The sequence below is a fragment of the Rhodocyclaceae bacterium genome, assembly GCA_020248265.1.
Taxonomy (GTDB): domain Bacteria; phylum Pseudomonadota; class Gammaproteobacteria; order Burkholderiales; family CAIKXV01; genus CAIKXV01.
The window spans coordinates 1-57,671 of sequence record JADCHX010000017.1 but is presented as its reverse complement, the minus strand read 5'-3'; the positions used below and the strand labels follow the sequence as shown (position 1 = coordinate 57,671).

Annotated in this window: 50 protein-coding genes (1 of these 50 running past the window's edge); 31 read left to right on the top strand and 19 right to left on the bottom strand. The window is 68.6% G+C overall.

The features are described 5' to 3' along the window. On the bottom strand, nt 1-1,250 hold the 5' portion of the coding sequence (locus tag ING98_15510; GenBank protein MCA3103272.1) for an MmgE/PrpD family protein. Its footprint begins 175 nt before the window's first position; 1,250 of the gene's 1,425 nt are visible here — the first part of the coding sequence; the start codon lies at nt 1,248-1,250; its stop codon lies beyond the left edge, outside the window. A gap of 241 nt (nt 1,251-1,491) precedes the next feature. Between ING98_15510 and ING98_15505 the strand changes: the two genes are divergently transcribed. Together ING98_15505 and ING98_15500 are read left to right on the top strand one after the other, a co-directional pair. Further along, nucleotides 1,492-2,847, top strand: a complete 1,356-nt coding sequence (locus tag ING98_15505) for a TolC family outer membrane protein (GenBank protein MCA3103271.1) — start codon at nt 1,492-1,494, stop codon at nt 2,845-2,847. Between the two features lie 119 nt (nt 2,848-2,966). Beyond that, the gene (locus tag ING98_15500; protein ID MCA3103270.1) at nt 2,967-4,088 is read left to right on the top strand and encodes an LLM class flavin-dependent oxidoreductase; all 1,122 of its coding nucleotides are present in this window, start codon (nt 2,967-2,969) and stop codon (nt 4,086-4,088) included. A 35-nt stretch (nt 4,089-4,123) separates the two neighbouring features. Here the strand turns inward: ING98_15500 and ING98_15495 are convergent, their stop codons facing one another. After that, the gene (locus ING98_15495; protein ID MCA3103269.1) at nt 4,124-5,686 is read right to left on the bottom strand and encodes a sulfurtransferase; all 1,563 of its coding nucleotides are present in this window, start codon (nt 5,684-5,686) and stop codon (nt 4,124-4,126) included. Nucleotides 5,687-5,907: 221 nt separating this feature from the next. Between ING98_15495 and metC the strand changes: the two genes are divergently transcribed. From metC to ING98_15480, 3 genes are all read left to right on the top strand, one after another. Continuing rightward, the gene (gene metC / locus ING98_15490; GenBank protein ID MCA3103268.1) at nt 5,908-7,119 is read left to right on the top strand and encodes a cystathionine beta-lyase; all 1,212 of its coding nucleotides are present in this window, start codon (nt 5,908-5,910) and stop codon (nt 7,117-7,119) included. A 79-nt stretch (nt 7,120-7,198) separates the two neighbouring features. Further along, a complete protein-coding gene (locus ING98_15485) occupies nt 7,199-7,786 on the top strand; it encodes a malonic semialdehyde reductase (protein MCA3103267.1) in 588 nt (195 codons plus the stop codon). A gap of 13 nt (nt 7,787-7,799) precedes the next feature. Further along, entirely contained in the window at nt 7,800-8,558 is a 759-nt protein-coding gene (locus tag ING98_15480; protein ID MCA3103266.1) for a 3-oxoacyl-ACP reductase FabG, read from the top strand. A 45-nt stretch (nt 8,559-8,603) separates the two neighbouring features. Here ING98_15480 and ING98_15475 read toward each other — a convergent pair whose 3' ends face one another. The 4 genes from ING98_15475 to ING98_15460 all read right to left on the bottom strand — a co-directional run bounded on the left by ING98_15475 (nt 8,604) and on the right by ING98_15460 (nt 12,019). Next, complete coding sequence (locus ING98_15475) at nt 8,604-9,059, bottom strand: cupin domain-containing protein (GenBank protein MCA3103265.1); 456 nt, start codon at nt 9,057-9,059, stop codon at nt 8,604-8,606. 9 nt (nt 9,060-9,068) lie between these two features. After that, a complete protein-coding gene (locus ING98_15470) occupies nt 9,069-10,064 on the bottom strand; it encodes a Gfo/Idh/MocA family oxidoreductase (GenBank protein ID MCA3103264.1) in 996 nt (331 codons plus the stop codon). A gap of 17 nt (nt 10,065-10,081) precedes the next feature. After that, nucleotides 10,082-10,963, bottom strand: a complete 882-nt coding sequence (locus ING98_15465; GenBank protein MCA3103263.1) for an amidohydrolase family protein — start codon at nt 10,961-10,963, stop codon at nt 10,082-10,084. Between the two features lie 63 nt (nt 10,964-11,026). Further along, nucleotides 11,027-12,019, bottom strand: a complete 993-nt coding sequence (locus tag ING98_15460) for a hypothetical protein (GenBank protein ID MCA3103262.1) — start codon at nt 12,017-12,019, stop codon at nt 11,027-11,029. A gap of 160 nt (nt 12,020-12,179) precedes the next feature. Between ING98_15460 and ING98_15455 the strand changes: the two genes are divergently transcribed. Then, nucleotides 12,180-12,581 (top strand): carboxymuconolactone decarboxylase family protein, encoded by a 402-nt coding sequence (locus ING98_15455; GenBank protein ID MCA3103261.1) that lies wholly within the window; start codon nt 12,180-12,182, stop codon nt 12,579-12,581. Here the strand turns inward: ING98_15455 and ING98_15450 are convergent. Beyond that, nucleotides 12,541-13,524, bottom strand: a complete 984-nt coding sequence (locus ING98_15450) for an AEC family transporter (protein MCA3103260.1) — start codon at nt 13,522-13,524, stop codon at nt 12,541-12,543. The two genes, ING98_15455 and ING98_15450, sit on opposite strands and share 41 nt — an antisense overlap. Nucleotides 13,525-13,622: 98 nt before the next feature. Between ING98_15450 and ING98_15445 the strand changes: the two genes are divergently transcribed. From ING98_15445 to ING98_15430, 4 genes are all read left to right on the top strand, one after another. Beyond that, nucleotides 13,623-14,540 (top strand): DMT family transporter, encoded by a 918-nt coding sequence (locus ING98_15445; GenBank protein MCA3103259.1) that lies wholly within the window; start codon nt 13,623-13,625, stop codon nt 14,538-14,540. Then, the gene (locus ING98_15440; GenBank protein MCA3103258.1) at nt 14,533-15,762 is read left to right on the top strand and encodes a DNA polymerase IV; all 1,230 of its coding nucleotides are present in this window, start codon (nt 14,533-14,535) and stop codon (nt 15,760-15,762) included. The genes ING98_15445 and ING98_15440 overlap by 8 nt, the downstream gene beginning before the upstream one ends. A 94-nt stretch (nt 15,763-15,856) precedes the next feature. Then, nucleotides 15,857-16,780, top strand: coding sequence for a DUF4394 domain-containing protein (locus ING98_15435; protein ID MCA3103257.1), 924 nt, complete (start codon nt 15,857-15,859; stop codon nt 16,778-16,780). Nucleotides 16,781-16,824: 44 nt separating this feature from the next. Then, on the top strand, nt 16,825-17,316 hold the full coding sequence (locus ING98_15430) for a YajQ family cyclic di-GMP-binding protein (GenBank protein ID MCA3103256.1): 492 nt from the start codon (nt 16,825-16,827) through the stop codon (nt 17,314-17,316). A gap of 27 nt (nt 17,317-17,343) precedes the next feature. Here the strand turns inward: ING98_15430 and ING98_15425 are convergent, their stop codons facing one another. After that, nucleotides 17,344-18,048, bottom strand: a complete 705-nt coding sequence (locus ING98_15425) for a type 1 glutamine amidotransferase (protein ID MCA3103255.1) — start codon at nt 18,046-18,048, stop codon at nt 17,344-17,346. Nucleotides 18,049-18,190: 142 nt separating this feature from the next. Between ING98_15425 and ING98_15420 the strand changes: the two genes are divergently transcribed. The 5 genes from ING98_15420 to ING98_15400 all read left to right on the top strand — a co-directional run bounded on the left by ING98_15420 (nt 18,191) and on the right by ING98_15400 (nt 25,494). Next, nucleotides 18,191-18,841 carry a TIGR02281 family clan AA aspartic protease gene (locus tag ING98_15420; GenBank protein MCA3103254.1) on the top strand — a complete coding sequence of 217 codons (651 nt, stop codon included), beginning with the start codon at nt 18,191-18,193 and terminating at the stop codon, nt 18,839-18,841. 140 nt (nt 18,842-18,981) lie between these two features. Beyond that, nucleotides 18,982-19,665 carry a CerR family C-terminal domain-containing protein gene (locus ING98_15415; GenBank protein MCA3103253.1) on the top strand — a complete coding sequence of 228 codons (684 nt, stop codon included), beginning with the start codon at nt 18,982-18,984 and terminating at the stop codon, nt 19,663-19,665. Further along, nucleotides 19,662-21,182 (top strand): efflux transporter outer membrane subunit, encoded by a 1,521-nt coding sequence (locus tag ING98_15410; GenBank protein MCA3103252.1) that lies wholly within the window; start codon nt 19,662-19,664, stop codon nt 21,180-21,182. The genes ING98_15415 and ING98_15410 overlap by 4 nt, the downstream gene beginning before the upstream one ends. Further along, nucleotides 21,179-22,390: an efflux RND transporter periplasmic adaptor subunit gene (locus ING98_15405; GenBank protein ID MCA3103251.1), complete on the top strand. Its 1,212-nt coding sequence runs from the start codon at nt 21,179-21,181 to the stop codon at nt 22,388-22,390. The genes ING98_15410 and ING98_15405 overlap by 4 nt, the downstream gene beginning before the upstream one ends. Further along, nucleotides 22,387-25,494 carry an efflux RND transporter permease subunit gene (locus ING98_15400; GenBank protein MCA3103250.1) on the top strand — a complete coding sequence of 1,036 codons (3,108 nt, stop codon included), beginning with the start codon at nt 22,387-22,389 and terminating at the stop codon, nt 25,492-25,494. Before ING98_15405 ends, ING98_15400 begins: the two co-directional genes overlap by 4 nt. A gap of 48 nt (nt 25,495-25,542) precedes the next feature. Here ING98_15400 and ING98_15395 read toward each other — a convergent pair whose 3' ends face one another. The 6 genes from ING98_15395 to ING98_15370 form a co-directional block, all read right to left on the bottom strand. After that, nucleotides 25,543-25,992, bottom strand: coding sequence for a CBS domain-containing protein (locus ING98_15395; GenBank protein ID MCA3103249.1), 450 nt, complete (start codon nt 25,990-25,992; stop codon nt 25,543-25,545). A 152-nt stretch (nt 25,993-26,144) separates the two neighbouring features. Beyond that, nucleotides 26,145-27,422 (bottom strand): GTP cyclohydrolase II, encoded by a 1,278-nt coding sequence (gene ribA / locus ING98_15390; GenBank protein ID MCA3103248.1) that lies wholly within the window; start codon nt 27,420-27,422, stop codon nt 26,145-26,147. Between the two features lie 29 nt (nt 27,423-27,451). Then, nucleotides 27,452-28,102 carry a GTP cyclohydrolase I FolE gene (gene folE, locus ING98_15385; GenBank protein MCA3103247.1) on the bottom strand — a complete coding sequence of 217 codons (651 nt, stop codon included), beginning with the start codon at nt 28,100-28,102 and terminating at the stop codon, nt 27,452-27,454. A 50-nt stretch (nt 28,103-28,152) separates the two neighbouring features. Further along, a complete protein-coding gene (gene dxs / locus ING98_15380; GenBank protein MCA3103246.1) occupies nt 28,153-30,021 on the bottom strand; it encodes a 1-deoxy-D-xylulose-5-phosphate synthase in 1,869 nt (622 codons plus the stop codon). Next, entirely contained in the window at nt 30,018-30,920 is a 903-nt protein-coding gene (locus tag ING98_15375) for a polyprenyl synthetase family protein (GenBank protein ID MCA3103245.1), read from the bottom strand. Before ING98_15375 ends, dxs begins: the two co-directional genes overlap by 4 nt. 99 nt (nt 30,921-31,019) lie before the next feature. Next, nucleotides 31,020-31,340 (bottom strand): exodeoxyribonuclease VII small subunit, encoded by a 321-nt coding sequence (locus ING98_15370; protein MCA3103244.1) that lies wholly within the window; start codon nt 31,338-31,340, stop codon nt 31,020-31,022. A gap of 264 nt (nt 31,341-31,604) precedes the next feature. Between ING98_15370 and ING98_15365 the strand changes: the two genes are divergently transcribed. Genes ING98_15365 through ING98_15355 form a run of 3 tightly spaced genes read left to right on the top strand, consistent with a single transcriptional unit; the run spans nt 31,605 to nt 34,517 of the window. After that, nucleotides 31,605-32,708 (top strand): Rieske 2Fe-2S domain-containing protein, encoded by a 1,104-nt coding sequence (locus ING98_15365; protein ID MCA3103243.1) that lies wholly within the window; start codon nt 31,605-31,607, stop codon nt 32,706-32,708. A 15-nt stretch (nt 32,709-32,723) separates the two neighbouring features. Next, a complete protein-coding gene (locus tag ING98_15360) occupies nt 32,724-33,593 on the top strand; it encodes a DMT family transporter (GenBank protein MCA3103242.1) in 870 nt (289 codons plus the stop codon). 57 nt (nt 33,594-33,650) lie between these two features. Further along, entirely contained in the window at nt 33,651-34,517 is an 867-nt protein-coding gene (locus tag ING98_15355) for a sulfurtransferase (protein MCA3103241.1), read from the top strand. A gap of 55 nt (nt 34,518-34,572) precedes the next feature. Here ING98_15355 and ING98_15350 read toward each other — a convergent pair whose 3' ends face one another. The 3 genes from ING98_15350 to ING98_15340 are packed head-to-tail and all read right to left on the bottom strand — an operon-like array spanning nt 34,573 to nt 37,462. Beyond that, nucleotides 34,573-35,997: an NAD(P)(+) transhydrogenase (Re/Si-specific) subunit beta gene (locus ING98_15350; protein ID MCA3103240.1), complete on the bottom strand. Its 1,425-nt coding sequence runs from the start codon at nt 35,995-35,997 to the stop codon at nt 34,573-34,575. After that, the gene (locus ING98_15345) at nt 35,994-36,311 is read right to left on the bottom strand and encodes an NAD(P) transhydrogenase subunit alpha (protein ID MCA3103239.1); all 318 of its coding nucleotides are present in this window, start codon (nt 36,309-36,311) and stop codon (nt 35,994-35,996) included. The genes ING98_15350 and ING98_15345 overlap by 4 nt, the downstream gene beginning before the upstream one ends. A 20-nt stretch (nt 36,312-36,331) precedes the next feature. Next, a complete protein-coding gene (locus tag ING98_15340; GenBank protein MCA3103238.1) occupies nt 36,332-37,462 on the bottom strand; it encodes a Re/Si-specific NAD(P)(+) transhydrogenase subunit alpha in 1,131 nt (376 codons plus the stop codon). 198 nt (nt 37,463-37,660) lie between these two features. Here ING98_15340 and mutL point away from each other — a divergent pair, with 198 nt between their 5' ends. Together mutL and miaA are read left to right on the top strand one after the other, a co-directional pair. Further along, entirely contained in the window at nt 37,661-39,553 is a 1,893-nt protein-coding gene (gene mutL / locus ING98_15335) for a DNA mismatch repair endonuclease MutL (GenBank protein MCA3103237.1), read from the top strand. Beyond that, a complete protein-coding gene (gene miaA / locus ING98_15330; GenBank protein MCA3103236.1) occupies nt 39,553-40,509 on the top strand; it encodes a tRNA (adenosine(37)-N6)-dimethylallyltransferase MiaA in 957 nt (318 codons plus the stop codon). The genes mutL and miaA overlap by 1 nt, the downstream gene beginning before the upstream one ends. A 6-nt stretch (nt 40,510-40,515) precedes the next feature. Here miaA and ING98_15325 read toward each other — a convergent pair whose 3' ends face one another. Next, nucleotides 40,516-41,838 (bottom strand): exodeoxyribonuclease VII large subunit, encoded by a 1,323-nt coding sequence (locus ING98_15325; protein MCA3103235.1) that lies wholly within the window; start codon nt 41,836-41,838, stop codon nt 40,516-40,518. Nucleotides 41,839-42,306: 468 nt separating this feature from the next. Here ING98_15325 and ING98_15320 point away from each other — a divergent pair, with 468 nt between their 5' ends. The 10 genes from ING98_15320 (at nt 42,307) to ING98_15275 (ending at nt 54,189) form a co-directional block, all read left to right on the top strand. After that, nucleotides 42,307-42,912 (top strand): MotA/TolQ/ExbB proton channel family protein, encoded by a 606-nt coding sequence (locus ING98_15320; GenBank protein ID MCA3103234.1) that lies wholly within the window; start codon nt 42,307-42,309, stop codon nt 42,910-42,912. An 18-nt stretch (nt 42,913-42,930) separates the two neighbouring features. Then, complete coding sequence (locus ING98_15315; protein ID MCA3103233.1) at nt 42,931-43,353, top strand: biopolymer transporter ExbD; 423 nt, start codon at nt 42,931-42,933, stop codon at nt 43,351-43,353. 34 nt (nt 43,354-43,387) lie between these two features. Beyond that, on the top strand, nt 43,388-44,398 hold the full coding sequence (locus ING98_15310) for a tetraacyldisaccharide 4'-kinase (GenBank protein MCA3103232.1): 1,011 nt from the start codon (nt 43,388-43,390) through the stop codon (nt 44,396-44,398). A gap of 114 nt (nt 44,399-44,512) precedes the next feature. Then, the gene (locus ING98_15305) at nt 44,513-44,707 is read left to right on the top strand and encodes a Trm112 family protein (protein ID MCA3103231.1); all 195 of its coding nucleotides are present in this window, start codon (nt 44,513-44,515) and stop codon (nt 44,705-44,707) included. A 17-nt stretch (nt 44,708-44,724) separates the two neighbouring features. Beyond that, nucleotides 44,725-45,531 (top strand): 3-deoxy-manno-octulosonate cytidylyltransferase, encoded by an 807-nt coding sequence (gene kdsB / locus ING98_15300; GenBank protein ID MCA3103230.1) that lies wholly within the window; start codon nt 44,725-44,727, stop codon nt 45,529-45,531. A 215-nt stretch (nt 45,532-45,746) separates the two neighbouring features. After that, nucleotides 45,747-46,421, top strand: a complete 675-nt coding sequence (gene adk, locus ING98_15295) for an adenylate kinase (protein MCA3103229.1) — start codon at nt 45,747-45,749, stop codon at nt 46,419-46,421. Further along, nucleotides 46,411-47,667, top strand: a complete 1,257-nt coding sequence (locus ING98_15290) for a 6-phosphofructokinase (GenBank protein ID MCA3103228.1) — start codon at nt 46,411-46,413, stop codon at nt 47,665-47,667. The genes adk and ING98_15290 overlap by 11 nt, the downstream gene beginning before the upstream one ends. 93 nt (nt 47,668-47,760) lie before the next feature. After that, a complete protein-coding gene (locus ING98_15285) occupies nt 47,761-49,884 on the top strand; it encodes a sodium-translocating pyrophosphatase (protein MCA3103227.1) in 2,124 nt (707 codons plus the stop codon). Nucleotides 49,885-50,509: 625 nt separating this feature from the next. Continuing rightward, on the top strand, nt 50,510-51,040 hold the full coding sequence (locus ING98_15280; GenBank protein MCA3103226.1) for a gamma carbonic anhydrase family protein: 531 nt from the start codon (nt 50,510-50,512) through the stop codon (nt 51,038-51,040). An 8-nt stretch (nt 51,041-51,048) separates the two neighbouring features. Further along, on the top strand, nt 51,049-54,189 hold the full coding sequence (locus ING98_15275) for a hypothetical protein (GenBank protein ID MCA3103225.1): 3,141 nt from the start codon (nt 51,049-51,051) through the stop codon (nt 54,187-54,189). A 79-nt stretch (nt 54,190-54,268) separates the two neighbouring features. On the opposite strand, the gene glpK is transcribed toward ING98_15275, so the two are convergent. Next, the gene (gene glpK, locus ING98_15270) at nt 54,269-55,756 is read right to left on the bottom strand and encodes a glycerol kinase GlpK (protein ID MCA3103224.1); all 1,488 of its coding nucleotides are present in this window, start codon (nt 55,754-55,756) and stop codon (nt 54,269-54,271) included. A 296-nt stretch (nt 55,757-56,052) separates the two neighbouring features. On the opposite strand from glpK, the gene ING98_15265 reads away from it, so the two are divergent. Then, entirely contained in the window at nt 56,053-57,477 is a 1,425-nt protein-coding gene (locus tag ING98_15265; GenBank protein ID MCA3103223.1) for a homospermidine synthase, read from the top strand. Nucleotides 57,478-57,671: the final 194 nt, after the last annotated feature.

The following is a 57,671-nucleotide window of genomic DNA, read 5'->3' as shown; positions in this document are numbered from 1 at the left end:
AGCGCTTCGCTGCGCGCCTCGCGCAGGACCCGTCCGTCGGCCATCGTGATCTCGACCGATGCCGCGTTGCCGGCCAGCGCCGCATCGGCCTCGACCTGTACCCGGTCGCGCGTGAACGCATCGACCGCCGGGTCCGCGTAGCGCGCCGGGAGGAACTGGTCGAGCCAGCAGCAGCGGTCGTGGAGGATGATCGCCGCGATGTACGGTGCCGACAGCAGTGCCTTGAACTTGTCGCTCCAGGGCAAGGTACCGTGCATGTCGAATACCGCTTTCGACAGCCCGATGCGCACGCGCGCCACGTCGGCCGCCTGCACGCCCTGCCCTTCGACCAGCGCAAACAGCGCGGTGATCATCGCCTGCAGCGAACTGCCCGCCGGCCAGCGGCGCAGTGCCAGTTCTTCCAGCTTCCAGGCCTCGCCCAGGCCGCCGGTGACCTCGCCGGGCAGGCCGCCGTTCGCATAGGCATTGAACAGGCCACCATCCGGGTGCGCGAGGATCTCGGCGCTGGCGCGGAACCCTTCGGTCGCCAGCAGTGCCGCCATCAGGCCGGACAGGCTGCCGCGTGCCTGATGGAACTTGATGGTCGGCGTACCCCAGTGCGCGAAGGTGCCGGCGGACTGGCTGCCAGCGAGCGCGAACGCATGGCACTGTCGCCCTGCATCCAGCCCGAGCAGGCTGCCGGCCGCGGCTGCAGCCCCGAACGGGCCGACCACCCCGGGCGAATGCCAGCCGCGCCGGCGGAACTCGGGGTAGTCCATCGCGCGGGCGACTCGCACCGACACTTCGAGCCCGGCAGCGATCGCGGTGAGCAGGGCCTTGCCGCTGCGACCCTCGCGTTCGGCGATCGCCAGCGCGGGCGGCACGACCTGCGGCGTCGTGTGGAACAGCGTCGGGCGGTGCACGTCGCAGACCGTGACCGCGGTGACGAGATAGCCGTTGGTCAGCACGGCACCGGCCAGGGAACTGCCGCCACCGGTGAGCAGCGTGGCTTCGTCGGAGCGGCCGAGCGCACCGGCCAGTGCGCCGATCTGGGCGGTCTCGTCCCCGGCGCGCCCGGCGATCGCACTGGCGAGCGAATCGAGCAGGATATCCTTAACCCGCTCGCGCACGCGCACAGGGATCGCGTCGGCCTGCAGGCCGGCGGTAAACGCGGCCAGCACCGCAGTCGGGCCGGGTGCGGCGGCGCCACCGGTATCGCCCGCTGTGGCACGGAGCGGCCCGGAGGCCTGTGTATGGGGTGCAGCGGACATGATCGACGCTCCGGCGGTTGCGGTTGCGGTTGTGGTTGTGGTCGCGGCAAGGGCCGGACGAGCCGGCGATGCGCAGTCTACCCGCGCGACATCGCGGTACGCAGCCTGCCCGCATGCGTTGCATAATTCCGACACGAGTGCTCCGACGACCGGCTGCGCTGCCTGCCGAGGTCACCGCCAGATGCCCCTGCCCCACCTGCAACGCTCAGAATCGTTCTTGCGCGCTGCCCTCGTCCGGCGCATGCCAGGGGTGGCTGCGCTGGCCGCGGCGCTCGCGTTCGGCACGCTCGGGGCGATCGCGCTGCCACCGGGTGCAGTGGCCGCCGACCTGATCGAGATCCAGCGGCTCGCCCGCGAGAACGATCCGCAGTTCGCCGCGGCCCGAGCCGGCTGGATCGCCAGCCGCGAACGATTGCCGCAGGCGCGCTCCGGGTTGCTGCCGTCGCTTTCGCTGTCGGGCAGCGCAAACCGGAACGACACCAACGCAACGCTGCTCGGCGCCGGCAATCCGTTCTTCCAGCCGGGCGGGCGCCGATTCGACACGACGTCATTGAACCTGCAGGTGATCCAGCCGGTATTCCGCCCGGCCACCCGCGTGCAGTACGACCAGGCCGGCATCCAGCTCGAACAGGCGGACCTGCAACTGCTGCTCGCAAGCCAGGACCTCACGCTGCGCGCCGCACAGGCTTTCTTCGACGTGCTGTCCGCCCAGGAAGCGCTGGCGGTGGTCGAGTCGCAGAAGCGCGCGATCGGCGAACAGCTCGCTCAGGCCAAGGCGAACTTCGAGGTCGGCACGGCCACCATCGTCGACTACAACGAAGCGAAGGCGCGCTTCGACCTGGCTTCGTCACAGGAAATCGCCGGGCGCAACGACCTGGAAGTACGCCGGCAGGCCCTGCAGCAGGTGATCGGGCGGCTGCCGCCGACCGACCTGAGGCCGTTGCGCGACACTGCGGTACTGGCGCCCCCGGCACCGAATGACATCGAACAGTGGTCTGGTCAGGCGCGAGACAACGCGCTGACGGTGCGCATCCAGCAGGCCTCGGTCGAACTGGCGCGCCGCGAAATCGATCGTCAGCGCGCCGGGCATCTGCCGACCCTGGATGCGGTCGGCTCCGCGGGCAACAGTCGGGCTGGCGCCAGCCCGACCTCCTCCATCGGCACCGACGTGACCCAGGTCGTGCTCGGCCTGCAGCTGAGCGTCCCGCTGTACCAGGGCGGCGCGATCGATTCACGGGTACGCGAGGCCGTCGCCAACCGGGAGCGCGCGCTGCTGGATGTCGAGACGGCGCGCCGCGCCGCGGTGCTGGCGGCACGCCAGGCGTATCTGGGCGTCACCAGCGGCATCAGCCAGGTGAACGCGCTGCAGGCGGCGATGGAATCGGCGGGCATCTCCCTCGAATCGACGCAACTGGGCCTGAAGGTCGGCGTGCGCACCCAGGTCGATGTCCTCAACGCCCAGCAGGCGTTCTTCAACGCACGGCGCGACCTGGTGCTCGCACGCTACTCGACGCTGCTGTCCGGCCTGCGGCTGCAGGCGGCGGTCGGCGACCTCCAGGACGACGACCTGCAACCGATCAACGCGCTGCTGCGCTGAACGCAGCGCCTGCGGTGGCGCCCGTGGCGCCGTGCGCGCAGAATACGCCGCGCCGCGGTCGGCTGCCCTGCCGTCCATCACCTGCACGAACCGAAGGATTCACGATGTCCGCGAAACCCATGCGTCTCGGCATGTTCATGATGCCGCTCCACCCCGCCCATCGCGCGCCTTCCGTCACCCTGGAAGAAGACCGCGAAGCGGTGATGCTGGCCGACCGGCTCGGCTTCCACGATGCATTCGTGGGCGAGCACCTGACCGAGAAGAGCGAAAACGTCACCAACAGCTTCATCTTCCTGGCCACGCTGATCCATTCGACACGGCAGATCCGCCTGGGCACCGGCACCTCCAACCTGTCGCACAGCCACCCGACGCTGATCGCCTCGCATGCGGCGATGTTCGACCACATGGCGCGCGGCCGGTTCATCTTCGGCATCTCGCCCGGCGCCCTGTCGTCGGATGCCGAAGCGCTCGGCATGCTGTCGGAAGACCGCAACAAGCTGTTCGCCGAATCGATCGACGTGATCCTCGAGATCTGGAAACGCAACGCGCCCTACGAGATCGACCTGCCCGACAACCGGTTCAAGGTGTCGACCGCGAAGACCTCGGTGGCCGAGATCGAGCGCGGCGAGATGTACAAGCCGTACCAGTTGCCGCGGCCGGAGATCGTCGGCACCGTCGTCGCGCCGTTCTCGAAGGGCGTGATCGCGATGGGCCAGCGCGACTTCCATCCGATGTCGGCCAACTTCCTTCTGTCGAAGTACCTGAAGAGCCACTGGACGAACTACGAGCAGGGCAAGCGCAACGTCGGGCAGGTCGCCGACATCGCCGACTGGCGCATCGCACGGACGATCTTCGTGGCCGACGACGAAGCGACCGCACGCCGCTACGCGATCGAATCGCCCGACAGCCCCTACCGCTACTACTGGAAGCTGCTGCTGAAGAAGATGATGCTGTCGAAGCGGCACGCGATCTTCAAGGATAGCGAGGCACAGTCGGACGCCGAGCTCACCATCGAGTACATGCTCGACAAGCTGGTGCTCTGGGGCACGCCCGACCGCGTCGCCGAACGCATCCTCGAGCTGCGCGAGGAAGCCGGTCCGTTCGGCGAGATCGTCTACGCCAACATGGACTGGGTGGACGAGAAGCTCGCGCGGCGTTCGATCGAACTGATGGCCACCGAAGTGATGCCACGGGTGAATGCGGCGATCACCGGTTCGACGACTTCCGCAAAGGCGGCCTGAACGAAGGCAGCCCGGGCACCTGCCCGGGCGCGGCTTCAGCCCGCGCTGACCCTGAAGCCCGCGAGTTCCTGCGGGTCGAGCTGTTCGATCAGGTGTGTCTCCCACGCGAGGTACTGCATCGCAGCCTCGCGGTTGCCCTCGTGCCGGTCGTGCACGAAGAACAGGTAGTCGATGCAGTCGGCGTTGGACGGCAGGTCCGGCGTCGACTCAACCGGCAGGCCGGCCGCCTGCCAGGCCGCGAAGCCGCCAGCCAGCAGCGACACTTCTGCCTCACCCGCTGCCGCGAGGTCGAGCGAAGCCGCACGTGCCACGTCCTCTTCGTCGGCGAGCAGGACGATCGGCCGTCCGCCAGCCGCCTTCACCACGGCATCGAGCCGCGGCCGGATCGCCCATACGGCGCCGCGCGGATGGCCCTTGCGGTGCGCCATGCCCGGCCGAAGGTCGACCAGCAGCGCAGTGCCGACCTCGGAGGGCGTAACCGCGCCGAGCCGGGGCAGCGCGGCCGGAGCCTGCGCCGGTGCCGGCCGCGCAGCGAGCTTCGCCGCCACGCCCTCGCGCAGCACCTGTGCATCGTGGCCGAGCTGACGCAGCCACATCGCCACCACCGGTGCACGCACGCCATCGCCATCGACGAGGATCACCCGCGCGCCTTTCACCCCCACCCACTGGTCGGTCGACTGGATCAGCTGGCCGCCCGGCGCATGCACCGCGCCGGGCAGGCTGCCGGCGGCGAACTCGTCCTCGGTGCGCACGTCGAGCAGGAAGGTGCAGCGTGCCCCATCCGCCAGCTGTCGATCGGCTTGCGCGGCATCGATCGACGGCACGGCGAACCGTTCCATCAGCTTCGCCGCCTGCGCGCGCAGCGGCGCGAGGTCGGCCGGCGCTGCCGGGTAGCGGCGGTCGGCACCGCGCTCGAGTTCAAGCCCGGACAGGAACCAGCCCTGGGTGCCGTCCTTCAGCGCGACGACGCGGTTGGCGATGCCGAAGTGGCGCAGCGTCTGGGCACCGATGATCGAACGGGTGCGCCCCGCACAGTTGACCACCACGGTGGTCGACGGATCCGGCGCAAGCTGGCCGATGCGCAGTGCCAGCTCGCCGTTGGGGCAGCAGATGCCACCGGGAATGTTCATCTTGCGGTACTCGCTCCACGGCCGGCCGTCGACGATCACGAAATCGTCGCCGCGCTGCTTCATCGCCACCAGCTCCTCCGCGGTGATGCGCGGCGTATCGCAGGCATGTTCGACCAGCTCGCCGAAGGTCTTGCTCGGCACGTTGACGCCGGCGAACAGCTGGAATCCCGCCTGCTGCCAGGCCGGCGCGCCGCCGTCGAGCACCTGCACGTTCGAATAGCCGAGCGCCTCCGCGCGGGCCGCGGCGCGCTGCGCCACCCCGTCGCCGTCGTCGAGCAGCACCATGCGCACGCCCGGTCGCGGCGCCAGCCGCTCAAGATCGAGCTCGAACCGGCTGTAGGGCAGCGGCACCGCGTAGAACGGATGGCCTTCGCCATACTGACCATGCTCGCGCACATCGAAGAAGGCGATCTCGGCGCCATCATGCAACCAGCTCTTGAGGGTCTTCGGATCGACGGTACGGGTCATGGTCATTCAGCCGGAAAGGAAAGGAGAGATCAGCAGGAGCGAGAAGAACTGGATGCGGTGGCCGGCGAACGCGGCGCGACGGGCACGATAGTCTGCCTGAATCTTCGTTTCGCGGATCGCACGCGCAGGACGGCTCGCTTGAGGCAGCGGGGGCGCCAGCGTAGGCTTGTCTCTTTTGTGCGAGTGCATCCATGAGCGACAGCACCAGTAGCGACAGCACCATGAGCGACAGCAGCAACCCTTCCAGCCCCGCGCGCGACCTGCGCGGCAGCCGCCACAAGGACACGCTGGTGGGCCATGCGGCACGCGACCCGGTGCGCTTCTCCGGCATGGTGAACCCGCCGGTGTTCCGCGGCTCCACGGTACTGTTCGAGGACACCGCCACCTACGAAGGGCGCGACCCCGACGACTACAAGGTGATGCGCTACGGCGTGCACGGTACGCCCACCACCTTCGCATTCGAGGCGGCGGTCGCGGAACTGGAGGGCGGCCATGCAGCCGTCGCGGTGCCCTCCGGCCTCGCCGCGATCACCGCGGCGCTGTCGGCCTACGCGAAGAAAGGCAGCCACCTGCTGGTCACCGACAGCGCCTACGGCCCGGCGCGCAACTTCTGCGACAGGCGACTGGCGTCCTGGGGCGTCGATGTCGAGTACTACGACCCGGCCATCGGCAGCGGCATCGGCGCGCTGATCCGGCCCGATACCTGCGCGGTCTACTGCGAGGCGCCGGGTTCGATGACGTTCGAGATGCAGGACATACCCGCGATCGCTGCCGCCGCCCATGAGAAGGGGCTGCCGGTGCTGGCGGACAACACCTGGGGAACGCCGTACTTCTTCCGCGCATTCGACCACGGCGTGGACGTCTCGATCCACGCCGGCACCAAGTACATATCCGGCCACTCCGACACCCTGATCGGGGCGATCGTCACCAACGCGGCGCACTGGCTGCCGGTACGCCGCAGCGTGGCCGACTTCGGCATGTGCGTGAGCCCGGACGACTGCTGGCTCGCGCTGCGCGGCCTGCGCACCATCGGCGTGCGCATGCGGCACCAGATGGAGAGCGCGATCGCCGTCGCGCGTTTCCTGGATGCGCATCCGCGGGTGTCGCGCGTGCTGTTCCCGGCGCTCGAGAGCGACCCCGGGCATGCGCTCTGGAAGCGCGACTTCGACGGTGCGGCCTCGCTGTTCGGCGTGGTCCTGAAGCCGGCGACCGACGAGTCGGTCGCGGCCATGATCGATTCGCTGCAACTGTTCGGCATCGGCTCGAGCTGGGGCGGCTACGAAAGCCTGGCGATCCGCGCGAAGATGATCACGCGCACCGCGACGCCCTGGAACCCCGAAGGGCCGATGGTGCGCATCCATGTCGGTCTGGAGCACCCGCAGGACCTGATCGACGACCTCGCACGCGGCCTCGACCTCCTGTCCATGCAGTAGCGGCGGCAGTCCGGCCGGCGCCGTGCAGGCCGGCTTCCTGCTAGTCTCGAAGGCCATCCGAACGAAGAATCTCGAACCGATGACCACGCTCGATCCGGCAGGCCGAGACCTGCTGTTCAACGACGCTCGCACCCACAACGGCTGGACCGACCGGCAGGTGTCGGACACTACGCTGCGCGAGATGTTCGACCTGCTGAAGATGGCACCGACCAGCGCCAACTGCAGCCCGGCGCGGTTCGTGTTCCTGCGCTCGCCGCAGTCGCGCCTGCGGCTGGCGCCTGCACTGCTGCCGGGCAACCTCGACAAGACGATGAGCGCACCGGTGACCGTGATCGTCGCCCACGACCTGTCGTTCCACGAGCAGTTGCCCCGGCTGTTTCCGAACGCCGATGCACGCAGCTGGTTCGCCGGAAACGATGAACTGATCCGCCAGACCGCATTCCGCAACGGCACGCTGCAGGGTGCCTACATGATGCTGGCGGCACGCGCGGTCGGGCTCGACTGCGGGCCGATGTCCGGCTTCGACAGCGCGAAGGTCGACGCCGAGTTCTTCGCCGGCACCGCCTGGCGATCGAACTTCCTGTGCAACCTCGGGCATGGCGACCCGTCGAAACTGTTCCCGCGAAACCCGCGGTTCCAGTTCGAGGACGCCTGCCTCGTACTCTGAGCCGATGTCCACCATGCAGACCGGATTGCAACGACTGAACGGCAAGCGCGCGCTGATCACCGGTGGCAACACCGGCATCGGGCGGGCAGTGGCGCTGGCCTACGCCACCGAGGGCGCGGATGTCGCCATCGCCTGGATCGACCGCGAGCCCGAGGCGCGATCGCTGGTGGCCGAGGTCGAAGCACTCGGCCGGCGCGCGCTGGCTCTGCGCTGCGACGTCACCGTCGAGGCAGACGTGGTGGCCGCGTTCGGCGCAGTGGCTACCTCATGGGGCGGCATCGACATCGTGGTATCCAATGCTGGCATCCAGCGTCCGCAGCCGATCACGGAAATGACGCTGGACGACTGGGGCCGGATGATGAGCGTGCACCTGCGCGGCAGCTTCCTGGTCGGCCGCGAGGCGGCGCGCCACATGATCCCGGCGAAGCAGGGGCGGATAATCACCGTCTGCTCCCAGCTCGGCTACATCGGCCGCGAGAACTACACCGCCTACTCCACCGCGAAGGGCGGCGTGATCGCGTTCACCCGCGCCCTGGCGAAGGAGCTCGCGCCGCACGGCATCCTGGTCAACGGCGTGTCGCCCGGGCTGGTGGACACCGGTTTCGACCCTCTGTCCGAGGACGTGAAGGCCGCGCATGCCGCCAGCCTGCCGCTCAAGCGGCTGGGCACGCCGGAGGACATGACCCCGGCGTTCGTGTTCCTGGCGAGCGAAGAGGCGCGCTACTACTGCGGGCAGCTGCTGCACCCGAACGGTGGCGAGATCATGCCGTAGCACGGCGGCCGCGCTGGCCGCTTGCGGCCCGGGAGGCGGCGGGATCTACTCCCCAGCCACTCGCCGCCCCACCTCCGACTGGCGCTCGATCCACACCGTCTCCGCCGCATCGGTGTTGCCGACACCGATGTAGCAGAAGATCAGCCCGGCATCCTCGGTCTCGGAGGCATTCGAGATCACGTGGATCGCGCCGCTGGGGATGTAGACGAAGTCGCCGCCTTCGAGGATGACTTCCTTGCGGTCGGTGCCGTCGCTGCGCGAGAAGTACGCGCGGATACGCCCGTGCAGGATGTACCAGCAGACGTCGTTGACCGAGTGGTAGTGGGTGGGGTTCGGCTTCGCGCCGGCGGGCAGGATCGTGCGGCCCATGGTCGCATTCGACCCCTCGACGGTCTTGTCGCTGATGCCGAAGCCGATGCGCAGCGGCGGCTCGTAGGTGACGTCGGTGCCGATCTGCGAGGGACGGATGACGGTGGGCATCTGGCGGCTGAACGGGACCATGGTGTTTCCTCAGGTGCGGGTGACTTCGATCGTCCGGGATGTCTCGACCGACTTCACGGTCGCCTCGAACGAGGCGACCGTGGCAAGCAGGTCGGAGAACGGGATCGGATACTCGGCCTCGCCGCGGACCGCGCGCGCGAACGCCTCGAGCTGATGGCGCATCGCTTCACGCGGCGGCAGCGTGGTGCGAGCTGGCGCGACACCGCTCGCATGACGCACCACTTCATGTTCGCCCAGCGCCTCGATCGAGCCGCGCGAGCCGAATGCATGGATGCGCCAGTAGAGCGGCGAGGCGCGCACGCTGGCGAACATGCCGCTGACCTGGCGGCCGCCGCCGGCGTCGAGCCGGTACAACGCGGCGATGGTGTCGAGCGGTGCCGGCGGCGGCTTGCGTTCGACCACGTGCGCATGCACCGACAGCGCCGGACCGACCAGCAGCGTGAACGCGTCGACGATATGCAGCCCGGCGCCGGTCAGGCCGGCAGCGGGAGACTCGGCGGGCGACTCGCGCCAGCCGCCGACCACGTTGTTCGAATGCTCGTTGCTGAAGTGGCCTTCGACATGCAGCAGCTCGCCGATGTCGCCGGCGACGATCGCCTGCTTCACCGCCTCGGTCGACGGCCAGAACCGGCGCAGGTGGCCGACGCCCATCGGCACCTTCGCCTGCCGGCAGGCATCGATCATCGCGCGTGCATCGTCGAGGTTCAGCGCCAGCGGCTTCTCGCAGAACACCGCCTTGCCGGCGCGCGCGCAGGCTTCAACCTGAGGCCGGTGCAGCGAGTGCGGCGTGCACAGCACGATCGCACGGATCTTCGGGTCGGCCAGCGCGTCGTCGAGGCTGGCCGACAGCTGCATGCCGTGTTCGTCGGCGAACGCGCGGTGCGCATCGAGCACCGGGTCGATCGCGCGCACGAAACGCAGCGGCCTGGCATCGCCAGCCAGCTGCATCGATCTCACATGGCCGCGTCCCCAGCGGCCGAGGCCCACGATGGCCGAGTCGATCATTGCATCGGACCTTTCTGTCACAGGCGATAGAGTCGTTGCGCATTGTCGTGGAAGATCGCCTGCCGCTCCAGCGCGTCGAGCGGCGCAAGGCATTCGTCCATCACGCCGACCAGCCGGTCATAGGTGGTCCACATGCGCTCGATCGGGAAATTGCTGCCGTACAGGCAGCGTCGCGCGCCGAACAGCGCGACGGTCTCCTCCACCACCGGCCGCCAGAGCGCCTTCGAGCAGGCACGCTCGAAGGTGCCCAGGCCGGACAGCTTCACATGCACGTTCGGGCAGGCGGCGAGCGCCGCCATGCCGCTGCGCCAGGCAGCCATGCCGGCCAACGAGCGATCTTCGAGCATCCCCGCGTGCAGCAGCACGAACGTCATGGCGGGGAACTCGCGCGCGAGTGCGGCGGCATCTGCCATCTGCGAGGAAAACACCTGAAGTTCGAACAGCAGGCCGCGCGCCTCGACCTCGCGCAGGCCGGTACGCCACGCGGGGTCGTTCATCAGGTCGGGCCGCGCCGCGAAGCGATAGGCCGCGTTTTCGTGCCAGTGCAACTGCTGGCGGATGCCGCGCAGGTTGCCTGCCGCCTGCAGCCGGTCGAGCGTGGCGCCGACCTGCGCGTCCGCCAGGTCGGCGTAGCCGACGCTTGCCTGCGGAAACCCGTGCTCGCGCGCGACCGATGCGACCCATTCGATCTCGGCCACCTCGTCGCCCGGCCCGACATTGACCTGGATGTAGACCGAGGAGACGACGCCCAGCGGAACCACGTCGTCGATGAAGTCCTGCGCCAGATAGTCGCGCCGCAGCGCTTCGTAGTCGCCGAAGATGCGCGGCAGGGCAGGCCCGTTCAGCCACGGCGTATGGGCATGGCGCCAGATATGGTGGTGTGCATCGATGATGGTCATGGGCGCTCGGTCGAATGCCTGGCCGCTCGCGGCGGGGATGCCGGGAACGGCGGCCAGGACAGATTACTCCGGCAGTATCCCCGCATCCCGGATCTGCTTCACCCAGCGCGGCACCTCGACCGAGACGAACTTCGTGAATTCGTCCGGCCCCATGGCGGCCGGATCGACGCTGAGGCCTGCAAGCCGCTGCCGTACGTCCGGCCGGTTGAGCGCGCTGATCGCCGCGTCGGACAGCCGCTGCACGGTATCGCGCGGCGTGCCAGCGGGCGCCATCAGACCCCACCAGATGGTGATCTCGAAGCCGGGCAGATCCTCCGCGAGCGCCGGCACTTCGGGCGCCAGTGCCGAGCGGTTGCGTGAGGTCACGCCGAGCAGCTTGAGCCGGCCGGCTTTCCACTGACCGATGCCGGCGGTGAAGTCGGTGAAGGTGAACGCGATCTGCCCGCCGACCACTTCGCCGACGGCGATCGGGATTCCCTTGTACGGCACCTCGACGAACTCGATGCCACCGAGCGAACGCAGCAGCCCGAGCGAAACCTGCGCACCGCCGGAGCCGAAGCCGCCGGAGAGTTCGCCCCGCTTCGCCTTCGCCACCGCGATGAACTCCTTCGCAGTGGTAGCGGGAAAGTCCGATCGTACCGCGAGGATCAGCGAGGTCTGCGCGAGCCGCGCGACATAGGCGAAATCCTTCAGCGGGTCGTAGGCCAGCTTCTTGAAGAGCCCGACGTTGGCCGCCTGCGTGGTGTTGGTGCCCATCAGGAGCGTGTGGCCGTCCGGGTTCGCACGCGCGACGTCCGTGGCCGCGATCGTGCCCTGTGCGCCGGCGCGGTTCTCGACCACCAGCGGCTGGCCAAGTACCTCCTGCATCGGAACGGACAACAGCCGTGCCAGCTGGTCAGGCCCCGCGCCGGGCGGGAACGGCACCACCACGCGGATCGGCCTGGTCGGGAACGACTGCGCGCCAGCGCTTCCCGCAGCGCCGGCCAGCGTCACGCAGGCGGCCACAGCCGTGCCGACAAGCGCAACGCCTGCAGTGGACAGGGACGTACGCACCATGCTGACATCCTCCTGGGGAAATCGGGCTTGTAGTTGTTTACTGCCTTTTGCTGCATCCTACGCTGCCCGCGGCGCCCGGTGCAAGGCAGGCTGGCGGGCCCGGCGACCGCGCCCGGGGCAACTGCAGGGACACGACACCCCAAAGAGACGGAGACAGGCAATGACCCTTGACGACCTCTACCAGCGCGGGCTCGCGCTTCGGCAAAAGCTCTTCGGCGCCGAGACCGTCGCGCGACGCATGGGCGAGCTCGGCGAGTTCGGCGAGCCGCTGCAGCACATCATCAACGCCTATTCGTACGGCGACATCTGGAGCAGGCCGCAGCTCGACATGAAGGCACGCAGCCTGGCGATGGTCGGCATCACTGCAACGCTGAACAAGCCGAACGAGCTCAAGGTGCATGTGAACGGCGCGCTGAACAATGGCGCGACCGCTGAGGAAGTACGCGAGGTGCTGCTGATGGTCACACTCTATGCGGGGCTGCCGACCGGCATCGATGCGCACAAGGCAGCGCTGGAGGTGATCAACGCACGACGCCCAGCCCCAGCAGCACCGGCAGCGTGAGCCAGAACACGATGGTGCTCCAGCCGATGAACAGCGCAGCCTCGGGCGCATCGAGGTCGAAGCGGTCGGCCAGCATCAGCAGGGTCAGCATGCCCGGCACGGCAGCCAGTACGGTCGCCGAGTACTGGGCATCGCCCGGCGCCGCGAAGAACAGCGGCCCGAGCGCCCACGCCACGACCGGCACCACCAGCAGCTTGATCGCGGTGGCTGCCAGCACTTCGCGCTTCGGGGTCAGCGCATGCCACGGGATGGTCAGGCCGAGCACGAACAGCATCACCGGGATCGTCGGCTGGCCGATCATGCGCGCGGCGCTGACCACCGGCTCGTAGACCAGCCCGGTCTGCTGCAGCGTGGCACCGGCGATGAATGCCCAGATCGGCGGCATCGACATCATCACGGTGAACACGTTCGGGCGCGGTGCATGGCCCTGGGCGGGTGCCGCTTCGGGCCGGTCGACGCCCAGCCGGGTGCAGATCCAGACGCCGAGGCTCCATACCAGCGGCATCACCATCAGCATGTCGTTGAACACTGCGTAGCGAAGCGCGCCCTCGCCATGCAGGAACAGCAGCACCGGCACGCCGATGTTGAAGGTGTTTCCGAACATCGCGCCGATCACCAGCACCGCGCGCGTGCGCCGCGGCAGCCGTGCGCCGAACCGGGTGCGATAGAGCAGCGCCCAGGCGCACAGCCCGCCGACCCCGGCAGCGAGCGCGGTCACCAGCGGGACCGCGAGCAGTTCACGGCTGATCGGCGTGACCATCGCCACCGAGAACAGGATCGCCGGGTAGAACAGGTACATCGTCAGCCGCGACAACTGGTTACGCAGCCATTCGACCGGGGTGTCCGGGAACCAGCGCGGCCACAGGCCGCCGGCCGCGACGAGCAGCGACAGGGGCAGCATCACCTCGACCGCCAGCGAGCCGATCCGGGCGAGGTCGATCATCGCGGCCGTTGCTGCTGCAGGCGTATCGTCTGAAACATCGTGACGCGGACTGTAGCCGAAACGGCTGCAGCAGGTGCCCGGCGCGGTACCCTCGCACCATGAAGTCCGCACTCTGGCTCGCCGTTGCCGGCCTGCTCGCCAACGCCACGGTCTGGGGCCTGTCCTGGATCCCCTTCCGGTCGCTGTCCGGCGACGGCATCCATCCGCTCTGGGCGACCGGTGCCATCTACGCGGTGGCTGCCATCGCGCTGGCGGCGGCACGCCCGGCTGCGCTTCGCGAATGCCTGCAGGGCGGCGGTCTGCTCTGGCTGGCGCTGGCCTCCGGCCTCACCAATGCGCTGTTCAACAGCGCAGTGGCGATCGGCGACGTGGTGCGCGTCGTGCTGCTGTTTTACCTGATGCCGATCTGGGCGGTGCTGCTCGCGCGCTGGCTGCTCGGAGAGCCGTTCACCGGACGCGCGATGGCGCGCATCGCCACCGGCTTCGTGGGTGCGATGCTGGTGCTGTACGAACCCGGCATGGGCCTGCCGGTGCCGCGCAGCCTGGCCGACTGGATGGCGATCGCCGGCGGCGCGGCCTTCGCGCTCAACAACGTCGTGCTGCGCAAGCTCGCCTCGAACGGCGAAGCCGCGCGCACGCTGTCGATGCTGTGCGGCGCAGTGTTGCTGCCCGTTGCCGCAGCCGCGCTGCTGTCGGCGGGCGGCGCCATCGCCTGGCCAGTACTGGGCACGGGCGGCGCACTGGCCACGCTCGCGCTGTGGTCCGCGCTGTTCCTGCTCGCCAACCTAGGGCTGCAGTACGGGGCCGCGCGCCTGCCTGCGAACGTGACGGCGGTGATCATGCTCACCGAAGTGCTCGTGGCATCGGGGTCGTCCTGGCTCGCCGGCGCGGCGGAACTGCGCGCACCCGACCTGCTCGGCGGCGTGCTGATCCTCGCTGCGCCCTGGGTGTTCGCCGACCGGCGTTCCGGATCTGGCGCACCGGCAGGTACGCCCGCCGGCAGGCAGGATGCCTGAGGCGGCCGGCAGCCCGGACGGAGCCGGCCGCATGGTCGCGCACCTCGACATGGACGCGTTCTACGCGTCGGTGGAACTGCTGCGCCATCCCGCGCTGCGCGGACGACCGGTGGTGATCGGCGGCCGCCGTCGCATCGCTGCCGCCCCCGGGTCCGGCCCGGACGATCCCGTGGATGCCGGTACCGTCCCCGTCCTGCGCGACTACGCCGGGCGCGGCGTGATCACCACCGCGACCTACGAAGCACGGGCACTGGGCGTGCACTCGGGCATGGGGCTGATGAAGGCCGCACGACTGGCACCGGACGCGTTGCTGCTGCCGGCGGACTTCGAGCGCTACCGGATGTACTCGCGCCGCTTCAAGGACGCGGTACGCCTGCTGGCACCCCAGATCGAGGACCGGGGCATCGACGAGATCTACATCGACTTCACCGCGCAGCTCGCGGGGCGGCCGGATCCGTGGCGCGCCGCCCGGGCTCTGGCCGTAGAGATACAGGCCGCGGTGCGCGCGGCGACCGGACTGTCCTGCTCGGTCGGCGTGACGCCGAACAAGCTCCTGGCGAAGATCGCCTCGGACCTCGACAAGCCCGGGGGCATCACCGTGATCACCGCAGACGAGGTGCCGTCCCGCATCTGGCCGCTGGCGGTACGCAAGGTGAACGGCATCGGGCCGAAGGCTGGCGCGAAGCTGGAGGCCCTCGGCATCCGCACCATCGGCGAACTCGCGGCCGCCGACCCGGGATGGCTGGTCGAACACTTCGGCCGCAGCTTCGGCCTCTGGATGCACGAGGCCGCGCACGGGCGCGACGATCGTCCAGTAGTCACCTTCAGCGAACCGAAGTCGATCAGCCGTGAAACCACCTTCGAGCGCGACCTGCATCCGGTGCGCGACCGCGCGCAGCTGTCGTCCCTGTTCACCGAACTGTGCGAGCGGCTGGCCGGCGACCTTGCGCGCAAAGGGTACGCCGGGCGCACGATCGGCCTGAAGCTGCGTTACGACGACTTCACCCAGGTCACCCGCGACCGCACGATCGACCGTCCGACACAGGATGCGCGGATGATCCGGCGTGCCGCCGGCGAATGTCTGAGGCGCGTGCCGCTGGAGCGGCGCCTGCGCCTGCTCGGCGTGCGTATCGGTGGCCTGGTACCCGCCACTGCAGCCAACCTGGCCGGTACCGGCACCGCCGACAGCAGCGTCGGCCTCAATCGCACGCTGTTCGACTGACCGCAGGGCCACAGGATCCGGCGACGCAGCGATCGCCGTACCTGCCCCGTGAACTCGGCGTATCTTTGCGCGTCGTTTCCGTCCGGGAGATTCCATGGTATCCGTCGTACGCTGCGCGCTGCATGCCGCACTGCTGTGCGCCCTGCTGTCAGGCTGTGCAGGCCTGCCGATCGAGGGGGGGGCGCGCGAGACGGTGTTCGCTGCAACGCAGTCGAACCGGCTGCTCCGCCTCGATCCGGCGTCGCCCTCCCGTGTTGCCAGCGAGCGCCAGATCGTCGGGATGCACCAGGGTGAACAGATCGCAGGGCTCGATTTCCGTCCGGCGGACGGCAGACTCTATGCGCTCGGCACCGCGGGTCAGCTCTACCGGATCGACCCGGCAACAGCGGTAGCCACCCGCGTGGGGCCAGGCGGCATGAGCGCCCTCGTGCTGGACGACATCGGTTTCGCACTCGATCCGGGCACCGATCGCATCCGGCTGGTCACCACCGGCGGCTACAACCTTCGCCTGGACCCGGACACCGGCCTGGCAGTGGATGGAGACCCCGCTGCTGCCGGGGTGCAGTCAGACCGCACACTCGGCTATGCGGAAGGTGAATTCGAGCAGGGACGGGTGCCGCGCCTGGCTGCGGCTGCGATCGTGTACACGCCGGGCAGCGGCCGGCGCCCAGCCAGCACGACGCAATATGCGATCGACCGGGACACACGCACGCTGGTCACACAGGGTTCACCGCGGCGCGCCTCCGAAGCTGCGCCCCCGGAAAGCGGGGACGTCTACGCGGTAGGCGCGCTGACGATCGACCTCGGCAGCGGCCCTCTGTCCCTCGGCGCGGTCGGCACGCGGCTGGCGCTGCTCTGTGTGGCGCGGGGTAGCCGCAGCGAACTCTATCGACTCGACCTCGGCACGGCGGCGATCGAGCCGCTCGGCGTCATTGCCCTCGGCGAACCGGTCATCGCGATCGCGGTCGTACCGGCGCAGGGCCGCGCCCTCGAGCCGGCCGCGACGGGCCGGCCCTGACGCTACAATGCGGTCATCCTCACCCGAAGATACCCCTTGCCGCCATGCCCTCGTTCGACATCGTCTCGGAAGTGAACCAGGTCGAGGTGAACAACGCACTCGACCAGGCCAACAAGGAAATCACCAACCGCTTCGACTTCAAGGGCTCCGACGCGCGCGTCGAGTGGAACGAGAAAGAGAAGACGCTCACGCTGTTCGCCGATGACGAGTTCAAGGTCGAGCAGGTGCGCGATGTCCTCATCGGCAAGCTCACGAAGCGCGGCGTCGATATCCGCTGCCTCGAGAACGGCGATCTGCAGAAGGTGGGCGGCAACAAGGCCAGGCAGGTGGTCAAGGTGCGCACCGGCATCGAAGCGCCGCGTGCCAAGGAGATCGTGAAGCTGCTCAAGGACAGCAAGATGAAGGTCCAGGGCAGCATCCAGGGCGATGCAGTACGGGTCTCCGGTGCCAAGCGCGACACCCTGCAGGAGGCGATCGCACTGGTGAAGAAGAGCATCACCGACTATCCGGTGCAGTTCGAGAACTTCCGCGACTGAGCCGCGGCGGGCGCGGCGCCGCGCCCGCTATGGCTTCAGGCCGGTGATCCAGCGGCTGTAGAGGCCATCGGCCACCTCGTGCAGCGCCTCGACCCTTGCCTGCAGGTCATCCTGCATGGCCTCGGCCGACATCACCGAGGGCACCGGGTTGTCGGCGATCTCGCGCCAGCCGCCACGCGCCCAGACACGCACCATCTGTTCGGTCATCTCGACATGGCACTGCATGCCCAGATGGGGGCCGAGCGCATAGACCTGGTTGAGGCACCACTGGCTGGAGGCCAGCCGGGTCGCACCGGGCGGGATGGTGAAGGTCTCGCCGTGCCAGTGGAAGGAGCGGAACGCGCTGCGCTTGCCGAACCAGTGCGCTGCCGCCGGCGTCGGTTCGATGGCCACCTCGCCCCAGCCGATCTCCTTCACCGGATTACGGCTGACCACGCCGCCGAGGGCGCGCGAAATCAACTGGCCGCCCAGGCAATGGCCGATCACCGGGATGTCGGCGGCAACCGCCCGGCGGATCAGTTCCAGCGCGGGCGGGATCCAGGGCAGTGGATCGTTGACGCTCATCGGACCGCCCATGAAGGCGAGCCCGCAGAACGCCGAGGGGTCGACCGGGACCGTCTGCGCCTGGTCGATGGCGATGATTGTCCAGGGAATCCGGCGGGCATCGAGGAACGTGGCAAAATGCCCCGGCCCCTCGGTACGGGCATGACGGAAAATCGCAACCGCTTTCATGCAACTGTCCTCCAGGAACACCATGGTAGCCGATCGGTCCCGAGGCATCGTGCACCTGCTCGCAGACAGGCCTGGCCTGTGCGGGTCACGGATGCCCGCCGTCTCACCGGTGCGCCGCCGGCTGCACCGCGCGTGGCGGGCGATGCTGCCGTCCTTGTTGCTGCCGCTTCTGGCCGGGGTCTGCGGTCTGGCAGCGGCACAGCCGGCGCGCGTCGACGTGAACGTGATCGGCCTGTTCTCCGACAGCGCGGTGCTGGTGATCAACGGCGGCAATCCGCGCACGCTGAAAGCAGGGCAGGCGACGCCGGAGGGCGTACGTCTGGTCTCGGCGAACAGCCAGCAGGCGGTGGTCGAGGTCAACGGCCGGCTCGAGACCCTGTCGATCGGGCAATCGATCGCTGCACAGCGCTCCACCGCCGGCCGGCAGCAGGCCGTCCTCCTCTCGGACGGCCGCGGACATTTCTGGGCAAATGCCGAGATCAACGGCTCGACGGTGAAGGTGCTGGTCGACACCGGCGCGAGCTTCATCTCGATGTCGAACGCCACCGCGCGGCGGCTCGGCATCAACTTCATGCAGGGCCAGCGTGGCTTGACCTCGACCGCCAACGGCACGGTACCGGTGTACCGGGTGACCCTGGCCAGCGTACGTGTCGGCGAGATCACGCTGTCGAACGTAGATGCCTCGGTGCACGAAGGCGACAACCTGCCGGTGATCCTGCTCGGGATGAGCTTCCTCAACCGCGTCGAGATGCAGCGCGACGGCGAACGCATGACGCTGATCCGGCGGTTCTGAGCGGCGTCCCCCGTCTCCCGGGCTGCAGCAGGCAGGGTACGCGGTCGATCGCCGCCCGCCGGTCAGATGCGATCGATTGACTTCAAACAGTTGTTTGAATAGAGTTCAAACAACTGTTTCAACTAGATCCGGAGTCGATCGTGTCCCCACCGACCGTGGCCGCCCGTTCCGACGGCGCACAGGCCCGCGAAAGGCTGCTGTACGCCGCGCTGCGCCTGTTCGCCGCCAGCGGCTTCGAACGCACCAGCGTGCGCGACATCGCCCAGGCGGCCGGTGCCAACGTCTCCGCCGTCGGCTACTACTTCGGCGACAAGGCCGGCCTGTACCGTGCGGCCTTCTTCGAACCACTGGGCGAACAGTGCCAGGGCGCGATGCCCGAGCCAGGCACGGTGCCGCTGCCGGAGCTGATGCACGGCTTCTTCCGGGAGTTGCTCACCCCGTTGAAGCAGGGTGAAGCGACGCAGCAGGTGATCCGCCTGCATTTCCGCGAGATCGTCGAGCCGACCGGGCTCTGGGCGGAGATGATCGAGAACGAACTGCGGCCCCAGCACGAGGGCGTGCTGCGCGTCCTGTGCGCCGAGTTCGGCCTGCGCGAGCCCGACCTGGAACTGCAGCGGCTGGTGTTCGCGATCATCGGCATGGGCATCCATTTCTTCGTGGCACAGGACATCGTGCAGGCGCTCGCGCCGGAGGTGATGGACGGGCCCGATGCGATCGATGCGCTCGCCGATTCGCTCGCCGAAAGCGCCCTGGCCATGATCGAAGCCGAGCGCCGGCGGCGCGCCGCGCAGCCACGTCCTGCGCAGCGCCGGGGTGCGCGATGAAGGTGGGCGCGCGTCGATCGTATGCGACGCTGCTGCCGCTGGCGGTCCTGGTGGCTGGATGCGCAGCACCCTTTCCGGTCGGCCCAGACTACCGGGGTCCGTCGAGCGAGGCCGCCCCGCCAGCGCGCTGGCAGGTGCGCGGGCTGCCGAAGCCTGCACCGGCTGCCGCTGATGTTCCGTCCCTGCCGGGCGCGTCGGCGCCGCAGGCCGAGATCCGCGCGGCGAGCGGCGAACTGCTGCGTGGCTGGTGGCAGCAGTTCGACGACCCGCTGCTGGCGGAACTGATCGGTTCTGCCCAGGACGCAAGCAGCACACTCGCCCAGGCCGCACTGCGCATCGCGCAGGCGCGCAGCGACCTGTCGTCGGCACAGGCAAGGCTGCTGCCAGACCTCGACGCCAGCGTCGCGGCGAGCCGCGGCGCAGTCAGCTTCGGTGGGCCGGTGATCCTGCGCACGCTGGCGCAGGCACAGGCACAGTCGAGCTGGGAGATCGACCTGTTCGGTGCGATCGGACGCAGCCGGGAAGGCGCGGTGGCGCGCCTGCTCGCCCGGGAAGCGCAGTGGCAGGATGCGCAGGTCGCCCTCGCCGCCGAAGTGGGTAATGCCTATGTCGGGCTGCGCCACTGCGAACGCCAGCTGGAACTCACCGAAGACGATGCGCGTTCGCGTGCCGAGACCGCCCGGCTCACCGCGATCACCGGCAGCGCCGGACTGCAGGCACCCTCGACCGTTGCGCTGGCGCGCGCGAGCGCGGCCGATGCCGCGACCCGGCTGTCGCGGCAGCGTACCGAATGCGAGGTGCTGCTGAAGTCACTGGTCGTGCTGACCGCACGCGACGAGCCCGCGCTGCGCACGCGGCTCGCCCAGGCGAGCGCGCGCCTGCCGCAACCGCAGCGCTTCCAGGTGGACCGCCTGCCGGCCGAGGTACTGCGCCAGCGTCCTGACCTGGCCGCACTGGAGCGCGAGCTCGCAGCCGCCAGCGCCGACATCGGCAAGGCCGAGGCCGCGCGCTACCCGAGCCTGTCGCTCGCCGGCAGCATCGGCCCGCTGCGCGCGGAGGCCGGCGGCGTGACCATCAACGCAACCACCTGGTCGATCGGCCCGACGCTGAGCATCCCGTTGTTCGATGCAGGCCGGCGCGCGGCGAACGTCGCGGCAGCACGCGCGGCATACACCGCCGCCGAAGCCGCCTACCGCGAGCGGGTCCGCACTGCGGTGCGCGAGGTCGAAGAAGCGCTGCTCCGGCTTGCCGATGCAGACGAACAGGAACAGTCGGCGCTGATCGCTTCGGCCGGCTACCGGCAGGCGTTCGATGCGGCCGGCGTGCGCTACCGGGCCGGCCTGGGCAACCTGGTCGACCTCGAGGATGCGCGCCGCACTGCCGTGCAGGCAGACACCGCGCTCGCCGAGGTGCGCCGCGACCGTCTGCTGGCATGGATTTCCCTTTATCGGGCGGCAGGTGGCGGCTGGGAATCCCCGTCGTCGCCAGTGCGCCCGTCCTCCGGAGCTTCGCGATGAGCAGCCCTCTCCCCGTCCCAGGCACCGTCCCCGGCATCCGGGCGCGATCACCCGAGCGCAGCTGGTTGCCACGCATCGCCGGTACGCTTTTCGCACTGTGCGCGGCCGTCCTTGCGGCATCGACCGTGGCTCCGGGCGAAGCCGCCGAGAAGACGCCGGGCAAGACAACCGGCCAGCGCCCGTCGCTGACCGTCGAGACGGTGCTGCCCGAGGTGCGCGAACTGCAGATGCGCATCGGTGCCAACGGCAACGTCGCAGCCTGGCAGGAAGCGGTGATCGGCAGCGAAGTGAGCGGGCTGCGGTTGACCGAGGTGCAGGTCAACGTCGGCGATGCCGTGCGCCGCGGCGCGCTGCTCGCGGTGTTCTCCGCCGAGACGGTACAGGCGGAACTCGCGCTGCAGCGCGCGACGCTGGCCGAGGCAGAGGCCTCCTTTGCGGAAGCAAAGGCCAATGCCGACCGCGCACGCCAGGTGCAGGCGAGCGGTGCCCTCTCGAGCCAGCAGGTCGGCCAGTTCCTGACCGCCGAGGCGACCGCAAAGGCACGGGTGGACGCAGCCCGCGCCCAGGTGCAGTCGCAGGAGTTGCGGCTGAGGCACACGCGCGTCGAGGCCCCGGACGACGGCATCGTCTCCTCGCGCACCGCCACGGTCGGGGCTGTCGCAGCCCCGGGGCAGGAACTGTTCCGGCTGATACGCCAGGGCCGCCTGGAATGGCGCGGCGAGGTGCCGGCCGCGCAACTGCACCGGGTACGCACGGGCCAGGCGGTTAGGGTGGTGACGCCAGCGGGCGACACGGTGGAGGGCCGGGTACGCATGGTCGGCCCGACGGTCGACGGCACCTCGCGCAACGCGTTGGTCTACGTCGACCTGAAGCCCGCGCCGACGCTGCTGCGGCCGGGGATGTTCGTGCGCGGCGAGATCGACATGGGCGCGAGCCGCGCGCTGACCCTGCCGCAGTCGGCGGTGCTGCTGCGCGAAGGCTTCACCTATGCCTACCGCGTCGGCGACGACGGCCGGGTGGTGCAGCTGAAGATCGACACCGGGCGGCGCGAAGGCGACCGGGTCGAAGTGCTGCGCGGCCTTGCCGAGGGTGTGCGCGTCGTGCGCAACGGCGTGGCGTTCCTCGCCGACGGCGACCTGGTACGCATCGTCGACACGCCGGCGAAGGATGCCGCGAAGGCAGGTGCCGCGGCCGGAGCGCCGAAATGAACGTGTCCGCATGGTCGATCCGCAATCCCATCCCGACGGTGATGCTGTTCGTGCTGCTCACCCTCGCCGGGCTCGCCGGCTTCAAGGCGATGAAGATCCAGAACTTCCCGGACATCGAGCTGCCGACGATCATCGTCACCGCCTCGCTGCCCGGTGCAGGCCCCGGCCAGCTCGAGACCGAGGTCGCGCGCAAGATCGAGAACTCGGTCGCCAGCGTGCAGGGCGTGAAGCACATCTATTCGACGCTGCAGGATGGCGCCGTCACCATCAGCGTCGAGTTCCGCCTCGAGAAGCCGGTGCAGGAGGCGCTCGACGAGACGCGCGACGCGGTGAACCGGATCCGTGCGGAGCTGCCGGCCGACCTGCGCGACCCGGTGATCTCCAAGCTGAACATCTCCGGCGTGCCGATCCTCACCTACACGGTTGCGTCATCGCGCATGGACGAGGAGGCGCTCTCCTGGTTCGTCGACAACGAGGCGTCCAAGGCCCTGCTGGCGGTACGGGGCGTCGGCGGCGTCGCACGGGTCGGCGGCGTGTCGCGGGAAGTGCGGGTCGAGCTCGACCCCGCTCGGCTGCTCGCGCTGAACGCGACGGCGGCGGAAGTGTCGCGCGGCCTGCGCCAGCTGCAGCGCGAGCTCTCGGGCGGGCGCATCGACCTGGGCGGCGGCGAACAGGCGGTGCGCACGCTGGCAACCGTACGCTCGGCGGAGGAACTCGCGGCGATCGAGATCTCGCTGGCGGGCGGGCGCCGGGTGCGTCTGGACCAGTTGGCGAAGGTCAGCGACACGATCGGCGAACGCCGCTCGGCCGCGCTGCTGGACGGCCGTCCGGTGGTCGGCTTCGAGGTGACGAAGGCGCGCGGCGAGAGCGAGGTAGGGGTCGCGCGTGGCGTGCGCGAACGCATCGAACAGCTCAAGGCAGTCCACCCGGACATCACCGTCACCGAGTCGTTCAACTTCGTCGACTTCGTGCAGGAGAGCTACGAAGGCTCGATGTGGCTTCTGATGGAGGGCGCCCTGCTCGCGGTCATCGTGGTCTGGCTGTTCCTGCGCGACTGGCGGGCCACCTTCGTCTCGGCGGTGGCGCTGCCGATGTCGGCCATCCCGACCTTCCTCGGCATGTGGTGGCTGGGCTTCACGATCAACACCGTCACCCTGCTCAGCCTGTCGCTGGTGGTGGGCGTGCTGGTCGACGATGCCATCGTCGAGATCGAGAACATCATGCGCCACCTGCGCATGGGCAAGACGCCTTACCAGGCCGCGATGGAAGCCGCCGACGAGATCGGCCTCGCGGTGATCGCGACCACCTTCACGCTGATCGCGGTGTTCCTGCCGACCGCCTTCATGAGCGGCGTCGCCGGCAAGTTCTTCAAGCAGTTCGGCTGGACCGCCGTGCTGGCGGTGTTCGCCTCGCTGGTCGTCGCGCGCATGCTCACGCCGATGATGGCCGCCTACATGCTGCGTACGCCGGACAAGGCGCATCCGGAAGGCCGCCTGATGCGTGTCTACCTGCGCGCGACGGCCTGGTGCGTGCGCCACCGGCTGGCGACGACCGTCGCCGCCGCGCTGTTCTTCGCCGGCTCGATCGCGCTGATCCCGCTGCTGCCCACCGGCTTCATCCCGCCGGACGACCTGTCGCAGACGCAGGTGCAGGTCGAGCTTCCGCCCGGTTCGCGCTTCGAGGACACGTTCGCCACGGCCGAGCGAGCACGCCTGCTGGTCAGCGGCAATACGCATGTGAAGCTCGTCTACACCACGATCGGCGGCGGCAGCGCCGGCTCCGACCCGTTCGCGCCGGGCGGCGCGGCCGAGGCGCGCAAGGCGACGCTGAACATCAACGTCACGCCGCGGCAGGAGCGCAGCGGCACCAGCAAGCAGGCCATCGAGGCCGACCTGCGCGACCGGCTGTCGGCACTGCCGGGCGCGCGGGTGACCGTCGGCCTGGGCGGATCCGGCGAGAAGTACGTGCTGGTGCTGGCGGGCGACGACGGCGCCGCGCTGCTGGCCGCGGCGCGCGAGGTCGAGCGCGACATCCGCTCCATCCCGGGTATAGGCGGCGTCACCTCCAGTTCCAGCCTGATCCGCCCGGAGCTCGTGGTGCGGCCGGACTTCGCACGCGCGGCCGATGCCGGCGTCGACTCGACCACGATCGCCGACACGCTGCGCATCGCCACGCTCGGCGACTATGACCTCGCGCTGCCGAAGATGAACCTGGCGCAGCGGCAGGTCCCGATCGTGGTGCGGCTGCCGGATACAGCGCGCCAGGACCTTGCGCTGCTGTCGCAGCTGACCGTGCCCGGCCGCGACGGCCCGGTACGCATCGATGCCATCGCCGATCTCGTCCTGGAGAGTGGCCCGGCGATCATCAACCGCTACGACCGCCTGCGCAACATCAACCTGTCGATCGAATTGAACAACGTGCCGCTCGGCGACGTGGTGGCCGCAGTGGAGAAGCTGCCCAGCCTGGCTGCGCTGCCGCCCGGGGTGACGCAGGCGAGTATCGGCGACGCGGAGGTGATGGCCGAACTGTTCGCCAGCTTCGGCCTGGCGATGCTCACCGGGGTGCTGTGCATCTACATCGTGCTGGTCCTGCTGTTCAAGGATTTCTTCCAGCCGGTGACGATCCTGGCGGCGCTGCCGCTGTCCATCGGCGGCGCGTTCATCGCCCTGCTCGCAGCCAACAGCAGCTTCTCGATGCCGAGCCTGATCGGGCTGGTAATGCTGATGGGCATCACGACGAAGAACTCGATCCTGCTGATCGACTACGCGATCATCGCGCGCAGGGAGCACGGCCTCGGCCGCTTCGAAGCGCTGATGGACGCGTGCCGCAAGCGTGCGCGGCCGATCGTCATGACCACGATCGCGATGGGTGCGGGCATGCTGCCGATCGCGATCGGCATGGGCGTGGACCCGAGCTTCCGCTCGCCGATGGCGATCGCAGTGATCGGCGGACTGGTCACCGGCACGCTGCTGTCGCTGCTGGTTATCCCGGTGGTGTTCACCTACGTCGACGACGCGGTGCAGTGGATGTCCCGGCTGTGGCGTGGCAGGAGCGCGTCGCCAGCCGGCGGCAGGCCACAGGATGCGCCGGCCGCCGTGCCGTGACCCTCGGCGGGACCGGGCAATACCGGGCCGCCGCCGCAGCGGCTTGCCTCAGCGCAGCCCGCCCGTGTACGCACCACGGATGTACGACTCGAGCTGCTGGATCAGGTAACGCTGCTGCTTCAGCGTCTCTTTCACCACGTCGCCGATCGAGATCATCCCGACTACCCGTCCGTCATCGATCACTGGCAGATGGCGGATGTCGCGTTCGGTCATCTGCTGCATGCAGTCTTCCAGGGGCTGCGTCGGCCCCACCGTGATCACGGTACGCGTCATGATCTCGCTCACGCGCGTCTCTTCTGCACGACGGCCGGGCAGCGCCACCTTCAGCGCACAGTCGCGTTCCGACAGGATGCCCACCAGCGATGTACCTTCCATCACCATCAGGGCGCCGATGCGCCGGGCCGAGAGGATCGCCAGTGCCGTGGTCACCGTGTCGTCGGCCGAGATGGTGAAAAGCTCGGATGACTTCGAGGCCAGCAACTGCTTGATGGTGATCATCGCCACATCCCTCCAGGCCGCCGTGGCCGTCCGCGATTCGCAAGCTGCGCCCGGGCGCAGAAGCGCAAATTATAGCCACTGCCGGGCGAGCGACGGCCGCTCGATACATGAGGATTCCGTCAGCATCCGGCCGCGACCGACGCGGCCGGGACTCACTGCCCGCCCGGGGTGCCTTCGGGATCGCGCGCCTCGCCGACCATCGACAGCAGGTGGCCGAACTTGGTCTGCTTGGTCTCCATGTACCGGCGGTTGGCCGGCCGCGGCGGCACTTCGAGCTGGCGGCGCTCGGTGACGATCAGACCCTGCTCTTCGGCCGAGCGCACCTTGTCGGGATTGTTCGTCATCAGCTTCAGGCGGCGTACGCCGAGATCGAACAGGATGCGTGCACCGACGGTGTAATCGCGCAGGTCGGCCGCGAAACCGAGCTTGTGGTTCGCCTCGACCGTGTCGTAGCCCTGGTCCTGCAGCGCATAGGCGAGGATCTTGTTCGCAAGGCCGATGCCACGCCCCTCGTCGAACATGTAAACGATCGCGCCGCGCCCTTCACGGTCGATCTCCTGCATCGCCAGTTCGAGCTGCTCGCCGCAGTCGCAGCGGGTCGAACCGAACACGTCGCCGGTCAGGCACTGCGAATGCAGCCGCACGAGCACCGGCTCTTCGGTCGCCACTTCGCCCTTCTTCATCACGACATAGAGGCTGGTCTCGAGCTCGTCGGTGTACACCATCAGTTCGAACTCGCCGAAGTAGCGCGTCGGCAGCACCGTCTGCGACTTGCGCCGGATCTGGCGCTGCGAGCGCCGCCAGACAGCCAGGTCGCTGATGCGCAGGATCGGGATGCCGTGCTGCTGCGAGAACGCCTCGAGCTGCGGCGTACGCGCCATCGTTCCATCTTCATTCATGATCTCGCAGATCACGCCTGCCGGCGGCAGGCCGGCCAGCCGCGCGAGGTCGACGGCGGCCTCGGTGTGCCCTGCACGCGCGAGTACGCCGCCGGTCTGCGCACGCAGCGTCTGCAGCCGGCCGGGGCGGATCAGGTCGGACGGACCGCTCGCCGGGTCGAGTGCGACCTTGATGGTGTGCGCACGGTCATGGGCCGACATGCCGGACCCGACGCCCTCGCGCGCATCGATCGGCGTCGCGAACGCGGTGCGGAACTTCGTGGTGTTCGCCTCGTCGGCGGTGATCAGCGCCAGCCCCAGCTCGCGCAGTCTGTCTTCGGTCAGCGCCAGAGACACGAGCCCGCGTGCCTCGCAGGCCATGAAGCTGATGGCCTCGGGCGTCGCATGGCTCGCCGCGACATACAGGTCGCCTTCATTCTCGCGGTCTTCGTCGTCGACCAGTATCACCATCTTCCCGTCGCGTACGGCAGGGATGATTTCGTTGACGATGCGCTGGGCAATCGTCGGTACAGCCCGTTCAGTCTGTTTCATTGTCTCTCGGTCGGGCCGCTGGGACCCAGTCAGCGCGACATCACCAGGCGCAGGAACTCCGCGCGGGTGGTGTCCTGCTCGAAGGCGCCGGTAAAGGCGGAACTCGTGGTGGTGGAATTCTGCTTCTGTACGCCGCGCATCACCATGCACATGTGCGTGGCCTCGATCACCACCGCGACGCCCGCGGGGTTCAGCGTCGACTGGATCGAGTCGCGGATCTGGACGGTGAGCCGCTCCTGCACCTGCAGGCGGCGGGCGAACACATCGACCACGCGCGGCAGCTTCGACAAGCCGACGATGTAGCCGTTCGGGATGTAGGCGATGTGCGCCTTGCCGAAGAACGGCAGCATGTGGTGCTCGCACAGCGAGTACAACTCGATGTCCTTGACGATCAGCATCTCGCGATAGTCTTCCTTGAACATCGCCGAGCGCAGGATGGTGGTGGCATCCAGTCCATAGCCATGGGTGAGGAACTGCAGCGCCTTGCCCGCGCGCTCGGGCGTCTTCAAGAGCCCTTCGCGCTGGGGATCCTCACCGATCAGGCCCAGCGCCTTGCCGAAATGCTTCGCAAGCTCGGCAGTGGTCGTCGCATCGTAACGATCGACCTTCTCGTAGCCGCCCTCGACTTCGGAATCCGCCTCGGCGGTGAGGCTCGGCGTCTTCGGCAGGTGGTCGTTCATTTCGGCCCGATCGGAATGTTTCGCGTTGGAACGTCGCAAGGAGCGCGAGGCTACATGCGCGCCCGGACCTGCCCAAGGATGCCCTCGCTGTCCAACCCGCACTCCTTGAGGAGGCCGGCCGGGTCTCCGTGCTCGACGAAGCTGTCAGGAAGGCCGAGCTGGATCGTCTTGCCCGACCATCCGATGGCGGCGAGAGCCTCGAGCACTGCACTGCCAGCGCCTCCCATCACGACATTCTCTTCCACCGTGACCAGCACGCGATGGCTGGCGGCGAGCTCGCGCACCAGTTCGACGTCGAGCGGCTTCACGTAGCGCATGTTCGCCACGGTGGCGTCGAGCACCTCGGCCGCCTTCAGGCAGGGCGCTACCATGGAGCCGAAGGCCAGGAAGGCCACGTCGCTGCCGCGGCGCCGCACCTCGCCCTTGCCGACCGGGAGCGCGGCCATCTTCGACTCGACCGGGACACCGGGGCCGTTGCCGCGCGGATAGCGTACCGCCGTCGGCGTATCGAGGGTCCAGGCGGTGTACAGCATCTGCCGCGTCTCGTTTTCGTCCGAGGGCACCATCACGGTGAGGTTCGGCACGCAGCGCAGGAACGACAGGTCGAACGAACCGTGGTGGGTCGGGCCATCGGCCCCGACCAGGCCGCCCCGGTCGATCGCGAACAGCACCGGGAGGTTCTGGATGGCCACGTCATGCACCAGCTGATCGTAGCCGCGCTGCAGGAAGGTCGAGTAGATCGCAACTACCGGCTTCATGCCGTCGCAGGCCAGGCCAGCTCCGAAGGTCACTGCGTGCTGCTCCGCGATCCCCACGTCGAAATAACGGTCGGGGTACTCGCGCGAGAAGCGCACCAGGCCGGAGCCTTCACGCATCGCCGGCGTGATGCCGACCAGACGTGGGTCGGTGGCGGCCATGTCGCACAGCCAGTCGCCGAACACCTGCGTGTAGCCCGGGACCGGTGCCGGGACCGGAGCCGCCTTCGCGACGATGCCGGCCACCGGGTCGAACTTCGACACCCCGTGATACTGGATCGGGTCGACCTCGGCCGGAGAGTATCCCTTGCCCTTGCGCGTCACCACGTGCAGGAACTGCAGGCCGCGCAGGTTGCGCAGGTTGTGCAGCGTGCTCGTGAGCGTGTCGACGTCATGCCCGTCGACCGGACCGAGGTAGTTGAAGCCGAACTCCTCGAACAGCGTGCCCGGCAGGAGCATGCCCTTCACGTGCTCCTCTGCGCGCTTGGCCAGTTCAAGCATGCCCGGTGCGGCCGACAGCACTTTCTCGCCGGCACGGCGCGCCGCGGTGTAGAAGCGCCCGGACATCAGCCGCGCCAGGTAGTTGTGCAGGGCCCCGACCGGCTGCGAGATCGACATGTCGTTGTCGTTCAGGATCACCAGCAGGTCGCATTCGGCCGACTCGGCGTTGTTCAGCGCCTCGAAAGCGAGGCCGGCGGACATCGCACCATCGCCGATGATCGCCACCACCCGCCGCGGTTCGTTCATGCGGCGTGCCGCCACGGCCATGCCGAGCGCGGCACTGATCGAGGTAGACGAATGCGCGACGCCGAACGTGTCGTACTCGCTCTCGTCCCGACGCGGGAATCCGGCGATGCCGCCACGCATGCGCAGCCGATCCATGCCCGCACGCCGGCCGGTCAGCACCTTGTGCGCGTAGGTCTGGTGCCCCACGTCCCACACCAGCCGGTCGTCGGGGGTATTGAACACATAGTGCAGCGCGACCGTGAGCTCGACCGTACCGAGGTTAGAGGACAGGTGGCCCCCGGTGCGCGACACCGACTGCAGCAGGAACTCGCGCAGCTCGTTGCAGAGTTGCGGCAACTGGCGGCGATCGAGCGTGCGCAGGTCTGCCGGGCTTTCGATCCGGCCGAGCAGTTCGAAGACTTCGTGCGGCTTGTTCAAAATTGTCTCTTCACGATGAAATCGGCCAGCTGGCCGAGTCGGGCAGCGCCCGGACCGAGCGGAGCAAGCGCGTCATCCGCCTGTGCGCGCAGGTCGCGCGCCCATTCCTTCGCAGCGCGCAGGCCGAGTACGGTGACGTAGGTCGGCTTGTTCGCTTCGGCGTCCTTGCCCGCCGTCTTGCCCAGGGTGGCCGTGCTTGCTTCGGCATCGAGCAGGTCATCGACCACCTGGAAAGCGAGCCCGATCGCCTTCGCGAAACGATCGAGATGAGCGCGCTCTGCCTCGTCCAGCGGACGTCCGCACAGCGCCCCCAACAGTGTCGCACATCGTATCAGCGCACCGGTCTTGTGGACATGCATGAATTCGAGTTCGGCGACGTCGAGCGTTCCACCGACCGCTGCCAGATCGATTGCCTGCCCCCCGGCCATGCCGCGCGAACCGGACGCCTGTGCCAGCAGCCGGACCATTTCGAGCTGGCGGGCCGGATCGTCTGCGAGCGGCTGTTCGGAGAGCACCTGGAACGCCAGGCTCTGCAGGGCATCGCCGACCAGCAGTGCCGTTGCCTCGTCGTACTGCACATGGACGGTCGGCTTGCCGCGCCGCAGCGTGTCGTCGTCCATGCAGGGCATGTCATCGTGCACCAGCGAGTAAGCATGGATCAGTTCGACCGCAGCCCCGGCCAGGGCGACGCGCTCGACCGGTGCCTGCACCACGTCTGCTGCGGCAAAGGCAAGCAGTGGCCGCACGCGCTTGCCACCGCCCGATGCGGCATAGCGCATCGCAGCATGCAGCCTTGCAGGCGCATGCCCGGCGTCGGGCAGCACCCGATCCAGCGCCCGCTCTGCGAGCGCCTGATGGGCGCGCATCCACGCCTCGAAACCCGCCGCATCGGCAGACATCGGCTCGGTTACCTCATGCGCAGGCTGACAGGTACATCCGCCGAAGATACCTGAGCGCGCCCCTAGCGGCAAACGACCTGCCGGGTCGGCCCTGCAGGTTCAATCGCGCTCGTCGCCGGCATCGGCGTCATCGGGATCGGCGCCACCGGCGGCGCGGGCACCCGGGCCCACGCGCGCGCCCGCGGCATCCAGCGTGAAGTCCTTCAACAGGCCGTCCTCGAGGACCTTCACCTGTGCCTGGACCGCCTGCAACTGCCCCTGGCACCAGGTCAGCAGTTCGGCGCCGCGCCGATAGTTTTCGAGCGATTCCTCCAGCGAAAGCTGCCCGGCTTCCATAGCGGCGACGATCTTCTCGAGTTCCGACATCGCGGTCTCGAACCGGGCGGGGGCGGCGGAATCCTTTGCAGAGGGCTTGGCCATCGGTTCCTTGAAGGTGCGGGCCTGGCGCCGCCGTTGCAGCGGCACGACGACCATGGGGCGCAGAGGCTAGCCGAGCCGGGCCGCCCGGGTCAACCGCGGCGACAGCGCAGGTGCGCAGACCGATCCCGGCAGGCTTCGCTGCGGGGGCGTTCGTTGCCCGCCCCACTGATTCAGGGGACAATCCCCGGCCTTTTCGGACGGAGGGCTGGGGCTCGCAGCACTCATGTGGAAGTGGTTCGTTCGCACGCGCGTCAGGAGGACTCAGTGACGGATTTTGCAGGCGTCCAGCGGCTCCGACCGGCAGCCTCACAGCTGCCGGTCGGCTGGTACATCGACCCGGCCATATGGGCGATGGAGGAACGCCTGATCTTCGATGCCGGCCCGCGCTATATCGGCCATGAGCTGATGGTGCCGGAGCCCGGAGACTACCGCGTGCCGGAGACCACTCGCGGCGCCGATGTTCTCGTACGCAACGCCGGGGGCATAGAACTGCTGTCCAACGTCTGCCGGCATCGCCAGGCGCAGATGCTGCAGGGTGCCGGCCATTCGGAACAGATCGTGTGTCCGCTGCATCGCTGGACCTACGATCTGTCCGGGCGCCTGCTCGGGGCGCCGAAGTTCGGCGCATCGCCCTGCCTCGATCTGCAGCGCACGGCGCTCACCCGCTGGAACGGGCTGCTGTTCGATGCGCGGCGCGACATCGCGCACGACCTCGCGCAACTCTCCCGGGTCGAGGAGATCGACTTCGATGGCTACCGTTTCGACCACCAGCTGGTCGAGCACTACGACGTGAACTGGAAGACCTTCATCGAGGTGTACCTCGAGGACTATCACGTCGACCCGTTCCATCCCGGGCTTGGCCGATTCGTCGACTGCGACAACCTCGACTGGGAATTCGGAGACTGGTATTCGGTGCAGCGGGTCGGGGTCAACAGCCGGCTGGCGCGCGCCGCCGGCTCACCGGTCTATTCGCGCTGGCACGAGCAGGTGCTGAAGCAGCGCGGCGGCAAGCCGCCGCAATTGGGCGCGATCTGGCTGACCTACTATCCGAACGTGATGGTGGAGTGGTACCCGGGCGTGCTGGTGGTCAGCTCGGTCAGGCCAGACGGCCCGGAGCGATGCACCAACATCGTCGAGTTCTATTACCCGGAGGAGATCGCCTGTTTCGAGCGCGAGTTCGTCGAGGCGCAGCGCGCCGCCTACATCGAGACCGCCGCCGAGGACCGCGAGATCTGCGAACGCATGCAGGCGGGGCGCAGGATCCTCTGGCGCCAGGGCCGCGACGATGTCGGCCCGTACCACTCTCCTTACGAGGACGGCATGCAGCACTTCCACGAGTTCGTGCAGCGCCAGCTGCACGGCAGCTAGCAGGCCGCCACCCGCGTGGCAGCCCTGTGGATGGTCGTCTCCGGGCTGTTCTTCACCGCCCATGGGGTGTTCGTCAAGCTGGCTGCCGGCCGCTTCGGGCTGGGCGAGCTGATGCTCTACCGCAGCCTGTTCATCGTGGTCGCGATCGTGCTGTTCACCCGCCTGGCCGGGTGGCCGCTGCGCACACCGCACTGGCGTGGGCATCTGGTGCGCAGCATCGCGGGCGTGGTCTCGATGCTGCTGTTCTTCGCCTGCCTGGCGCATGCACCGCTTGCCACCGCAGTCACGCTCAATTACACCTCGCCCCTGTTCCTCGCGCTGATCACCGGCCTGTTGCTGCGGGAACGACTGTCGCTGCCCGCCGTCGTGGCGATCGCGACCGGCTTCGCCGGCGTGCTTGCACTGCTGCAACCCTGGACGGAAGGTTCGCCGCTCATACCGGGCCTGCTCGGCCTGGCCGGCGGGGCGGTGGCGGCTGTCGCCTATCTCGGCGTACGGCAGCTCGGCGCGGCCGGTGAACCGGAGTGGCGGACCGTGTTCTATTTCGCGCTGCTCGGACTCGTGGCCGGTGTTGTGGCGCTGCCGTTCACCGGCGCGACGCCGGTACGCGCGTCCGACCTGCCGCTGCTGGCGGCCATCGGCGCCTTTGCACTCGCCTCGCAGCTGGCGATGACCTGCGCCTACTCGCGGGGCGCGACCCTGGTCGTGGCGACGCTGTCCTACTGCGGCGTGCTGTTTGCCGGCCTGTACGACCTGTTCGCGACAGGCGAGGCACCGACGGCCGCAGGCTGGCTGGGCATGTCGCTGATCGCCAGCGCCGGCGTGCTGTCGGTCGTTGCACGGCGCGCACCGCCGCCGAGGGCTATACACTCGGGGCACCGGTGACCAGCCGGCTTCCCGCGGCGCAGAGCCGCTCCCCAGGCTCGAGAACGACACACCCAGATGAACCACCACACCCTGATCAGCACCGAGGCGCTCGCCGCGAACCTGTCCGATCCCGATCTCGTCGTCTTCGACTGCCGGCATGACCTGATGAACGTCGAAGCCGGCCGCAACGCCTATGCCGCCGACCACATTCCCGGTGCACGTTTCGCCCACCTCGACGAGAACCTGTCCGGCCCCAAGACCGGGCGCTCCGGCCGCCATCCGCTGCCGGATGTCGTTGCCCTGTCGAACTGGCTGGGCCAGCAAGGCGTCGCCGCGGGCAGACAGGTCGTCACCTACGACGCGAGCGGCGGTTTCTTCGCAGCCCGCCTGTGGTGGATGCTGCGCTGGCTGGGCCACGATACGGTTGCCGTACTCGACGGTGGACTGCCAAAGTGGAAACTCGAGGGCCGGCCGCTGACGCAGGCCGCGCCGAACGGCCAGCCCGCAACGTTCACGCCGCGGCAGCGCGATGCGCTGCGGGTCGATGTATCGACCGTACTGGAGAACCTGCGCTCACCGGACATGCTGATCGTCGATGCCCGCACGCCGGAACGGTTTGCCGGCCTGAACGAGACGATGGATCCGGTCGGCGGGCATATCCCCGGCGCGGTCAACCGTTTCTTCCAGTCCAACCTCGAGAGCGACGGCACGTTCAAGCCGGCCGGCACCCTGCGCCGCGAATTCATCGACCTGATGACCGGGCACACAGCCGGGCAGGTCGTCCACCAGTGCGGATCCGGCGTGACCGCCTGCCACAACGTGCTGGCGATGGAAGTGGCCGGGCTCGGCGGCTCGCGGCTCTACCCCGGATCGTGGAGCGAGTGGTGCGCCGACCCGGCGCGGCCGATGGAGCCGCAGCCGGCGAAGGCATCGCCCGCCTAGACGCAGGCGGGCCAAGGGCCGTACGGGGCGGGAAGCTCCGTGGGCCCGGCGATTACTACTCGATCGCCTTGACGATATCCTCGACGACCTTCTTCGCGTCGCCGAAGACCATCATCGTCTTGTCCATGTAGAACAGCTCGTTGTCGAGGCCGGCATAACCGGCGGCCATCGACCGCTTGTTCACGATGATGGTACGCGCCTTGTAGGCATCGAGGATCGGCATGCCGTAGATCGGCGTGCCCTTCACCAGCGCGGCCGGGTTCACCACGTCGTTGGCGCCGAGCACCATCACCACGTCGGTCTGCCCGAAATCGCTGTTGATGTCCTCCATCTCGACGACCTGGTCGTACGGCACCTCGGCTTCGGCCAGCAGCACGTTCATGTGCCCAGGCATGCGACCCGCGACCGGATGGATCGCGTAGCGCACCTGGATACCCTTGGCCTGCAGCTTGTGCGCCATTTCCTTCACCGCATGCTGCGCCCGTGCCACCGCCAGCCCGTAGCCCGGAACGATGATCACGCTGTCGGCGTTCGACAGCATGAACGCCACGTCGTCCGCGCTGCCGCTCTTCACGGAGCGCTGCTCGGCCGTACCCGCAGCGGCACCGCCCTCCTGGCCGAACCCGCCCAGGATCACGTTGAAGAACGACCGGTTCATCGCCTTGCACATGATGTAGGACAGGATTGCCCCGCTCGATCCGACCAGCGACCCGGCGATGATCAGCATCGAGTTGTTCAACGAGAAGCCGATGCCCGCCGCCGCCCAACCGGAGTAGCTGTTGAGCATCGACACCACCACCGGCATGTCAGCGCCGCCGATCGGGATGATGATCAGCACGCCGAGTACGAAGGCGATCGCCAGCATCGCCCAGAACGGCGTCCAGTCCTGGGTCACCACGAACGCGATGCCGAAACCGAGCATGGCGATCGCCAGCACCAGGTTGAGCATGTGCTGGCCCTTGAACTGAACGGGCGCACCCTGGAACAGCCGGAACTTGTACTTGCCCGACAGCTTGCCGAACGCGATCACCGAACCGGAGAAGGTGATCGCACCGACGAATGCGCCGATGAACAGTTCGATCCGGTTGCCGATCGGGATCGGCTCGCCACGGTTGACGAGGCCGAGCGCCCAGGGCTCGGCGACCGTCGCCACGGCGATGAACACGGCTGCCAGGCCGATCATCGAGTGCATGAACGCGACCAGCTCCGGCATCTTGGTCATCTCGACGCGCTTGGCCATCACCGCGCCGAGCGTGCCGCCGACCGCGACGCCGCCGATCACGTACAGCATGCCGGTGGTCGCCGACTGCCCGGCGAGCTTGTAGATCAGCCCGACGGTGGTCAGCGCGGCGATGGCCATGCCGACCATGCCGAACAGATTGCCCAGCCGCGACGTCGTCGGATGGGAGAGGCCCTTGAGCGCCTGGATGAAGCAGACCGAGGCGATCAGGTACAGCAGAACGACGAGATTCATGCTCATGCGTGGTCTCCCGCGGCTTTCCGGGGCTCTTTCTTCTTGAACATCTCGAGCATCCGGCGCGTGACGAGGAAGCCACCGAACACGTTCACTGCGGCCAGTGCGACGGCGAGCACGCCCATCGTCTTGCCCAGCGGGGTCTCGGTCAGCGCGGCGGCGAGCATCGCGCCGACGATGACGATCGCGGAGATCGCGTTGGTCACCGCCATCAGCGGCGTATGCAGCGCGGGGGTCACGTTCCACACCACGTGGAAGCCGACGTAGATGGCGAGCACGAAGATGATCAGGTTTGTGATGGTCGGGTCAACGAGTTCCATGGCCGCTCTCTCTTTCGAGGTTATTGCTTGCGCACGAGTTCGCCGCCGTGGCACACGAGGGTGCCGGCGACGAGGTCGTCTTCGCGGTTGAGGTTGAACTGCCCGGTCTTGTTGTCGAGCATCAGCGCCAGGAAGGTCATCAGGTTGCGGGCGTACAGCGCGCTGGAATCGGTGGGGACCAGGGCCGGCAGGTTGGTCTGCCCGACCAGCTTCACGCCATGCGAGACCACGGTCTCGCCTGCCTTCGATCCCTCGACGTTGCCGCCCTGCTCGACCGCCATGTCGACGATCACCGAGCCGGGCTTCATCGACCTGACCATGTCGTCGGTGACCAGCACCGGCGCCTTGCGGCCGGGGATCAGCGCCGTGGTGATCACGATGTCGGCCAGCGCGATACGCTTGGCGACTTCGGCCGCCTGGCGCCCCATCCACGAGGCCGGCATCGGCCGCGCGTAGCCGCCTGCACCTTGGGCGATCTCGCGCTCTTCGTCGGTCTCGTACGGCACGTCGATGAATTTCGCGCCGAGCGACTCGATCTGCTCCTTCACCGCCGGGCGCACGTCGGACGCCTCGATCACCGCACCCAGCCGCTTCGCGGTCGCGATGGCCTGCAGGCCGGCCACGCCCGCGCCCAGGATCACCATGCGCGCGGCCTTTACCGTACCGGCGGCGGTCATCAGCATCGGCATGATGCGGCCGTAGGTGTCGGCGCCCAGCACCACCGCCTTGTAGCCGGCAATGTTGGCCTGGGAGGAGAGCACGTCCATCGACTGCGCACGCGAGGTGCGCGGCAGCAGCTCCATCGCGAAGGCGGTCAGGCCCTTGCTCGCGAGCGCCTCGATGCCGGCCGCGTCGTACGGTGCCAGCAGGCCGATCAGCACCGTGCCGGACTTCATCGCGGAGACTTCTTCCGGCAGTGGCGAGCGTACCTTCAGGACCAGATCGCACTGGCCGTAGACGGAGGCGGCATCGGCCACGACCGTGGCACCCGCGGCAGCGTAGTCGGCGTCGGGAAAATTGGCACCGGCCCCGGCGCCAGCCTGCACGAACACGGCGTTCTGGCCGCCCGCGCAATACTTCTTCACTGTCTCGGGAGTCGCCGCAACCCGCGTCTCGCCGGGTCGAACTTCAGTGGGAATGCCGATCTTCATTTCAAGAGGTCCTTCTCCACGCCAGGCAGCGGTTATGGTGGTGATGGCCGACGCCGACCAAAAAGCCTCGGATTATATTCAAAACTCGCGGGCAAGCCAGACCTTCTTGATGCCTGACGGGGTCGGCGGGGCCCGGATCGGGTGGCCGCACCCCTATAATCCCGCCCCATGTCCCCGACGGATCCAGCGGCAAAACCCGTGGTGCGCATCCACGCGCTGCCCGACCTGCTGATCAGCCAGATCGCGGCCGGCGAGGTGATCGAGCGCCCGGCCTCGGCGCTGAAGGAACTGCTCGAGAACGCGATCGATGCCGGGGCGACCGAACTGGCGATCGAACTGGACGCCGGCGGCACGCGCCGGATCGCGGTGACCGACAATGGCCACGGCATCGACAGGGACGACCTCGCGCTGGCACTGACCCGCCATGCGACGAGCAAGATCGCGGCGCTCGAAGACCTGGAATCGGTCGCCAGCCTCGGCTTCCGCGGCGAGGCGCTGGCCTCGATCGCATCGGTGGCCGACCTCACCCTCGCCAGCCGCACCGCTGATTCGCGCCACGGCTGGCGCATCGGCCACATGGGTGCGACCGGTGCCGGCAGCGATGCCGGCGCCCGCATCGGCCCGGCCGCGATCGCGCCGGGCACCCGCATCGAGGCGCTCGATCTTTTCTTCAACACGCCGGCCCGCAAGCGCTTCCTCAAGTCGGAGCAGACCGAGTACGCGCACTGCGAAGAGGCAGTGCACCGCATCGCGCTCGCCCACCCTGCGGTCGGCTTCCGCCTGTCCCACAACGGCAAGCCGGTGCTGCGCCTGCCGCCCCAGGATCGCGCGGCGCGCATCGTCGCGCTGCTGGGCAGCGATTTCGCCGATGCCGCACTGCCGGTCGAAGAGAACATCGGGCACCTGGCGATCAGCGGCGCGATCGCACAGCCCGCCTACTCCCGGGCCTCGCGCGATGCACAGTATCTGTTCGTCAACGGCCGGTTCGTGCGCGACAAGCTCCTCTCGCACGCGGTGCGCGCCGCCTACCGCGACGTGCTGCACCACCAGCGCCATCCCGCGTTCGCGCTCTACGTCACCATCGACCCGCGCGCGGTCGACGTGAACGTGCACCCGACGAAGATCGAGGTGCGCTTCCGCGAGTCGCAGGCGGTGCACCAGTTCGTTCTGCATGCGCTCGAGAAGGCACTCGCCTCGACCCGGGCGGGCGCGACCGGCGGCAGCCTCGCCAGCCGGCAGGATGCGCTGCCGGCGGACGTGCCCGGCGACCGCGACGGCGGCGCAGCCAGCCCGTCGTGGAAGGCGCCCGCAGGCTGGGGCCGCGACCCGGCCAGCCGAGGTGCGGGCCCGGCGCAGGCCCCGCTCGGGCTTCGTTCGTCCGAACCGTCGGCGCTCTACGACGCGCTGTTCGGCCAGGTGGGGTCGGGCGGGACCGGGGCACCCCTCGATGCCGTCCGCGGCACCACAACGGCCGGCGAGGCCCGCATGGCTGTCCCGGACGGCGCCGCGCCGCCGCTGGGCTTCGCGCTCGGCCAGCTGGCCGGGATCTACGTGCTGGCCCAGAATGCACAGGGACTGATCGTCGTCGACATGCACGCAGCGCACGAACGCATTGTGTTCGAACGCCTGAAGCAGAGCATCGATGCCGGGGCGGTACCGCGCCAGCCGCTGCTGCTGCCGGTCTCGTTCGCGGCTTCGGCACTGGACATTGCCGCGATCGGCGAGCACCGCGGCACGCTCGACCAGCTGGGCTTCGACATGGCCCCGCTGTCCCAGGGAGCGATCGTGGTGCGTGCCGTACCAGCCACGCTGGAGCGTGCCGATCCGGTCGACCTTGCCCGATCCGTGCTTGCCGAACTGCACGAGTCGGGCGAGGTGGATACGGTCGCGGCCCGGCGCGACCAGCTGCTGTCGACGATGGCCTGCCATGGCGCGGTGCGCGCCAACCGGGCACTGACGCTGGCCGAAATGAACGCGCTGCTGCGCGAGATGGAGGCGACCGAAAGGTCCGGCCAGTGCAACCACGGCCGGCCGACGTGGTGCCAGGTCACGCTGGCCGAACTCGACCGGATGTTCCTGCGCGGCCGTTGATGCACGCCGACCGCGACAGGCAGGGCTTGCCACCCGCGCTGGTGCTCACCGGACCGACCGCCAGCGGCAAGAGCGGGGTCGCGGTCGAACTCGCCCGCTGCCTGCCGTGCGAAATCGTCAGCGTCGACTCCGCGCTGGTCTACCGCGGCATGAACATCGGCACCGCGAAGCCCGACGCGGCGACGCTGGCCAGCGTACCGCACCACCTGGTCGACCTTCTTGAACCGACCGAGCGCTACAGCGCAGCGCGCTTTGTGGAGGATGCGCTGTCGACGATGGCCGCAATCACCGCGCGCGGCAACCTGCCGCTGCTCACCGGCGGCACCATGCTCTACCTGAAGGCACTCGCCTCGGGCATCGCCGACCTGCCGCAGGCGGATGCAGCCACCCGCAGCGTGATCGACACGATGGCCGCCGGCAGCGGCTGGCCCGCGCTCCACGACGAACTGTCGCGCTGCGATCCCGATACTGCGGCACGGCTCGACCCGAACGACGCACAGCGCATCCAGCGCGCGCTCGAGGTGTACTACCTGAGCGGCGAACCGATGTCGAAACTGCTGCGCGAGCGGCCACCCCGGCCGCTGCCCTACCGGCTGATCCAGGCGGCGCTGGTACCCTCGGACCGCAGCCTGCTGCACGCACGCATCGAGACGCGCTTCGACGAGATGCTCGAACTCGGGCTGATCGGCGAGCTGCGCCGGCTGCGCGAGCGGCATGCGCTGGACCCGGAACTGCCATCGATGCGCTGCGTCGGTTACCGCCAGGCCTGGGCCTACCTGGACGGCCGCACCTCGCTCGGGCAACTGCGCAGCACCGGCATCGCAGCCACCCGCCAGCTCGCCAAGCGCCAGCTCACCTGGCTGCGCTCTATGCCGGAGGTGGCAACCTTCGACTGTCTGGCGCCCAACCCCATGGGGCAGGTACTCGACTTCTTCGGCGGCATGCTCGCCGACTGACCGGGATCAGCCGACGATGGAGCGCACGCTGCCGTGCGCCAGCATGGTTTCGAGCGCGGTGCCCGGTACGGCGTCGCGGGCATCCTGCAGCACCTTGCCCCCTGGCAGTCGGGTGATGCTGTAGCCGCGCTCGAGCACCGCCTCGGGGTTCAGGTGCACGAGGCTCGCCCGCAACGCATCGAGTCTCGACTGGCGGCGCTCGATCAACCGGCTGCCGGCGCTCGACAATCGCGCACCCAGGCGCGCCAGATCGGCGGCCTTCGCGGCGGCGTCCGGCCGCACCTGCGCCAGCCGCGCGGCGACGCGCCCGGTGCGGCTGGCCGCAGCATCCAGCAGGCGGGCCTGCGCCTGCGACAGCCGGCGCTGCAGATGGCCGAGCGCGACCGCCTGGTCGCGCGCACGGGCACCCGGATGCGTCAGGCGGCGCTGCAGGTGGTCAAGGGTCTGCATTCGCTGCTCCAGCAGGCGCCACTGCGCGCGGCTGAGCACCGCAGCCTGCGCCTGCAACCGCTGGTGCAGCTGCGCCGCGTCCGGAACCACCATCACGGCAGCGGCGGTCGGCGTGGTCGCGCGGGCGTCGGCGACGAAGTCCGCGATGGTGAAATCGGTTTCATGCCCGACCGCACTGACGGTCGGGATCGGGCTGTCGGCGATCGCGCGCGCGACGACTTCTTCGTTGAACGACCACAGGTCCTCGATGCTGCCACCGCCGCGCCCGACGATCAGCACGTCGCATTCCGCCCGTTCGCCGGCCACCGCGATCGCGCGCGCGATCTGGCGTGCCGCGCCCTCGCCCTGCACCAGCGCCGGGTAGACGATCACGTGCACCCCCGGGGCGCGCCGGCGCAGCGTGGTGAGCATGTCGCGCAGGGCCGCGGCCGAGGTCGACGTGACGATGCCGACGGTGCGCGGGAACGACGGCAGCGGCCGCTTGCGCTCGGCGGCAAACAGGCCCTCGGCCGACAGCTTCGCCTTCAGCCGCTCGAACGCAGCGAACAGCGCGCCCAGGCCGGCACGGCGCATCGTCTCGACATTGAGCTGGAAATCGCCGCGCGCCTCGTACAGCGACGGTACGGCGCGCAACTCGACCTCGCTGCCGTCGCTCGGCTGCCAGCCCAGCAGCGAGGCGCGGTGGCGGAACATCACGCAGCGCACCTGCGCCTGGGCGTCCTTCAGCACGAAGTAGCAATGACCGGAGTCGTAGCGGCGGAAATTCGATATCTCTCCGGCTACCCACAGCGCTGGCAGAGCTTGTTCGACTGCCTCTCGCGCCGCCCGGTTGAGCGCCGCCACGGTCAGGATCTCGGGGCGGGAGGCTGGTTCGCGCATGCCGCGATTCTAGCGTCGGCGGCGCGGCACGGGGCCGATCGATCAGCGCATCGGGAACTCGGGACGAATCACGGAACGGCGCGGCCTGCAGGAACGAAACTGCCCTGGAACCCGCGAGAAATCGTGCACAGGCCGTCACTTCTCCACAGCATCCCGGAAATGCCCCGGTTTACCAGCCGAAACCGACCGCACCCCTGGGGCGAGTAATGCAAGACATTGATTAATAATGACTTACTTTCTGCACAAAAAAGCAGCAATCCAAACGGGGACACGGCTGCACAACGGTTTCAGCCCGTTTCAGGCACTCTATTCACAAACTTATCCACAGAACATGTGGAAAATGAAAAATCTCCCGTTGAGTGAAGCGCTTAGCATCACCTGCACCCGTTTGGCCGCGCCTTGTGCTTGCCCTCGGCCGCGCCGGTCGATAGAGTCGGGGCGCTTCCCAACAAGACTCCTCCCCTATCCGTGTTTGCAATCATCCAAGGTGCCGGCTGGCCTATCTGGCCGCTGATCATCGCTTCGATCATTGCCTTGGCCATCATCGGTGAACGTGGATGGACCCTGCGGCGCACGCTGGTCGCTCCGGCCGACCTGCTGCCGAATGTGGTGGCCGAGTTCCGCCAGAACGGCGCATCGCCCGAGATGGTCGAGCGGGTCGCTGCCCATTCGCCGCTGGGCGAAGTGCTGGCCGCGGGCCTGCGCAACGTGCGCAGCCCGCGCGAGGTCATGAAAGAGGCGATCGAGGAAACCGGTCGAGGCGTCGCGATGCAGCTGGAGCGCTACCTGACCACGCTCGGCACGATCGCGGGCATGGCACCGCTGCTTGGCCTGTTCGGCACGGTGATCGGCATGATCGAGATCTTCGGCGCGCAATCGGCTGCGGGCACGCCCGCACAACTCGCGCAAGGCATCTCGATCGCGCTCTACAACACCGCGTTCGGCCTGATCGTTGCGATCCCCAGCATGATCGCCTACCGGCACTATCGCGCCAAGGTCGACGGCTACGTGGTCGACATGGAACTCCAGGCGGTAAAGCTGGTCGAGGTAGTGCACGGTGAACGCCTTGCCTGACCGCGCGCGGGGTGCCGCGTGAATTTCCGGCGCGGCCGCCCGCGCGACGAGCCGGAGATCAACCTGGTACCGATGATCGACGTGTTCCTGGTGGTGCTGATCTTCCTCGTCACCTCGACCACATTCACCCGGTTCTCCGAGTTGCAGATCAACCTGCCCCAGGCTTCGGCGGAATCGCCGCCGAACCGGCCGGTGCAGATCAACGTCGCGATCGACGCGACCGGACGCTATCTGGTCAACCGCCAACCGGTGGTGTTCGGCAATCCCGAGCAGTTCAGCCAGGCGCTGCGCAAGGTGGGCGGCGAGGCGAAAGAACCGGTGATCGTGATCAGCGCCGATGCTGCCGCCACGCACCAGGCCGTGGTCAACGTGATGGAAGCAGCGCGGCTCGCCGGTTATCCGCAGATCACGTTCACCACCCAGGGCTCCGGCGCGCGCTGAACGGCACCGCGTCCGTTCCGCGCGCCGACCGCCGATGCCGCGCTTCGATACCGACCGCCACTGGGCGAGGCTGAGCGTGCGCAGCGCGCTGCTGCTGCCGGTGTCCTGGCTGTTCCGGCTGGCCGTCGAATTGCGCCGGCTCGCCTTCCGCATCGGCTGGGCGCGCCGCCACGCCGTATCCGTACCGGTGATCGTGGTCGGCAATGTCACCGTCGGCGGCACCGGGAAGACGCCGCTGACCATCTGGCTGGTGCTCTACCTGATCACCCGCGGCTGGCATCCCGGCGTGGTCAGCAGAGGCTACGGCGGCAGCGCCAGCGACGATCGCGTCAGCGAACCGGTCGGCCCGCACAGCGATCCGTCGCGCGTCGGCGACGAGCCGGTGCTGATCGCCCGGCGTACCCCGGCACCCGTATGGATCGGCGTCGACCGGGTGTTCGCCGCGCGCGCGCTGCTGCGCGAACATCCGGAGTGCGACGTGCTGATCGCCGACGACGGCCTGCAGCACTACCGCCTCGAGCGCGATGTCGAAGTCGCGGTGGTGGACGCTGGCCTCGGATTCGGCAACGGGCACATGCTGCCGTCCGGTCCGCTGCGCGAGCCGGTGCACCGCTTGAGCGCGGTGGACGCGCTGGTGGTCAACGGCGCGGCATCGATGGCGGCGCCGGTGCCGCGCGACGCGCAGTTCGAAATGCGTATTGCAGCGGGGCGCATGTACCGGCTGGACGACCCGTCGATCACCGCCGCGCCCGAATCCCTGCGCGGCCAGCGGCTGCATGCGGTCGCGGGGATCGGCTATCCGGACCGTTTCTTCAGCCTGCTGTCCTCCCTCGGCCTGACCTTCGTCGAGCACCCTTTCCCGGACCATCACCATTTCGAGCCGGCGGACCTCGACTTCGGCGACGAGCCGGTGATACTCACGGAAAAGGATGCCGTAAAATGCATCCAGTTCGGTGCATCCCACCACTGGGTACTCCCGGTCGAGGCGCAGCTCGATGCCGCGTTCGGAGAACACCTGGTGCACCGCCTTGAAGGCAGGCCCTGATCGCCGGCACCAGCCTGGTGCGGCCTGCACCGGGCACCTGTATCCTCCGTGCCCGGATGCCCGGACGCGCTCGGATTCCACGTTCCTCACGCAACGCCTGCTGAAAGCGACGACATGGACGCAAAATTGCTGGAGATCCTGGTCTGCCCGGTCACCAAGGGAAGCCTGACGTTCGACCGCAGCCGGCAGGAGTTGCTGTCGCAGGGCGCAGGGCTCGCCTATCCGATCCGCGACGGCATACCGATCATGCTCGAGGACGAGGCGCGCCGGCTGGCGCCGGAAGAGCTCGAAGCGCTGCGCCGAGGGTGACTGCATCGCCGCAGGTGATGGCGTTCGTCGCGGCGATCCCGGCCCGGCTTGCCTCGACCCGGCTGCCCGGCAAGCCGCTCGCCGACATCGCCGGGCGGCCGATGGTGGTTCGCGTGGCCGAGCGCGCGGCAGCCAGCGGTGCCAGCGAGGTGTGGATCGCCACCGACGACCCGTCGGTCGTGGCCGCCGCGGCGGCGCATGGGTTGCAGGCCGCGCTGACGCGCAGCGACCATCCGTCCGGCACTGACCGGATCGCCGAGCTTTGCGTGCAGCGCGCATGGCCGGACGACACGATCGTGGTCAACGTGCAGGGCGACGAGCCGCTGATCGACCCCGCGCTGATCGCGGCCGTCGCACGCCGGCTGCACGAGACGCCGGATGCGGCGATCGCCACCGCCTGCCACGCCCTGCATTCCACCCGCGAGATGTTCGACCCCAATGTCGTGAAGGTGGTCCTGGACCGGCGCGGCTTCGCACTCTATTTCAGCCGCGCGCCGATCCCGTATGCGCGCGACGCGTTCGCCGCCTCGGCGCCGGCGATCTGTCCGGTTGCGGACGACCGCGCTGGCGCGCCACTGCCCGAGGGCCTGCCGGTGTACCGGCATGTCGGGCTGTATGCCTATCGCGCAGCCGCCCTGCGCCGTCTGTCGGCCCTGCCACCGACCGCGCTGGAACAGTTCGAATCGCTGGAGCAGTTGCGCGCGCTCTGGCATGGCGAATCGATCGTGGTCGAAGCCGCGCCCGACGCTCCGGCTGCAGGCGTGGACACGCCGGCCGACCTCGAACGGGTGCGCCGGGTCCTGGCGCGGGACGGCAGCCGCTGACTGCACGCGGCTGCCGCTGGACTCGGACTCGCCGGGTCGGGGGCCGTTGCGTATAATGCGCGGCAGTCTGACTACTGCATAAAGACGAATCGACGATCAAGCCGTATCTGGCAGACACGTCGACCCATCGGCACCACCGCCCGCAGCATTCCACGGGCACAGACCAAAGGAGCCGCTCCGTCCGGGGTTCGTCGCCGGCGCAGCGCTTTTCGATCATGCGCATACTGCTTCTAGGGCCCCCGGGGGCAGGCAAGGGAACCCAGGCCGCGTTCCTGCGCGACCGGTTCCACATCCCCCAGATCTCCACCGGCGACATGCTGCGCGCTGCGGTCAAGGCCGGCAGTCCGCTCGGGCTGGCCGCCAAGAAGGTGATGGATGCCGGCGAACTCGTCTCCGACGAGATCATCATCGGCCTCGTAAAGGATCGCCTGTCCGCCGACGACTGCAAGGCCGGCTACCTGTTCGACGGGTTCCCGCGCACCATTCCGCAGGCAGACGCGATGCGCACGGCGGCGGTCGCGATCGACCAGGTGCTCGAGATCGCGGTCGACGATGCAGAGATCATCAGCCGCGTCAGCGGGCGGCGCGTGCACCCGGCATCGGGACGCACTTACCATGAGGTCTACGCGCCGCCGAAGGTCGCGGGGCTGGACGACGCGACCGGCGAACCGCTGATCCAGCGCGACGACGACCGCGAAGAGACCGTACGCAACCGGCTCGACGTCTATCGCCGGCAGACCCGGCCACTGGTCGATTACTACCAGCGCTGGGCGCAGTCCGGCGAAGGCGGGGCACCGCGCTACGCCTGCATCCCCGGCGTCGGGGCGGTCGACGAGATCGGCCGGCGGATGCTCGCGGCGATGGGTGCCGGCGGAGGCGATGCCGGCTAACGCTTTCTACGCCCAGTCCGGGGGCGTGACAGCCGTCATAAACGCCTCGGCTGCGGGCGTGATCGAAACCGCGCGCCGTCACCCCGGGAAGATCGGCAAGGTGTTTGCCGGGCGCGACGGCATCGTCGGCGCGCTGAACGAAGACCTGATCGATACCGGGCGCGAGACCGCGTCGGCGATCGCGGCCCTGGTGCGCACGCCCGGCGGCGCCTTCGGCTCGTGCCGGTACAAGCTGAAGGGCATCGAAGAGCATCGCGCGCAGTACAACCGGCTGATCGAGGTGTTCCGCGCCCACGACATCCGCTACTTCTTCTACAACGGCGGCAACGATTCGGCCGACACCTGCCTGAAGATGACGCAGGTCTCGTCGTCCATGGGCTACCCGCTGGCCTGCATCCATGTGCCGAAGACCATCGACAACGACCTCGCCGGCACCGACAACTGCCCCGGCTTCGGTTCGGTCGCGAAATATGTGGCGACCTCGATGCGCGAAGCGGCGTTCGACGTGGCGTCGATGGCGAGCAACTCGACCCGCGTGTTCGTGCTCGAGGTCATGGGGCGGCATGCCGGCTGGATCACCGCTGCCGTAGGCCTGGCCGACGATGCCGACCATCCACTGCCGCTGGTGCTGCTTTTCCCCGAGATCCCGTTCGAGGAGGCACGCGTGCTGGCCCGCGTCGAGCGTCTGGTGAAGACGCACGGCTACTGCTGCATCGGCGTATCCGAAGGGTTGCGCGGCACCGACGGGAAATTCCTGTCCGAATCGGGCCTGCGCGATTCGTTCGGCAACGCGCAACTGGGTGGCGCCGGCGAACGGGTCGCGCGCCTGATTCGCGACCGGCTGGGGCACAAGTACCACTTCGCGCTGGCCGACTACCTGCAGCGCGCGGCACGCCATATCGCCTCGAAGACCGACGTCGAGCAGGCCTATGCCGTCGGCCGAGCGGCGGTGCAGGCCGCGCTGCGCGGCGAGAGCGGCGTGATGGTCTCGATCGAGCGCACCTCGCAGCAGCCCTACCGATGGTCGCTGAGGCTGGTGCCGCTTTCGCGCGTCGTCAACCGCGAACACATGCTGCCTCGCGGCTTCATCAGCCGGGACGGCTTCGGCATCACTGCGCGCGCACGCGCCTACCTGCAACCGCTGATCCGCGGCCAAGCCGGGCTGAAGTTCAGCAACGGCCTGCCCGCGTATGTACGGCTGAAGAATGTTTCCATCAAGAAGAAGCTCGCGCCGTTCAAGACCTGATCGAGCACGGGACGACAGGATCGTCGGAATCAGTACGCAACACGCGTTTTTCCAGGCAGTTCGAACCGAGAGAAAACGAGGGGGAAGTGACTCATGGCCGCACCGTTGTGGTTTGCACTGGCATGCTCGATCGCAGCGATCCTGTACGGGATCGTTTCGACCCAATGGATTCTCAAGCAGCCGACCGGAAATGATCGAATGCGGGAGATTGCCGCCGCGGTGCAGGCCGGGGCGGCAGCCTACCTGAACCGGCAGTACACGACGATCGCCGCGGTCGGGGCGGTACTGTTCGTGCTGATCGGCCTGGCGCTGTCCTGGCTCACCGCCTTCGGCTTCCTGGTGGGCGCGGTGTTCTCGGGTGCCGCCGGATACATCGGCATGAACGTCTCGGTGCGTGCGAACGTGCGCACCGCCGAGGCTGCACGCACCGGCCTCGATGAAGCGCTCGCGGTGGCGTTCCGCGGCGGTGCGATCACCGGCATGCTGGTGGTCGGGCTGGGCCTGCTGTCGGTGGCCGGGTACTTCGCGATCCTCGTCGGCATGGGCTACGACGTGAACACGACGGTGCTCAACGCGATGATCGGGCTGGCCTTCGGCAGTTCGCTCATATCGATCTTCGCACGCCTCGGTGGCGGCATCTTCACCAAGGGCGCGGACGTCGGCGCCGACCTCGTGGGCAAGGTCGAGGCCGGCATCCCCGAAGACGATCCGCGCAACCCCGCCGTGATCGCGGACAACGTCGGCGACAACGTCGGCGACTGCGCCGGCATGGCGGCCGTCCTGTTCGAGACCTACGCGGTGACAGTGATCGCGACGATGCTGGTCGGCGCGATGTTCGCAGCCGACCTCGGCCCGAACGCGGTGCTCTACCCGCTGGTGCTCGGCGGCGCATCGATCGTTGCGTCGATCATCGGCTGCTTCTTCGTGAAGGCCTCGCCCGGCGGCAAGATCATGAACGCGCTGTACAAGGGCGTGATCGTCGCCGGCCTGCTGTCGGCGATCGCCTTCTACCCGATCACCACGTCGATGATGTCCGGGGCCGCGGGTGGCGCGATGCCGCTGTTCCTGTGCGCGCTGATCGGTCTCGCGCTCACTGCGGCGATGGTAGTGATCACCGAGTACTACACGGCGACCGAGTATGCGCCGGTGCGCCATGTCGCCCAGGCCTGCACCACCGGGCATGCGACCAACATCATCGCCGGCATCGGCATCTCGATGAAGTCCACCGCGGCCCCGGTGCTGGCGGTGTGCCTGGCGATCTGGGGTGCCTACGCCCTGGGTGGTCTGTACGGCATCGCGATCTCCGCGACCGCCATGCTCTCGATGACCGGTGTGATCGTCGCCCTCGATGCGTACGGCCCCATCACCGACAACGCGGGCGGCATCGCCGAGATGTCCGAGATGCCGGCCTCGGTGCGTGCGATCACCGATCCGCTGGACGCGGTCGGCAACACCACGAAGGCGGTGACCAAGGGCTATGCGATCGGCTCGGCCGGGCTGGCGGCGCTGGTGCTGTTCGCCGACTACACGCACAAGCTCGAGAGCACCAACCCGGGCGTGACCTTCACGTTCAGTCTGTCCGACCCGATGGTCATCATCGGCCTGTTCATCGGCGGCCTGATCCCGTTCCTGTTCGGCGCGATGGCGATGGAGGCGGTCGGGCGCTCGGCGAGCTCGGTGGTGGTCGAGGTACGGCGGCAGTTCAAGGAAATCCCCGGCATCATGGAAGGTACGGCCAAGCCCGACTATTCGCGCGCGGTCGACATGCTGACCCGGTCCGCCATCAAGGAGATGATGGTGCCGTCGCTGCTGCCGGTGCTGGTGCCGATCGCCGTCGGCTTCCTTCTAGGCCCGATCGCGCTCGGCGGCTTGCTGATGGGCTGCATCGTCACCGGTCTGTTCGTCGCGATCTCGATGACCACCGGCGGCGGGGCCTGGGACAACGCCAAGAAGTTCATCGAAGAGGGCAACCACGGCGGCAAGGGCTCCGATGCGCACAAGGCGGCTGTCACGGGCGACACGGTGGGCGATCCGTACAAGGATACGGCGGGCCCGGCGGTCAATCCGCTGATCAAGATCATCAACATCGTCGCGTTGCTGATCGTGCCGCTGCTGCCGGTGACGCAGCCTGCCGCGAAGGTGGAAGCGCCGGCAGCGGTAGCGATCGCGGCGGCGCCGGCGACGACGGTGGTGGCCGAGGTGCCGGTCGGGCGTTGATGCTTGCTGTGCAGGATCGAGGCGAGGGGCCACCTGGCTCTTGGTCCTGTGCAGGATCGAGGCAAGGGGCCACCTGGCTCCGCTCGTGTCCCCCGCCTCCGGGCGCTGCCGCGCCCGGAGGCTCCTCCTTTACCTCGCTCCGCCAGGTAGCCCCTCGCCTCGATCCGCGCAGGTGCTGTGGTGAGAGAGGAACCATGCAACCGTCCGACGGCACCAGACCGCAGTGCCTTCGCACCAGCCCATCCTCCACTCTCAACAGGGCACGGTGGTGGAGAAGACGCGCGCACCGGGCTGCCGGTGGAGCGAGGTAAAGGAGGAGGCCCGGGCCTGCGCCAGCAGGGCCGGGCCGGGGGACACGAGCGGAACCGGCAGCCCGGTGCGTGTGTCCGGGCACCATCGTCGAAGATCCCGGCAGCCCGGTGCGCGTGTCGAGGCACCATCGTACGACAGCCCGGCAGCCCGGTACGCGTGTCAAGGCACCACATCGTGCGATTCGCCATGGTCGGGCCCGTCTCGCTCGGGTTATCCTATGGCCCGGTAGCCTTCGGCACGCCGGACGCAACCTCCAGGGGATTGCATCCGGCCGTCTGTGGGCGCCCGTTCCACCGATGTCAGAGGGTGTCAAATGCTCTACCGCCTGGGTGATCGCCAAGTAACGCTGGAAGGCAACGCTTTCGTCGCCGCCAATGCGACGGTGATCGGCAGCGTCGTGCTGAAAGACCAGTCATCGGTATGGTTCGGTTCGATCGTGCGCGGCGACAGCGACCTCATCACGATCGGCGAAGCCTCCAACGTGCAGGACGGCTGCGTGCTGCATACCGATGCTGGCATCCGGCTCACGCTCGGCCGGCGGGTGAGCGTCGGACACATGGTGATGCTGCACGGGTGCACGATCGGCGACGGCAGCCTCGTAGGAATCCGAAGCGTGGTGATGAACCATGCAGTGATCGGGCGCAACTGCCTGGTGGGTGCCGGCACGCTGATCCCGGAGGGCAAGACTTACCCCGACGGCGTGCTCATCCTCGGAACGCCAGGGCGGGTCGTCCGCCACCTCACGCCCGAGGAGATCGAGCACCTCGGACACAACGCGGATCATTACGTCGAGCGTGTGCGGCAGTACCGTGCAGGCTTCGCCGCAGACGGAACCGCCGACTGAGCCGCGCGATGACGACCCCGACAACCCCGCCTGCGCCCCCTTCGGGTCCGACGATCGCCCCGGGAATCCCGCTGCTGGGCGAGGCAACGGTCCTTCGGCGCAACGGCACTGCGCGACCCGTCCCCGGCATCCTGAGCCCGGTCGTACTCAAGGTATACGAGTTGGCAGGCGAACAGATCAGCGCCGTCGACCTGCGCACGGCCGCCGGAATGGACGACGCCGCTCTCGGCGCAACCCTGGGCGAACTGGTCGAACGCGGCCTGATCATCGCCGAGGTGGTGCCGGTCGCAGATCCGCTCGATCTCGATTTCACCTCCCCGGAACTCCTCGACAAACTGCGTGCCGAGACGAAGAAGGAACAGCAGGCCGAGGAGGAAGCGCGCCAGCGGGTGGAGGCCGAGCGCAAGGCCAAGGTGCAGGCTGAAGCGAGGGTCCGCGCCGAAACCGAGGCCAAGGCGCGCGCCGATGCCGACGCCAAGGTCAACGCGGCGGCGCTGGCGCGCCTGAAGGCCGAGAAGGTCGTACGAAACCAGTCCGACGAGGAGATCGTCGCGCGCCAGGGTGCGCTCGACCGCGCCGAGGCCGAGGTGCGTGCGCGGGCCGATGCGCTTGCGCGCGCTGAAGCCGAGGCACGGGCACGGGCCGAGTCGGTACGCAAGGCCGAGACCAACGCGGCCGCTCGCCTCGCGGCCGTGCGCCGGATGGAGGCCGGACTGAAGGCCAGGATAGCCGCCCTCGCGCGGCTCGACGCGGAACGCAAGCAGAAGGCCATCGCAGAGGCAAAGGCGCGCGACGAATCAACCACACTCGTCCGGGCCGGGGCCCTCGCGCAGGCGGAGGCCGAGCGCCGGGCCCGCGAAGCAGCCGAACAGCGCGCGGAAGCCGAGCGCGAGCTGCGCCAGCAGGTCGAAGCCAAGGCCAGCGTGGAAGCGCAGGCCCGGCAGGATGCGCTCGCCCGGGCGCGCGAGGCGCAGGCAATGGAAGACCGGTTGCGTGCGGAAGCCGGCGAGCGCGCGCTGGCCGAGCAGGCTGCACGGGAGGAGGCGCAGGCCGAGCGCCGAGCCCGCGAACAGGCCGAAGCGATGGCGGCCGCCGAACGCACCGCACGCGAAGAAGTCGAGCGACGTGCGCAGGCGCACGCCGATGCGGAAAGGCGCGCGCGCGAACAGACACAGGCGCTGATCGAAGCCGAACGGTCGCTGCGCGAAGAAGCCGAGGCGAGGATGCGCGCGCTGTCTTCCACCGACCGCGAACCCCGCGAAAAGGTCGCGGCGCAGACGCCGGCCGATAGCGAATGGCAGCCGCTCGCCGGACTGAAACCGACTGCGCGGCCGACACCGACACCGACACCGACGCCAACGCCTACGCCGACACCGACGGCGGCACCGGCACCGGCACCGGCACCGTCATATGTACCGCCCCCGGCCACGCCGCCTGCAGCGGCTCCGTCGCCGATGGTCGATGCAGACGTGCTGGCCAGTGCGGCGCGACAGGCAATCGAGGATGCCGAGGCCCGGTCGCGCCTCGAACAGGAGCGCTTCACCCGCGAACTCGAAGATCAGATGGCCCGCCTCACCGCCGAACAGGCAGCGGCCCCGGCCTCCGGAGGCGCGGGCGGCGAGCGTGGCGGGACGAGTACGCCCGAAGAGCAGATGCGCTCGATCCGCGACGCCGAAGCACGCGATCGGGCCGAGGACTTCGCCCGGCGGCAGATGACCGACATCCTCAAGATGGAGGAGAAGCGCGCGAAGGAAGAAGAGCAGCGCCGGCTGCTTGCCGAAGAAGAATCGAAGCGCCGCGTGCGTGAAGCCGCCGAGATCGCCAACCGGGCCCGCGCCGAGCGCGAGAAGTTCGAACGCGAGCGCGAGCGTCAGCGCAAGCTCTCGGAGGCGGAAGCTCAGGCGCTGGCACGAGCGAAAGCCCGCGCTGAACAGCCATCGAAATCCCGCTGGAAGATCTATGCCACAGCCCTGGTACTGCTGGCAGCGGTCGTAGTCGGGCTGTTCGAAGTGCTTCCGTTCAACACCTACCTGGGGCGCGTCGAACAGGCGATGAGTGCCGCACTCGGGGAAAAGGTGGCCATCAAGTCGATGCACGCGTCGCTGATCCCACGCCCCAACATCCGGCTCACCGACGTGGTCGTCGGTACCGGTCCAGCCAGCGCGACCATCGCGTCGGTACATGCGGTGCCGACGCTGTCGTCGCTGTTCGCGGGCCCGCTCACGTTCGAGTCGGTGCAGCTCAGTACCGTCACGATGCCTCCGGAATTCCTGCCGAAACTGCCCGATGTCGTCGGCATGGACGGCAGGGATACGCTCGGCTTCGAACGCATTTCGATCCGCAACCTGCGCGTGGCCATGCCCGACATCGAACTGCCACAGGCCGAAGTCGAGGTCGTGTGGGACGCCACGGGCAGGTTCAGCAGCGCCAGCATACTCGTCTACAGCCGCAGGGTATCGATCGTCCTGACACGTGCCACGGAGGACATCGCCTTGCGCCTGTCGGCGACCGACTGGCAGCCGCTGCCGGGCAGTTCGGCAACCATCGACCAGTTGAAGGTGAACGGCATCGTCACGCGAAGCGGGCTGGTCGCCAGCGAGGTCGATGCCGAACTGTATGGCGGCACGGCACAGGGCTCGCTCAAGGTCGCCTGGGGTGCGGATGCACCCGTCGCCACCGCCAGCGGCGAATTCCTCCTGCGCCGGCTCGATGCCGCGAAGTTCCTGCCGGCGATGACGGTCAACGCCACCGCGAGCGGCCTGATGGACGGGAACATGAAGTTCTCGCTGCAGGCCCCGGCGCTGCGCCGCCTCCTCGATTCGCCCCAGGTCTCCACCGCATTCACCATCCGGCGCGGCTGGCTGGGCGGCATCGATCTCGCACGGCTGTTGCTCGACCCGGCGAACCGGGGCGGTCGCACCACCTTCGAGGAGTGGACAGGGGTGTTCGCCATGTCCGGCAGCAGCTATTCGCTGCGCCAGATGCGGCTGGCTTCGGGGCCGATGATCGCGACCGGTACAGCCGAAATCGATGCCACGAGCGCGCTGACCGGACGCATCAACGCCCAGTTGACCACCGGAAACAGTAACCCGATACGCGCCAATTTCAGCCTCGGCGGCACGCTGCAGAAGATCGAAGTCGGTAACTGACCCCGGGGCCGGTTCACCTGCCGCGTGCGTATCCGGTCGCTCGCCGGACGGGGTCGACCGACGATAGCCGCGCGCCCCGTCAGACGCCCCCGCGCACCCGGCCCACGGCCCGCCGCCAGCGCTCGAGGCGCATACCGGCCTCGTCGCGCGACATCTGCGGCTCGAAGCACCGGTCGAGCTTCCAGTGCGCATCCAGGGCCGCTGCGTCCGGCCAGAGGCCGGTACCGAGTCCGGCGAGCAGAGCGGCACCGATCGCAGTGCATTCGGTGACCGACGGCCGGAGTACCGGTACGCCCAGCAGGTCGGCCTGGAACTGCATCAGCGCATCGTTCGAGGTCGCACCGCCGTCGACGCGCAGTTCGGCCAGCGGCACGCCGGCATCGGCCTGCATCGCCAGCAGCAGTTCGGCGCTCTGGAAGGCGATCGACTCGACTGCGGCGCGCGCGATGTGCGCGGCACCGGTGCCACGACTCAGGCCGAGGATCGCACCGCGGGCGTCAGGGTCCCAGTACGGTGCGCCCAGTCCAGTGAACGCCGGCACGAACACCACGCCGCCAGCATCCTCGACACTGGCCGCCAGCGGCTCGACATCCCTCGAGTGGCGGATCACGCCGAGCGCATCGCGCAACCACTGCACGACCGCCCCTGCCACGAATACGCTGCCCTCCAGCGCGTACTCGCGGCGTGCGCCGGTACGCCATGCCACGGTCGAGAGCAGGCGGTGCGACGATGCAACCGGCGTATCGCCGGTGTGCATCAGCATGAAGCAACCGGTCCCGTAGGTGTTCTTCGCCATGCCGGCACGGATGCAGCGCTGACCGAACAGCGCCGCCTGCTGGTCGCCCGCGATGCCGGCGATCGGGATCGCCGCGCCGAGCAGGTCGGCTGCGGCATGGCCGATCACGCCGGTGGAGTCGACGACCGTCGGCAGGAGCGCACGCGGCACGTCGAACAGGGCGCACAGCTCATCGCTCCACGCACCGGCCGCGAGGTCGAACAGCAGCGTGCGCGAAGCATTGCCCGCGTCGGTGACATGCAGCGCGCCACGCGTGAGCTTCCATGCCAGCCAGCTGTCGATGGTGCCGCAGGCGAGTTCCCCTGCCGCGGCCCTGGCTCGCGCGCCCGGCACGTGGTCGAGCAGCCAGGCGAGCTTGGTCGCCGAGAAGTACGGATCGAGCAGCAGCCCGGTCAGCGCACGCACGCGGTCTTCCATGCCCGCTTCGCGCAGCCGGGCGCAGTCGTGGCTGGTACGGCGGTCCTGCCAGACGATCGCCGGCGCAAGCGGGCGGCCGGTAGCGCGTTCCCAGAGAACGACGGTCTCGCGCTGATTGGTCAGGCCGAGTCCGGCGACCTGGTCCGGCGCGATGCCGGCGCGAGCCATCGCCTCGGTGGCGGTAGCGAGCTGGGTGGCCCAGATCTCCTCGGCGTCATGCTCGACCCAACCAGGCTGCGGATAGTGCTGCGTGATCTCGCGCTGCGCGCTCGCCACCACTGTGCCGTCGTCGGCGACCACCAGCGCGCGCGAGCTCGTGGTCCCCTGGTCGAGGGCGAGGATGTAGCGCTTCACCAGCCCGCCGCGCACGGCCACGATGCGATCGATACGCACGGCAGCATCGGCGCGGGGAACCGCGGCCCACGAACGACTGCGGGTTGGCTGCGACGTGCACGGACGAGCATGACTGGCACCGGTAAATGGGAACGCTGCGCGCAAAAGCGCGAAAACAACCTGCCGATTCCGTAAAATACGCGTCCGGCCTGTTTCCGCCAAGGTCCCGGTGCCGGCACACCCCGTTCGTACGGCACGCGCCCCGCGGCGCCTGCCGGGCAATCATCGATCAATGCAACACTCACCGACGGAGTGAAATGAGCGAATACATCCGGTACGCGGCGTTCAAGGGCCGCATGCTGATCGTGGGCTTCGGCAGCATCGGACAGGGATCGCTTCCCTTGTTGATGCGACATGTAGACATCGCCCCCGAGCAGATAACCATCGTCACGGCGAACGAAAGCGGTCGAGAGATCGCCGAGGGTCTGGGCGTCCGATTCATCAACGAACCGATCACCCGCGAGAACTACCGGGCCATCTATGCCCGACACCTGTCGCGCGGCGATTTCCTGGTCAATGCGTCGGTAGACGTCGGCTCGGTCGACTCGATCGAATGGTGCCAGCACCACGGCGTGCTCTACCTCGACGCCTGCATCGAACCCTGGATCGGCGGCCATACCGATACGACGATCGACGTCGAGCGCAGGACCAACTACGCCCACCGCGAGCATGCGCTGTCGCTGCGCAACGGCGATCCGGCGGCTCCGACAGCGGTACTGATGCACGGTGCGAATCCAGGCCTGGTGTCGCACTTCGTGAAGCAGGCCCTGGTCGAACTCGCATCACTCGGCAACCTGCGGTTGCCATCGCGACCTTCCAGCCGTGATGGCTGGGCGGCACTTGCCAGGCGCCTGGGCATCAAGGTGATCCAGGTGTCGGAGCGCGACCACCAGACCACCGACCGGCGCAAGCAGGCCGACGAATTCTGCAACACGTGGTCCTCGGAGGCACTGGCCGGCGAATCCCTGCAGCCGGCCGAGATGGGCTGGGGCACGCACGAGAACCATTTCCCGCACGACGGCCGCCGCTTCGACTTCGGCTGCGGCAGCAGCATCTTCCTCGATCGAACCGGCTGCACGACGCGGGTACGGTCGTGGGCGCCGCAGGCGGGTCCTTTCCATGGCTACCTGATCTCCCACGGCGAGGCACACTCGATCGCCGACTTCCTCACGGTCAGGGACGGCGCCGACGTGCAATACCGGCCGACCTGCTACTACGCCTACCATCCGTGCGACGACGCGGTGGCTTCGCTGCAGCAGTTCGTCGAATGCAGCTACCGGCTGCAGCCGTCCCAGCGGCTGCTGCGCGACGAGCTGACCGATGGCATCGACGAACTCGGCGTGCTGCTGTGCGGACACGAGCGCGGAGCCTACTGGTACGGCTCGCAGCTGTCGGTAGCCGAAGCGCGCCGGCTGGCGCCGTACAACAATGCGACCGGCATGCAGGTGAACATCGGTTTCGTCGGCGCGATCATCTGGACGATCCGCAATCCGGCCGCCGGCATCGTCGAGCCCGATCACCTCGACGACCAGTTGCTGATGGAGATCGCCCGTCCGTACCTGGGCAGGCTCGGCGGTACGTTCACCGACTGGACGCCGCTGGCGTACCGCGGCGAGCTGTATCCGGAGGCGATCGACCGCAACGACCCGTGGCAGTTCATGAACTTCCGCATCGTGGGGTGAGGGGGGCTGTGCAGGATCGAGGCGAGGGGCTACCTGGTTCTTTGTCCTGTGCAGGATCGAGGCGAGGGGCTACCTGGCTCCGCTCGTGTCCCCCGCCTCCGGGCGCTGCCGCGCCCGGAGGCTCCTCCTTTACCTCGCTCCGCCAGGTAGCCCCTCGCCTCGATCCGCGCAGGTGCTGTGGTGAGAGAGGAACC

Excerpts from the sequence above, each read along its gene's own strand:
- ING98_15505 (MCA3103271.1), top strand. The coding sequence starts at position 1,492 with ATGCCAGGGGTGGCTGCGCTGGCCGCGGCGCTCGCGTTCGGCACGCTC.
- ING98_15500 (MCA3103270.1), top strand. The coding sequence starts at position 2,967 with ATGCGTCTCGGCATGTTCATGATGCCGCTCCACCCCGCCCATCGCGCG.
- ING98_15495 (MCA3103269.1), bottom strand. The coding sequence starts at position 5,686 with ATGACCCGTACCGTCGATCCGAAGACCCTCAAGAGCTGGTTGCATGAT.
- metC (MCA3103268.1), top strand. The coding sequence starts at position 5,908 with ATGAGCGACAGCAGCAACCCTTCCAGCCCCGCGCGCGACCTGCGCGGC.
- ING98_15485 (MCA3103267.1), top strand. The coding sequence starts at position 7,199 with ATGACCACGCTCGATCCGGCAGGCCGAGACCTGCTGTTCAACGACGCT.
- ING98_15480 (MCA3103266.1), top strand. The coding sequence starts at position 7,800 with ATGCAGACCGGATTGCAACGACTGAACGGCAAGCGCGCGCTGATCACC.
- ING98_15475 (MCA3103265.1), bottom strand. The coding sequence starts at position 9,059 with ATGGTCCCGTTCAGCCGCCAGATGCCCACCGTCATCCGTCCCTCGCAG.
- ING98_15470 (MCA3103264.1), bottom strand. The coding sequence starts at position 10,064 with ATGATCGACTCGGCCATCGTGGGCCTCGGCCGCTGGGGACGCGGCCAT.
- ING98_15465 (MCA3103263.1), bottom strand. The coding sequence starts at position 10,963 with ATGACCATCATCGATGCACACCACCATATCTGGCGCCATGCCCATACG.
- ING98_15460 (MCA3103262.1), bottom strand. The coding sequence starts at position 12,019 with ATGGTGCGTACGTCCCTGTCCACTGCAGGCGTTGCGCTTGTCGGCACG.
- ING98_15455 (MCA3103261.1), top strand. The coding sequence starts at position 12,180 with ATGACCCTTGACGACCTCTACCAGCGCGGGCTCGCGCTTCGGCAAAAG.
- ING98_15450 (MCA3103260.1), bottom strand. The coding sequence starts at position 13,524 with ATGATCGACCTCGCCCGGATCGGCTCGCTGGCGGTCGAGGTGATGCTG.
- ING98_15445 (MCA3103259.1), top strand. The coding sequence starts at position 13,623 with ATGAAGTCCGCACTCTGGCTCGCCGTTGCCGGCCTGCTCGCCAACGCC.
- ING98_15440 (MCA3103258.1), top strand. The coding sequence starts at position 14,533 with ATGCCTGAGGCGGCCGGCAGCCCGGACGGAGCCGGCCGCATGGTCGCG.
- ING98_15435 (MCA3103257.1), top strand. The coding sequence starts at position 15,857 with ATGGTATCCGTCGTACGCTGCGCGCTGCATGCCGCACTGCTGTGCGCC.
- ING98_15430 (MCA3103256.1), top strand. The coding sequence starts at position 16,825 with ATGCCCTCGTTCGACATCGTCTCGGAAGTGAACCAGGTCGAGGTGAAC.
- ING98_15425 (MCA3103255.1), bottom strand. The coding sequence starts at position 18,048 with ATGAAAGCGGTTGCGATTTTCCGTCATGCCCGTACCGAGGGGCCGGGG.
- ING98_15420 (MCA3103254.1), top strand. The coding sequence starts at position 18,191 with ATGCTGCCGTCCTTGTTGCTGCCGCTTCTGGCCGGGGTCTGCGGTCTG.
- ING98_15410 (MCA3103252.1), top strand. The coding sequence starts at position 19,662 with ATGAAGGTGGGCGCGCGTCGATCGTATGCGACGCTGCTGCCGCTGGCG.
- ING98_15405 (MCA3103251.1), top strand. The coding sequence starts at position 21,179 with ATGAGCAGCCCTCTCCCCGTCCCAGGCACCGTCCCCGGCATCCGGGCG.
- ING98_15400 (MCA3103250.1), top strand. The coding sequence starts at position 22,387 with ATGAACGTGTCCGCATGGTCGATCCGCAATCCCATCCCGACGGTGATG.
- ING98_15395 (MCA3103249.1), bottom strand. The coding sequence starts at position 25,992 with ATGATCACCATCAAGCAGTTGCTGGCCTCGAAGTCATCCGAGCTTTTC.
- ribA (MCA3103248.1), bottom strand. The coding sequence starts at position 27,422 with ATGAAACAGACTGAACGGGCTGTACCGACGATTGCCCAGCGCATCGTC.
- folE (MCA3103247.1), bottom strand. The coding sequence starts at position 28,102 with ATGAACGACCACCTGCCGAAGACGCCGAGCCTCACCGCCGAGGCGGAT.
- ING98_15375 (MCA3103245.1), bottom strand. The coding sequence starts at position 30,920 with ATGTCTGCCGATGCGGCGGGTTTCGAGGCGTGGATGCGCGCCCATCAG.
- ING98_15370 (MCA3103244.1), bottom strand. The coding sequence starts at position 31,340 with ATGGCCAAGCCCTCTGCAAAGGATTCCGCCGCCCCCGCCCGGTTCGAG.
- ING98_15355 (MCA3103241.1), top strand. The coding sequence starts at position 33,651 with ATGAACCACCACACCCTGATCAGCACCGAGGCGCTCGCCGCGAACCTG.
- ING98_15350 (MCA3103240.1), bottom strand. The coding sequence starts at position 35,997 with ATGAGCATGAATCTCGTCGTTCTGCTGTACCTGATCGCCTCGGTCTGC.
- ING98_15345 (MCA3103239.1), bottom strand. The coding sequence starts at position 36,311 with ATGGAACTCGTTGACCCGACCATCACAAACCTGATCATCTTCGTGCTC.
- ING98_15340 (MCA3103238.1), bottom strand. The coding sequence starts at position 37,462 with ATGAAGATCGGCATTCCCACTGAAGTTCGACCCGGCGAGACGCGGGTT.
- miaA (MCA3103236.1), top strand. The coding sequence starts at position 39,553 with ATGCACGCCGACCGCGACAGGCAGGGCTTGCCACCCGCGCTGGTGCTC.
- ING98_15325 (MCA3103235.1), bottom strand. The coding sequence starts at position 41,838 with ATGCGCGAACCAGCCTCCCGCCCCGAGATCCTGACCGTGGCGGCGCTC.
- ING98_15310 (MCA3103232.1), top strand. The coding sequence starts at position 43,388 with ATGCCGCGCTTCGATACCGACCGCCACTGGGCGAGGCTGAGCGTGCGC.
- ING98_15305 (MCA3103231.1), top strand. The coding sequence starts at position 44,513 with ATGGACGCAAAATTGCTGGAGATCCTGGTCTGCCCGGTCACCAAGGGA.
- kdsB (MCA3103230.1), top strand. The coding sequence starts at position 44,725 with ATGGCGTTCGTCGCGGCGATCCCGGCCCGGCTTGCCTCGACCCGGCTG.
- adk (MCA3103229.1), top strand. The coding sequence starts at position 45,747 with ATGCGCATACTGCTTCTAGGGCCCCCGGGGGCAGGCAAGGGAACCCAG.
- ING98_15290 (MCA3103228.1), top strand. The coding sequence starts at position 46,411 with ATGCCGGCTAACGCTTTCTACGCCCAGTCCGGGGGCGTGACAGCCGTC.
- ING98_15285 (MCA3103227.1), top strand. The coding sequence starts at position 47,761 with ATGGCCGCACCGTTGTGGTTTGCACTGGCATGCTCGATCGCAGCGATC.
- ING98_15280 (MCA3103226.1), top strand. The coding sequence starts at position 50,510 with ATGCTCTACCGCCTGGGTGATCGCCAAGTAACGCTGGAAGGCAACGCT.
- ING98_15275 (MCA3103225.1), top strand. The coding sequence starts at position 51,049 with ATGACGACCCCGACAACCCCGCCTGCGCCCCCTTCGGGTCCGACGATC.
- ING98_15265 (MCA3103223.1), top strand. The coding sequence starts at position 56,053 with ATGAGCGAATACATCCGGTACGCGGCGTTCAAGGGCCGCATGCTGATC.